Source organism: Pontiella agarivorans (assembly GCF_034531395.1).
Classification (GTDB): domain Bacteria; phylum Verrucomicrobiota; class Kiritimatiellia; order Kiritimatiellales; family Pontiellaceae; genus Pontiella; species Pontiella agarivorans.
Genome location: NZ_JARVCO010000007.1, coordinates 56,848 through 114,518, shown reverse-complemented (window position 1 = coordinate 114,518; position 57,671 = coordinate 56,848). Strand labels below are relative to the sequence as shown.

The following is a 57,671-nucleotide window of genomic DNA, read 5'->3' as shown; positions in this document are numbered from 1 at the left end:
GTTCATACCGTAAATGCCCGCCACAAAAGTAAGCGGAATAAAGATGGTGGCAATAATGGTCAGTACCTGCATCACCTGATTGGTTTTCTGGCCCATGCTCGACAGATAAAGATCCTGCACCCCGCTGAGCATATCGCGGAAGGTTTCAACCGTGTCGATCACCTGAATCGTATGGTCATAAAGGTCACGCAGGTAGGCGCCGACTTTTGCACTGAGCAGTCCGCTCTCTCCGCGCTCCAGCCCGCTGACGGCTTCACGCAGGGGCCAGATGGCTTTGCGGATATAAAGCAGCTCTCGTTTCTGGGCATAGAGTTCGTTGAGCAGCAGGCTGTTGGGATTTTCCATCAGAGCCTCCTCGATATCCTCGATCTGCTCCCCGGTTTTTTCCAGAATCATAAAATAGTTATCCACAATCGCATCCATCAGGGCATACAGCAGATAGTCAGCGCCCATTTTCCGAATACGCCCATGTCCCTTGCGGAGGCGGTCACGCACCGCATCAAACACATCACCGGCCCGTTCCTGAAACGAAATCAGGCAGTCTTCCGTCAGAATAAAACTGATCTGCTCCGAATGAATACCGCCGTTTTCCGGTTCCACAAACAGCATGCGGACCACCAGGAACAGGTAATCCCCCATATCCTCCAGTTTCGGGCGCTGAGCGGTGTGCAGAATATCCTCCAGCACGAGCGGGTGGATGCCGAACACAGACCCGATTTTTCCGATAACCGCCGTGTCATTCAGCCCGGTAATATTAATCCACGAAACGCTTCCGCTTCCTTTGAGCAGCGCACAGGACTCAACGGAATCATCGTTTTCCTCTGCAATCGTGTCGGCAGCGTAATCCAGGCTTGTAATCCGCAACGGCTCGGCCGTCTGCTCCCCGGTATAAACCATGGTTCCCGGTGGCACGTCCTTTTTTGCGGAACCCGAAATGAACAGCCGCTTGAGCCGTCCATTCGAAATGTTGAGGGGGTTATGCATAATGGCCCGTCTTTCCTTTCGTGAACCTTCGAAACGCGTCTGTTTGCCAACTCGTGGAGCAGGCTCTCATCAGCATCTTCCCTCACCATGGTTCAGGCAGGGCTGGCCTGTAGCCTCCAGCACCGTACGCCAGAGACTGCCGGTCGGGTCGATTCTGCGCCGCCCCTTCGTCACCAGTTCGAGCGGCACATGCACATAGTGCCCGCTCCAGCGGCTGACCATCATCGCCGTCCGGCCCGCCATGGCCGCATGCACCGCCGCATGCGCCAGCCGTGTACAGTAAATCCGGTCCGTAGCGCATGCCGGGGCCGAACGCACCGAATAGCCGGGGTCGAGGTATTTCAGCTTCACCGGCTTTTCCAAGGTCTGGAAATGCCGGTGAATCCGTTCACACAGAAGCTCCCCGATATCGCGGTGCAGCACATTTCCGCTGGCATCCTTAACCTCCCGGCCCTGCTGTTTGAAGTGCCGCTGTCCGGCCCCCTCTGCAACAACAATGACAACATGATCTTTTCGCTCCAGCCGCTTTTCAAGATAGGTCAGCAGCCCGTTCGGTCCGTCAAAATCAAACTCCACTTCCGGCACCAGCACCACATTGGCTTCCTGCGAGGCAATGGCCGCACCGGCGGCAATAAATCCACTATCGCGCCCCATCACCTTCACAATCCCCACGCCGCGCTCCGTGGAACGCGCTTCAACATGTGCATCCGAGATCACGCGTGCGGCAATTTCCACCGCCGTGTCGTATCCGAACGACTGATCCACCCACATAATGTCATTATCAACGGTCTTCGGAATACCGATCACGTTGACCGGCCGGGCACGGCGCGCCAGCTCCTGACTCAGTTCAAGGGCACCGCGCTGGGTTCCATCACCGCCGATGATATACAGCTGCGTAATTCCCTGTTTCAGAATCCAGTCGGCCATTTCACCTACATTCTGTGCCCCGCGGCTGGTCCCCAGCATCGTTCCGCCGTCACGGTGAATCTCATCCACCGAATCCGGCGTCAGTTCCCAGGGAGAAAGCCCCCCGTCGGTCAGTCCCGCATACCCGTAACGAATACCGAGAATGCGCGGAACCCCGTAGTGATGACTCAGACTCATCACCAGACCGCGAAGCACATCATTCAACCCGGGACACAGCCCGCCGCAGGTCAGAATAGCCGCCGTCATTTTTTCCGGCTCTCCGATAAGCTGCGCACGCGGTCCGGCCCGTTCGAATACCGTTTCGGCATCATCATGTGTTTCGGTCTTGCACGGAAAAACGCGGACCGCATCGACGTCGGACCGGTACCGGATCGCCGTCGTTGAATCGCAGCCCGCATACCGCAGGGGTGATGGATGGCCGGTTTCGGCCGTTTGTGAAATAGACGTGTTCATGAACTGTGCTCCTGATTCAGGGGGGCGGGGCCGGAATAATACCGGATGGTGGGATAAGCCAGATGGATATTCGAATGCCCGGCAAACGCGTCGAGCACCTCTTCCCAGATCTTCTGCTCCGTACCGCGGCGCTGGCGCGGATTGACCAGATAGCGGATCGTCAGGCAAACCCCGGACTCTTTCACCGTTGTGTAGACCGTCGGCGTCAGCTTGCCGGCCACGATGAGATACCTCTTCGCCGCTTTACGGATCTGGACCTGCGCTCCTTCGGAAAGGAATTCAGTATTTTCGCGACTGATTCTATGGAGGATGTCTTTGGCGGTTTTCCAATCGCTTTCAAATGTGATCAGCACTGGAATTTCGTTCCAGATATACTCAAATCCGGCGTGCGAATTAGCGAGCGGTTTGCGCATGGCCAGATTATTCGGAACATGGATGATTCGACCGGTGCTCTGGTCGGCATCGACCCAGTTTCCCACTTCCACAATGCTGAACTGAAACAACCGGATATCGATGACATCCCCCTGCGTACCGTCGATTTCCACCCGGTCGCCCACCCGGAACGGTTTACGGCCTTCAATGAAAAAGAACCCGGCCATGTTGGAGATCGGGTCATGCAGCGCTACCGCCAGACCGGCCGACATCAGGCCGAGAAAAGTCCCCAACGAAGTCATGCCACGGAACCAGATGGAACCGATCACCAGAATCACCACCGCGGAATAGGCATAGCTGATCGATTTTCGTGCATGGTAGCGCCGCTTATCATCCCGGATTTTGCGGTTCATCACGCGGTAGGTAATTTCCTTGAGCAGGAAAAGAAAAACAAAGGCCGCCGCGGAATAGAGAATCCGCTCCGTAGTCCGGGGCGACAGCTTCCAGAATGCTGCAATCTGCTCAATCATGATCTGCTTTCGGTATTTAAAGCACTATGCGGCCTGCACCCGCTCGGCGCAAGCAAGGGTTTGCATTGGGCCGCATTTTCAAGCATGGTCCCTCGCTCACTTTCGGAAAAGTAACACCATGATTGGATCGCGTTTTTCAGCTGCAGCAGAAACCTACGACCGCCACGCCCAGCCTCAGCTGGCCCTGGCGAAGGCGGTCGTTTCCATGCTTCCGAAAACCGCTCCGGAAGAGATTCTTGAGCTCGGCCCGGGCACCGGTCAGCTGACGCGCCTGCTGCTTGAGCGGTTTCCGAACGTGCCGATCGATGCCGTAGACGTGGCCGAAATGATGATCGCGCACAGTCGTAAAACATTTGCGGCCTACCCGCAGATCAACTGGATGGTCGGCGATGCCCAGACCTTCTGGAACGGCCGCCGCTATCCGCTGATTGCATCGAGCGCTGCGCTGCACTGGGCGGCGGACCTGTCCGCAACCTTCGAAAATGTTTTCCAAAGCCTGGAACCCGGCGGTATCTTTTCATTGGGGATGATGCTGCAGGGCACCCTGAAAGAACTGCATCAACTGCGCCGTGAAATTTCCCCGGAAAAGACTCCCGGAATTACGCTGCCGACCTATTCTGAAATACTGGAGGCATTAAAATCCGCCGGATTCAGACTCAAACGCCGGCAGCATGCCGAGGAAAAAATCCTTTACGGCGATGCCAAAGCCTTTCTTCGCGCCATTCACGAGCAAGGTGTAACCGGTGGAAAAGTCAGTTCCGGCAATGCCCCGCTGACGCGCGGAGAACTGAGCCGGCTGGTGGTCGATTATCAGGAGGAGTTCGCCTCCGACGGTGGAGTTTATGCCACCTATGAAACCGCCGCCTTCCTGCTCACAAAATAAATCCATCGATTCAGCCAGTTGATCCATAGCCTTTTGACCGGCTCTTCTTTAGATTGGATGCCATTAAACAGGAGAATGTGATCATGATTTCAGGAAAAGCGGCCATTGCCGATGGAAAAGGCGGATTTACAATTGAGGAAATTCAGGTGGATTCACCGGGCCCGAACGAGGTGCTCGTTCAGATCAAAGCATCGGGCGTCTGCCACACCGACTGGGATTCACTGAACTGGGGCCGCCCGATTGTAATGGGCCACGAAGGCGCCGGTGTTGTGCTTGAAACCGGAGCGGGGGTATCGCGTGTTTCTGTCGGCGACGAAGTCGTAATGAACTGGGCAATCCCCTGCGGCCAATGTTTCCAGTGTCTGCACGGCAACCGGCACATCTGTGAACGGCAGAACCAGGTCACCGCTCCGGACTATATGCAGGGGCATGCCGCGCTTGAAAAAACACTTTATAAAGGCGAAGGCATCGAGCGTTCATTCAATATCGGCACCATGTCAACGCATGCCGTCGTGCGCGAAGAAGCGCTGGTGAAAATGAACCCGGGAATCCCCTTCACTTCCGCCTGTATTATCGGCTGCGGTGTAATGACCGGTTACGGCTCGGCGGTGAACGCCGCCAAAGTCACGCCGGGATCCAGCGCGGCGGTGCTGGGCGTCGGCGGCGTCGGCCTCAATGTCATCCAGGGCTGCCGGATTTCCGGTGCGGATAAAATTATTGCCGTCGACATCAATGAACAACGCCTTGAATTTGCCAAAACCTTTGGAGCCACCCACACGATTGTGGCCGACAAAGCGGACAAAGGGCTGATGAAGGCGGCCGAAGAAGTCAAAAAACTGACCGATGGCCGCGGAGCCGATTTTGCCTTTGAATGCACAGCAATTCCAGCGCTTGGAGCCGCACCGCTGGCGATGATCCGGAATGCGGGAACCGCCTGTCAGGTCAGCGGAATCGAACAGGAAATCAGCATCGACATGAATCTGTTCGAATGGGACAAAATTTACATCAACCCGCTCTACGGCAGCTGTGATCCCTATTACGATATGCCGAAACTGATGAATCTCTACGACAAAGGTTCGCTGTTGCTCGACGAAATGATCACCCGGACCTATCCGCTTGAAGAACTGGAACAGGCCTTTCACGATATGCACACGGGAAAAAATGCAAAAGGCGTGCTGATTCTGGAGTAACCATGTCAAAATTCCGCACTACAGAAGTATCGGATCCGCAATACGAGCGGGATAATCTCCGCTTTATCACGGTTAAAAGCCCTGCGCTCGGGCACCGCGCAAACCTGTCGCTTTTTCTGCCGGAAAACCACGAACAGATCGAAAACCTGCCCCTGCTGATTCTGATGCACGGCGTCTACGGCAGCCACTGGGTCTGGCCGTTCAAAGCCGGTGCGCACCTCACCGCTCACGAAATGATCTCCGGCGGCGAAATTCAGCCCTTAGCAATTGCAATGCCGTCCGATGGGCTGTGGCGCGAAGGCAGCGGATATCTGACCCATGAAGAGGCGAACTTCGAGGCCTGGATTACCGAAGATGTCATTGATGCGGTCAAAGAAAATATTCCCGCCGTCACCGATCAGTCGAAAACCTGCATCAGCGGGCTGTCCATGGGCGGTTACGGCGCACTGCGGCTGGGAGCAAAATATCCGGAGCTGTTTTCCGCCGTCAGTGCCCATTCTTCAATCACTGATTTTTCTCAACTCGGAAAATTTGTCGCAGAACCGCTTTCGGAATACCGCCTTAAGGATCCCGGCGATCCGCTTTCGGCCTTTTACTGGATGCAGAAAAACCGCAAAATCCTGCCGCCGCTGCGTTTCGACTGCGGGGTCGATGATCTGCTGATCGAGGAAAACCGGAAGCTGCATCAGCAATTGAAAGAAGCGGATATTTCCCATATTTATGAAGAATTCGAGGGTGAACACAGCTGGCCCTACTGGACCCTCCACCTGCGCGACACCCTGCGGTTTATTGATCAACACATCTAGTTGAGACCATCCCCCCATTATGATTAGCTCCACCGCATGCATGGACTCTTTATAACCGGAACCGATACAGACGTTGGGAAAACCGCACTGAGCGCTCTGCTTCTGGCCGAAATCCGACGTCGGAACATCAATGCCGCCCCCATTAAACCCGCACAAACCGGGTGCAGAGACGGCGCAGTTCCGGACCTTGACTTTTCTCTTTCAATGGCCGGAATGAATATTCCGTCCAGCACCTATCAGAAAATGTCGGTCTACCAGTTTGAACCGGCCTGCTCGCCGCACCTCGCCGCTGAAATGGCCGGCACGGAAATCGATATCGCCGAAATGGTGATTGCCGCGCGCGCGCTGGCCGACGATTTTGAACTTATTCTCGCCGAAGGGGCCGGCGGACTGATTGTTCCGCTGAACCAACGCGAGACCATGCTCGACCTCATGCAGGCCCTGAAATTTCCGGTTCTGCTCGCTGCCCGTCCAGGCCTTGGCACCATCAATCACACGCTGCTCTCCATCCGGACCCTGCGCAGCGAAGGGCTGAACATTGCCGGTGTCGTTTTTGTGAATACCGGGAATCAGGCATACACATTCATCGAGGAAGACAACGCCGCCACCATCGAACACTTCGGAAAAGTTCCGGTTCTGGGAACCATCCCGTACTGCGAACAGCTAACCTCCCAAAATCCGAAATTCGACGATCTCCCGATCCCCGTCGTCGCTGAAACCGAAAAAATTGTGAATCAGCTGTGCTTATGAGCCCTCACTTTTTTCATTCTGCGGTGCTGCATCGTTCTGACCGGAACAGACGGCTGAAACGCATCGCGTTTTTCATGAGTATTGTTTCCGCATCGGCCGTTTCCGTTCTGGCTCAGGATGGTGTCAATACGCGGCAGGCGTGGCAGGTACTGGATACCGAGCCGGAAGTGCTGGTGAATGCACAGGGGCTGGCGCAGCGGAATTTATCGATCCGGGGCGGCAGTTATACAGGCTCGGGCCTGAGTATTAACGGACTGCGGCTGAAATCGCCCTATTCCGCCCACTGGAATGCGGAGTTTCCAATCCTTGGAAATCTGCTGTCAGTTCCAACCGTTGGAACCGGAATCGACAATGCGTCCGGCCATCTGGTCGGCACGGCGGATTTCAGCACCCGTCCGCTCGGCGATGCCCGGCAGGTCTATGCCGGCCTCGGCACAAAAGAGCATTATGCCGGCGGGATCTATGCTTCGTCGGAAAATGTCGGCGGATATTTTGACTGGGAAAAGGCGCGGCGGATTGATTCCCCGGAAAATGATCTGGAGCGTTCGGCCGGCGGGGCGGTTTTCCGGATTGCGACGGAGGAATGGAATATCGACCTCATTGCGGCCGGACAATCGAAGGATTACGGGGCTTACGGTTATTACGGACAAACCAACGACGTTTCGCACCTGCTTGACGACACCCTGCTTTATGCCGGCGCAACACGGGGGGATACGGATGATGCTTTCGTGCGGATTTCGGCGTTTTACCGGGATATGCGCGATCAGGTACTGGATGTATCCACACCGGATTATACCGATATCTTCTCGCGCAATTTTGCGGCGGCTGCCGAAGGCCGGACCATGGAGATTCAGCATCTTGCGCTCTACGTTCGGGGCGACCTCGAATATGAGCGGGTCAGCGGCAGTATTCCGGACGACGACCGCACCCGCGGATCATTGCTTTTTTTGCCGGAAGCACGGTTTGAGCGGTTTACGGTGAAAGCGGGCGTGAATTCCGTTTTCCAGACGGCGGAAAGTACGGATTTTCTGCCCATAGCCGGAATCGACTGGTTTCTGACGGATAACGGCGTGGTTTCACTTTCATATACAGAAACCGAACAGCAGCCCGATTTCCAGACGCTGGAAAATAATCCGTTGCTGGAACAGCAGCATTCGAAAAATACAGAACTGGGCTTTAAGCAGTATTTGTCGGAAAACAGTGACTGGAAAATCGGTGCGTTTTTCCGGACACTGGAAAATGCCAGCGACTGGATCGGCGGTACGGCAACGGATCTGGGACGGCTGAATATTTCGGGTCTGGATGCCGCATTCAGCTATTATCCGAATGAACAGCTCCGGCTCTCGGTGTATTATCAATGGGTCTATAAAGATAATAAAATTGAAGACGGATTGTATGAAACAGACTATCCGGAACACCTGCTCAACCTTTCAGCTTATTGGCATTTTCTGGAGCAGTTTTCCGTACAGTTTTCGCAGACCACGCGGTTGCAAACAGAAAATTCGGTGCGCACCGGCGATGATTTCGGGGCTTTGGCGACGCTGGGCTTGCATTACTCTCCGTCCTTTGCCCAGAATGCCCGCCTTTCGTTTCTGGTGGATAATCTGTGGGGCTCGAACTTCCAGTCCATTCCCGGCCTGAAATCGCGCCCGACCACAGTTTTCACCGGACTTTCTGTGAACTGGTAATACATGTTTCCTCGCAGAGGCGCAGAGCCTGCAGAGGAGTACATATGAAGAAACGCTGCGCCCTCAGCATCTCTGCGAGGAAAAATAAGGATTTGTATAATGGGTTTTGAAAAAGGTTCCATCAGTTTCCGTATGTATTTCGCATCGCGCGATCTGACCACCGAAGATATCGATAAATTTGCGGCGGCTGCACTGCCGCCGCTCAGTACGCTGGCGGAGGAGGAAGTGCACGGCTGGGTGGGTGGACGTCATCTGCTGGACCGCAATATCACGGAAGAGAATGCGTTTCTGGGCGGCTACCTGCGTCTTTCGCTGACCCAGGCCAGGAAAAAAGTTCCCACGTCGCTGCTGCAGGCCGAATGTGCGCTGGAGGAAATGGCGGTGATGGAGGCCGAGGATAAAAATTATCTGAACCAGACGCAGCGGTCGGAAATCAAAAAATCAATTCAGGAACGGCTGCTGCCCGAAATGCCGGTACAGCTGAAGGGGATCGATTTTGTGTTCGATGAACGCTCCCACATGATTTATTCCACCGCCACCTCGGAAAAACAGGTCGATGCCTTTGTGCTGACCCTGATGCAGACGACGGGCTGCGGTGCAACACCGGCTGATCCGGAAACGATCGGCGAGCGCGTGGCCCAGGTGGATGTGCAGGGCTGGGCTCCGTCCAGTTTTTCCGACGAACTGGAGGACGGCATGGTCGACGGAACCGCCGGCCGCGAATTTCTGATGTGGCTCTGGTTCTGCTCCGAAAAGCGTCAGGGCATTGCACAGATTCCCGATGTTGGAGAAATGGCCTATATGGTGGAAGGCCCGCTGACCTTTGTGATGGAAGGTAAAGGTGCGCACGAAATCACGCTGCGTAAAGGGGAACCGATGCTTTCCGCGGAAGCACGAACCGCGTTGCTGAGCGGGAAAAAACTGAAAAAGGCCAAAATGCAGTTTGTTCGCGGTGAAGAGGTCTGGGCATTCACATTCGATGCGGATGACTTTGTGTTCCGCAGCCTGAAACTTCCGGAAACCGAAACCTTTGACCGCGTTGGAAAATTCCAGGAACGCATGGTCTTCCTGGAAACCTTCCGGCAGAGTTTCTTCCACCTTTACAGCGAATTTGCTAAAGAGCGTAACGATTCCAAGCAATGGAAAGAGACCAAGGAAGAGATGCGCAAGTGGGTGGCCGATCGGCCCACCACGGTATAAACGGAGGCGCTGATATGCTGTTCATGAAAAGATTTAGAAAAAAAGCCGTCGATGCCTCCCTGCTGGGGGAAAACTTCGGCTCCATCCGAAATGTGCTCACCGAAATTCTGGGATTTAAGGAAAAACGATATAAGCCAACTCCAGCTCACGAGGTTCGCAAAAAAGTGGACATTGAGTCCGCCTGGCCCTCCTGTAGAGATCAGTTCAATTCCATGTTTGAAGAACTCACTTCTATTGCAAAACAGCTCGATATGAAAACCACCACCATCAACCCCAACCTCACTTTTGTGGAGGCAATCGAGACCTTTATTGTCCAGCTGAACAGTATTGTGTACAGCTTGGCCGATGCGGTCGGAACGGGAAGACACACTCTGGATGAACTCATTGAAGTCAATGACCGTATTCTTAAAATCCAGCTGAGTGCCAATGACCTCGAGCGGTTTGTACTCTCGGAATTCAAGTATCCGGGCATGCCCGGCGCAGAGGACTAAGCCCCGAGCTCCTTCCTGAGCAGACGAATAAATTTCTCTGCTGGTTTATGCTCAGCCCCCATCATGCAGGCTTGAATCCAGTTCCGTTCGAGCAGGTAGTCGCTACGATAACTGATTAACACACCATGCTCTTTTAGTTTATCACCGATACGCTCCGAGGAGTGCATTTCCGGCAAAGCAATGGTAACCACGGCCGGCATCGCACAGGAATCCGGTGCCAGAATCGGGGCGTCGATTTCGGCCAGTTTCCGCCGGATACTGGCAGACCAGTCGCGCACATCCGCAAAACGTTTTTTCCAGTCGTGTGATTGCAGTGCTGCGAGCAGGGCATAGACCAGATTGGATTGAATGGTAAACGGAATTCCCGCCTGTTTCTGATAAATTCCCAGATCCAGTACACACGGCAGATCATCCGGTTCCGGCTGCAGATCGTGATTATGAAACACCATGCAGAGTCCGGAAATGGAAGCCAGCCCTTTTCCACTGGTTCCCGAGGCCAGATAGACCCCAGAAAGGTCCACCGGAACTGTGCCGAGTGAACTGATGCAGTCCAGACACAGCTTTGCTTCGTGGGCTTCACAAACGCTCTGAAGCATTTCGATATCATGCAGAACTCCCGTTGACGTTTCGCAATGCGTCGCCCAAACCCAGTCGATTTCAGGATGTTGCTTAAACTGCTGTTCGATCATTTTTCGGGAGAAGGATTCCCCTTCCGGGATTTCCAGAGTATGGAAAAACAGCTTCGCCCCGTTGGCATTTTTGGTGAGGCGATGGCCGAATTCGCCGCTCACCAGAATCAGACCGGTGGAACACAACAGCGATAACTGGCCCGCTACCGCATCATTGGCGAGTGTTCCCGGTCCCATCAGAATCTGCACCTGCCGGGATCCGACCAGCTCGCACAGCAGTTTCCGGCTGTTCTGAAAATCGTTTACAAAATCATTCCCGCGGTGCGAACTCGGTTTTTCTTTATAAACCTCCACCACCTGTTTCCCGAAATCTACCGGACCGGGCAGAAAATTGAATAGCATGGTATCATCGGTGGCGAGCTCCGGCTCATCTATCGCGAAAGAACGGGAGCGCGTTTTCAGACCTTTGTATGCTTCGAGCGTGAGATACATCGGCTGATACTGCGCCTTCTCGATACCGACCAGCGGACCGAATGAAATGAACCCTAGGAATTTATAGAGTTTGATTTGCCGCACAGTACCGGAAATGACGGCCAGATCGTGCCCGCAGTCAATCGCATGCTGCACCAGCGTCGCAATCAGGCCCTGCGAGATCCGGGTATAACGGAATTCCTCTTCAACCGCCAACAAACGGATTTCACAGAGCGAGCGGTCCGGCGGCAAATAGGAATCCAGATTCTCCAGTTTTTTATCGAGTGAAAACGGACGCTTATTACGGAAGGCAATCATTCCGGCCAGCACGCGCTGATCTTCATGAACACAGATTATATAGGTGTTTTCCTCATGAAACCTATCTCTCAGCTTACGCTCCGGATTGGCCTCATGCTGGGGGATTTCTTCCACGAATGTTTTATAATTGAGTGCGTCAACCGCCTCTATTTCCCAGTCTTCCCGTGCAACCTTATAGATAAATCCGGCGAGTAGTCCCATTTATGCCTCCTTCCGCGGCTGGGCCGCCGCAAATTCCTTCCGAATCCGGTCGCGGTGAGTAAAAAGTATAATCGCCGCAACCGTTGTAAGCGCAGCAACACAATGGGCGGGCATTACAAGAGCATAAGCCACGCTCGGAAGAATCAGAAAAGCGGCCAGACCGCTGAGGATAAAACTCTGGCGGAAAAGCATCAACAAGAGGGCAAGACCGAGAGGAAGCAGGGCAATTATCACGTCGAACGCAAGATAAGCTCCGATCGCCGGGGCAATACCCCGCCCCCCGCGAAATTGAATAAAAACCGGCCAGACATGCCCCGCAACAACTGACACCAGAACCAGAAAAACCACTGCTTCGGGAAGTTCCGAATTTTGCGCAAGAAGAACAGCGACAAAGCCTTTCAGCGCATCTGCCGCCAAGGCAGCCGAAAAACCCGGCCGGCCCAGAATCCGACCGACATTGCGTGCTCCGACTCTCCCGCTTCCGACCTCACAGATATCGGTCCTCGTCTTCAGGCTAACCGGGCAATATCCGCTACAGATTCCACCAAGCAGATAGGCAATCAGAATACAGATGGCACCCCTCCCCGTCATACAACACTCCCCAGCGTTTCCATGCTGTTAGCAGATTAGCAGGAACTGAATCTTTTACAATACGAATTGCCAACCTTGCATGGACTGACGGGAGTTTTGCCGTTCAGGAAAAGCTAAATAAGGTTGTATCGGCCGGGGGCTATGATTCCATTGGGATCGAGTGCTGATTTTAGATCGCGGATGGTTTGCCAGAACGGATCATTTTCATGTACGACCTGGTGCATCGAATTGATCCCGACGCGGTAGGGCGGATAGCCCATTTCCATATATCGGGTTTCCATCGCCTGAATACAGGCCTGCGCCCGGGCAGTCTGCTTTTTATCCGTCCGGTTGAAGGAAAGGCTGACAACCCCCTCCATCGCCTTAGTATCCATCAGATTAACCGTGATGGCCGCTTCGAAGCCATGCGCCGAAAAGATTTTTCGGGTTTCTTCAACCCCCTCAGCCACTTCTTTTCCAGAGGCGGGAAAAATGGGCAGGCAGAACAGAATACCGGAATCAGAATCGTCGGGGTTCGGCTCTTCCAATCGCTGAAAATCGCCAGCCGCCCAGAAAACCGAACACAGCGATTTATCGGTTGCACGGCCGCCGGTGTAACCGTAAACCGGTTTCACGGCCCGTAACATCATCAGTTGCGTTTTCAGCGCAGGAAAAAACGAAAATTTTGACAAATATTTTTCTGCCGAAGCAACCAATGCATCATTCAGAAACATGGTCTTTGCAAATCCTGAAAATGCTTTTTTAAGCTCACGTCGCGCTAACTTGAGCTGCGCTTTGGTTCCAAGCACGCCGATCGCAGCACTCCACGGCCCGAAGCCGCCATCTTCCAGAAGCCGAATCGTTTTACTGCGCGTGGCCTCGCTTTCCGGCTCACCGTTTTTCAACAGTTGTTCGTACAACAACGGCGCAAGGGTAATATAGGAACGCTCCCGGTTTCCGATATGCGCAATCGTGGTAAAAATCCCCCGGGAACGAAGAGCTTTGAGCGTATCAACAAGTAAAGGCAGTTTCTCCTCCACATCAATTTTTACAATGACGGCCAGATGCTCTTCAGGCTTAGGCATCAGATCGATGCAGGCGGACGTAACAATACCGAAGTTTCCCTGCGGAAACAACCCATCGAGCGAGGGACCGACCCCATGCCTGTAAAGATTCTGCGTTTGTGCATGTTCAAAATGGCCGAATCCGGTCTGTATGGTTGCTCCGTTCCCCAGAACAATCCGCATGTTGGAGATTCCATGCGCCCGCGTATCAAAATACCCGACGCCGCGGTCCATTGCATTTCCGATGAGGCTGGTATCGGAGGTTGACCCTGTAACATTGAGCATCAGATCAAGCTGATTTTCAGCGATATGATCCAGCAGCTGTCGCTGGGTCACACCGGGCTCGACGACGGCATAGTGAAACTGCTCGTTGATTTCAAGGATTCGGTCCAGTCCTGAAAGGTCGACAATTGCAACACCGTCGCGAACTGGAAGTTTCGAACCCATACCCCACTGCTTGCCCCGACTGATGGGATAGAGCGGAACGCGATGGGCATTTGCCGCCTCGATAATCTGTTCGACCTGCTCGTGACTTACCGGTTTGAGGACGGCAACAACCTGTCGCTCAGAGGCACACACGCTGCGCGTATACTTTTCCAAGGCCTGGATATCGTGAATAACCGCATCCGCACCCAATTGGGCTTCCCAAGCTTCGATGGCGGAATGTACAGACATGAGTCAGATCAGGCCTGTGCCAGTGAAGCAGGACTGGAAAAATAGCCGAGAGCCGTGTGGGCCTGAGGTACGCGGACCGATACAATACTGCCCTCTCCAACACGACTCTCAAAGACGAGCGACCCGCGGTGCTCTTCAAGCACCTTCTTGGTGATGAACAGACCTAGGCCTGCCCCTTTTTCAATGGTCGCAGTATTATCAAAAGGTTCAAAGATCCAACGCAGTGTGGAAGTGTCCACACCGCATCCGTTATCTTTCACTTTCAGATCGATGTCTGAGTTCGAAAGAGAAAATTCAACCGTAATGCCCGGAGCAAACTCGCTATCAACTGCGGTAACCGCATTATCGATCAGATTCTGCAGCGCCCGCTTGATCTGCAGTCGCTCACCCAACATTTCATACTGATCTTCAGCACCATCAACCTGAACCGAAAAAGAGATTTCAGAGTGTGCAGCCGCATCCCGAAAACAATCGTTCATCAGCTTCGGCAAATTCACCCGTTGCATCTGGGAAAAATCGAATCGGCCCAGTGCGCGCCAGGATTCCACCAGTTCTGCACAGCGTTCCACATTCCGTTCGATCTGATCAAGATACTCACTCATTTCATCCGAAGTGGAATCGCGCTTTTCCTTCAGTTCATAATTCAGCAGATCCAGATAACCGCGAATGATCGTCAGCGGATTGCGCAAGTCACGAACCAGCTCGGAAGAGGCCGCTCCGAGCGAAGTCAGCTTGTTCGTCTTTCCCACTTCGCGGCTGAGTGACTGCGTCATTTTATTCAGCTCTTCCTGCGCCTGTTTTTTGCGGGAATTCAGCTTGGTTCGGTCCACATATTTTTTAACTACCGCCTGAATCTCATCGGTATCAAACGGCTTTTGGAGATAATCATTTGCTCCGTAACGGATAGCCTGCTGCGCCGTCTCTAGATCTCCATAACCCGTGAGCATCACAATCGAGACATTCGGATTGATCTCGCGGATCTCTTGCAACCCTTCAATACCGCTTTTTTCAGGCATGCGGATATCCATGATGACCAGATCCGGATTATGTTCTCGCAGAGCATTAATTCCGGCATCGACCCGCTCCGCGAGCACCATATCGTAATCATACTTCAGCACCATACGCAGACTTTCACGCGGTCCGCGTTCATCATCAATGACCAGTACCTTACCTTTTTTGTCCTTGCAATCAGCGATCATGAGAATTCCCTAAAACGCAATAGAGTATGTCAGACCAATCAGGTTGGAATCAATATCATAAATGCCCGCTCCGCTCAGATTGGAAACCGGAGCACTGCGATCTTCATAAATACTAACCGTATAAGCCAGATCAATCGTGTGAGCGCCGCGGGTATACCCCAAGCCGAAACTGACGGCATGACGATCCGCATCCGGCAATAGCGGCGTAATGGTTTCATCTGGAATCGGGCTCGGAATGAAGGCATAGCCCGCACGAACAACCAACGAATCCAGCGCCTGCCAGCTGCCGCCAATACCGAAGGTGAACGTGTCATCCCAGTTGTTTTCAAGATCAGGGGCCGGAGCTCCCGCCACAAGCTTCTGCGAATCATTCAAAGACCACTGCAGCCACTCCACCAATGCTTCAATCTGCACTTTGTCGTTCAAGGCAAATCCATACCCAACACCAATGATGTTGGGTAGCTTGATTTCAGTTTCAAAGGTTCCGGCTCCCGCACCGTCTACTTTAAAATCACCCTCATAGTCGATCTGCATTTGGTTTCGGTAGGTCAGCGTCAAACGCTGCCCTTCCACAGGATTCCAGGTCAAACCAAGGTTTGCCCCAACTCCCCAGCCGTCACCCTCACCTTCAACCTCAACAGTCGGCCCCGGAGTCCCCTGCAAAGCTTTAAGGGTAAGTTGGGAATAAGCTACATTCAGACCGGCTCCAAGCGCCAGAGTGTCAGTTAGTTTTGCCGCAACCGTTGGATTGAAATTGATCATCATCATCTGAGCTTCGTAGGGCACAAAAACACCCGGCGCAGTGACAAATGGTGCGAAGTCATCTTTATCCCAAGAGAGCCCCTGCCCATAGGGAGTATTAATCCCTAAGCCCACCGAGCACCGATCCCCCAAAGGTAGAGCGTAGTATATATTTGGCAGATAATTCCACTCCCCATCCGACTCAAAAGCATTAGGTGCCAACGGGTTCTGATATGTGTTTTCCGTGCGGGCAAAGGTTGTCGAAAGCACAAAAGACTGATTGGTCTGAAAGGCCAGATTGGCCGGGTTATAGGAAATCGCCGAGGCATCATCCACCCACACCGAATTCACGCCCGATTTTGCAATCCCCTCGGCGGTCGGCGGCGGATTGCGGTAGCCGTCCGCCATAACAGCGCGAGACAACACAAAAAGCCCAGCGCAGATCCCAGACACAAATAGCTTGTGATTCTTGTTCATATGTACCCCTCTATAAATGGCCATTAAAAAACCGGGCTGTTTGTAGCATTTGATATGCCATTGGTCACCTATATTTTTTACCTACAGGTTGTATAAAAACACTTGATATATACTACATATTGATATTTGATGTACAAAATTGTACACCAATATATATACAGACTTATCATCTATGATTGCGGCCGACACCCGATTCCGCTACATAAGGATACGCTTAAATCTAGATAAGGGGACAGAAACGCGTGATCGGCAAAAACAGAGTGGTAGTAACCGGCGTTGGAGTGCTCGCCGCCAATGGCATTGGCAAAGACGCCTTCTGGAACTCTCTCCTCGCCGGCGAATCCGGCATCGGGCCCATCACCCAGTTTGATGCCTCAGACATTCCTTGGAAAATTGCAGGAGAAGTTACCGGATTCAAACCTGAAGACTTTATCGATCGATCATTAAAACCCAAACGACAAAGCCGAAATACTCAATTGGCAGCTGCAGCAACAGTAATGGCCCTAAAAGATGCTAAATTAGACTCTGAGAACCTGAAGGAGATTGATTCTCTTCCCATCGTTTTAGGGATCAGTTTAGGCGGGCTTGATTTAGTCGAACAACATACTCGTCGTTTAGTCGACAAAGGCATTACGAAAGGCCTGCCTACTGTTTCAGCATGCGTTCATGTTATCGCTCCAAGTTTTATCAGTTCTATGCTGGGCATAGAGACAAAAATTTCAGTCATATCCAACAGCTGCACCGGTGGATTAGATGCAGTTGCCGAAGGTGCGCGCTTAATCCGCGAAGGGATTTGTGACACTGCTATTGTTGGAGGAACGGATGCAGTTATTATACCGTCGGTCGTTACAGGACTTGGGTTTGCCGGCATGCTCGCCGACAACACGAACCTACCCCCTGAAAAAATGAGCAGACCATTCGACTCTATGCGATCAGGCGGTGTGATCGCGGAAGGTTCGGGAGTGCTTGTGCTCGAATCATATGATCATGCTCTAAACCGGGGGAAATCGCCATATGCAGAAATCTTAGGATATGGGGCCTCAAGCAATATCAACTCATTACCGGCAGTCGGACTTGAACGAAGCATGAAAATGGCAATAGAAAACTCCTCTATACTACCTTCGGATATAAACAGCATAAATGCCCACGGGTCCAGCGATCCCTTTTTAGACATTTCCGAAGTGCAGGCCATCAAAAACGTATTTGGCATTCAAGCTCAACACATTCCGACAACCTCAATAAAAGGATCAACAGGGAATCCTTTAGCGGCAGGAGGGGCAATACAGTCGATCATGACCGCCTTAAGCTTAAAGAACAGCACTATTCCGCCGACAACCAATTTGGAAACTCCTGATCCAATGTGCGACCTTGACTTTGTAGCAAGATCAGAACGATTAACGGTTGCCGATTTTTCGCTGATCAATAGCCATGGAACCGGGGGGGTAAACAGTTCCCTGATATTAGGGAAAGTATAGCATGATTATACTTACCTTTATTTTATTTTTGGCACTATCAGCCAATCTCTGTCTAGGGGTTATTGTTTATTTCACCAATAGACATCGTCGAGTGAATCAGGCCTTCTTGCTTTCCGCATTTCTTATGGTCCTTTGGCTGTGTGCCAACATTCTAATATTAAACTCTTCAGAAGAATCGCAAGCTATTTTTCATATAAACCTAGCCTCAGCTATCTCATCATGCTTACCAACATCATTTCAGTTACTAAGATTGGCCATTAAATTTCCAAATGCATCTAGAAGACAAATCAGCAACCGATGCAAATATCAACTCCTTCTAAACTTTATCGCAGTCGCACTATGCTTCCTCCCTGCCTTTACAGAATCGGTTGAATTTCCCAACCCTGAGAATAGTATTAATATTGCCAAGCCCAACTACGGGCCAGCCTTTATCTTCTTCTTAATATACATGCTGGGATCAATTTTTGCTTTAAGTATTAATGTAATAAAAGACAGAAAAACCCTTCAAGGATCAAAACGTCTCGAGCTGGACTTCTTAATCTTCGCCTGTCTTTCCGGACTAGTAGTGGGAATTTTTTTAGGAACTATCGTCGGACTCATTACCCAATCTGCTAATTCGGTACCTGTTGCCAACGCAGGAAGTGTTCTCACTGTTTCCGGGATTGTGGCATATGGCATCTCAGTACACCGTATTCTTACTGTATCAGCTCTTCTTCAGCGTATATCTGCATATGCGCTGGTCGTTGTTTTCTTGGGGATAGTGTATTATTTGACATTTTACGTGGCGAGCACGCTATTTGAACTATTAGGGATCGGTCTGGCTGGACCCAGTCATTTTATTTCAACTCTAACAGTTGCTTTCTGCATGCTGCCCGCGCGACAGCGCTTCCTCAGGGCTACGGAAAAAATATTTACACCCTTTAATATTTTCAATGTTCAAAGTGTCCTGAAAGAAGCTGGAGAAATATTCCAATCGGTTACTACGAGTGCCGCTTTACTACAACACTTTTACGCTTTACTTTCTGAGGCATACAAAACAGATAAACTGCATATTCTCATCAAACAAAATAATCAATATGTGGAAACTGATATATCGCCAGAATTAAAATTTCAGCTCCCCGCAGACAACCCCATAACATCATTACTGAAAAAGATCCACGAACCGATCAGTTCTGACCATTTAACCCGTATCCGGCAAACTTCAGAAATATGCTCAGCAATAAAATCATTAAATTGTTATGAGGTCTCTGTCGCCGCAGGAATATATTCAAAATCCCAGATCATTGGCCTGATTTTACTCGCTCCAAAAAACAAAAATCAGATCTATGACAAAATAGAACAGGATACCCTTCAAATCCTCTGCAATCAGTTTGCTGTTGCTCTTGAAAATGCGCGGCTTTATACCGCCATGCAGGATAGCAAGATCCAGAATGAGATCATGCTGGATCAGCTGGCCAGCGGCGTTGTGGTAGCGAGCCCGAACCGCAAAATCACACTCTTTAACAACGAAGCACAGAAAATCACCGGCATCGGTGAAAAAAATGCCATCGGCGAAAATATTGCCGTATTGCCACGGGAAATTCATCTGGCTCTCGAAGTCACGCTCGAGAATGAAAACGGTGTCCGCAACATTGACGCAACGCTTTATCCTGACGAAGACAGCGAGGATTTCCCAAAATATATCCGTATAAGCTCCGCCTTTCTTTTTGGGCATGACGGCAAACCTATGGGAGCACTGCTGGTCTTCACCGACATCACAGAACTCAAGGCACTGGAAGAACAGGTGCGCCGGTCCGACCAGCTGTCCAGTGTAGGCACGCTGGCCGCCGGTATGGCACATGAAATAAAAAATCCGCTCGTAACCATTAAAACCTTCACCCAGCTGTTGCCCCGCCGCTATAACGACGAAGATTTCCGCAAGGATTTCTCCTCGCTGGTTGCCCATGAGGTGGAGCGTATTGATGGTATCGTTAACGAACTGCTCAGTTTTTCAAAACCCGCAAAGCCTCACCTTGTCCCCATGGATGTGCAGGAGACCGTTGATCAGACTCTCAAGCTGATTCATGAGCAACTGTCCCAGAACAACATCAAACTGAAAAACAACTGCAAAGCGGATAAATCGGATATTTTTGGGGATGCCAAGCTGCTTTCACAGGCCTTCATCAACCTTGCTTTGAATGCCATCGATGCCATCGGTGAAAATGGAACCCTGACCGTCGGCACCCTCAACTGCGCCTATCGCTTTGCCAACGGAGATACACCGGACCGCGCCGTTACCCGGAAATGTATCCGAATTCAAATCACTGATAACGGCAAAGGCATTGCCCGCGAGAATCTCCAGAAAATCTTCGATCCGTTCTTTACCAGCAAAAGTGAGGGTACCGGAATGGGGCTCTCCGTTGCGCACGGAATCATCAGCGAGCATCACGGCGTCATTGAAGTCGACAGCGAACCGGGAAGAGGCACAACATTTTATCTCTACATGCCGTTGCTTGAGGAGAAAGTTGCCGGATGAGAACACTCCCCTCCAGCCTTCTTTATTCCCGCGACGAAGAACTGACCTCGCGCTTCATCCGCGTGGCCTCCTCCATCACGGCGATCCAGCAGCTGGAAGAACAAACTGAACTCGAACAATGGTTTCAACAGTTCGGCGATACCGTACTGCTGGCGGATCTACGGGCACCCAACTGTCTCGATGTCCTCTCCATGCTGCGCCGCGAGCGGCCAACCACCATCATTATCGTTATCGGAACCGACCGCTCCGACCCTATGCTCGCAGCCGAATTGCTCGAGCCCTTCGCCAGAACCTCTTTCGAGCCGGAACGCCGTGCACTACAAGCCCTGCTGAAACAGGCCATTGAATGCCAGATGCTCCGTCAGAAAACCCGCATTCTGGAAGAAGAGCTCACCAAGCTGAATGCCCGTAAAAGCGAGCAGCGGCCACAACCGCGCAGTTTTTTTTCAGCACCACTTCAGAATTTCTCCAAAGCCCAGCGCAACTTCGACAACGTTGATGCCCTGTTCGAAAGTGTTGTGGAAGGCCTTGTGGCCACCGCACGGGTGTCGCGGGCCGGTATCTTCATTCAGCCCGACCCGCAGGCCGACTATATATTCCAGGCAGGCACCCGCTGCCTAGCCGCCACAGAACAACTGAGCATCCATCCGCACGATGCGTTCATTCGATGGCTGGAAATGAATACCCATCTGGTATCGCGAAAAACCCTTGAGAACATTGCCGATCCCCAGGAACGGGCCATGCTCAAGCAGATGCTCGACTCCCTCGGTGGTGAGATCATCATTCCCATTTATGCCGCCGGCCGAATTAAGGGCTGGATCTTCGTTGGTCAGCGCTCCACCGGCATTCCTTTCGAGGTCGCCGACCTCGAAGATCTCACCGGACTTGCTGACCATATATCCACCACCCTTGAAAAAGCGTTCCAATACGAAGAAACCGCCCTCCAGAAAGCTCTCGCGGAAACGGTCCTGCACTCAATCCCCTTCGGCATTGTGGCGTGCGATGAAAAAGCCACCATACGCTGGTTCAACTCCAGCGCACGAGAAATACTCAAACCGGAAGAAACAGACATCATCGGCCGGCGGGTTGAAACACTCGGTTCCCGTATTGCAGACTTGTTCCGAAGAACCATCGGAAACCAGACCGCGCACGACGTTACTGAATGGACCGACAACCGAACCAAACTTACCGTATCTGCCGAGACCCGGTGCCTCACAGACAACGCAGGTTGCGTCGGAGCCATGATGATGCTCCGCGATATTACCGGCGCAAAACTGCTGCAGGAAAAAGAAGAGCAGCTTGAACGCGCCTCTTTCTGGAACGAACTCGCCTCCAGCATGAGCCACGAAATACGCAACCCGCTCGTGGCCATTAAAACTTTTTCACAAATGCTTCCGGAACGTTACGAAGATCCCGATTTCCGCGCTGAATTCAGCAAAGAGGTCAATCATGAAGTTGACCGGCTCAACCAGATTGTTGATAAAATCAACGAATTTGCCAACCCGCCCAAACCGGCCTTCCAGCCTGTGGATATCCGCAAACCGATTGAACACGCCGTCACCCGCATCCAGAACGAACTCGACCACGACAACCTTAAGATTCATCTTTCGGCCGATGACTCTTCGCTGATGGTCTACGGCGCTCCGACATCCCTCGAAGAAGGCGTATATCATCTCCTGAAAAACGCCGCCGAAAATCTGGCCAACAAACCGGGCTCGCGCGTTAATGTAACCGTGAAGGGTCGCTCTCCGGATAAGCAGACCGGCAGCATCTACCTGATCATCACTGACAACGGCTCCGGAATCGACGAATCCATTCGCGACAAAGTATTCTCGCCATTCTCCACCATCAAAGCCCGCGGCCTCGGGCTGGGCCTGCCGATTGCAAAACGAGCCGTGATCGATCACAACGGTCAAATCGACATCGATACCAGCTCCGGCGGAACAACCATCACCATCCTTTTCCCGGCACTGGAAGACGAAGTATGAACCGCTGCGCCAGCGTCCGGCCCCCGGAGACTCCGATCAACCTTGAAAAGGCCGTCGGCGATTTTGAGCGCAGCCTGATACATGAGGCACTGGAAAAATGCAACGGTGTCCATACCCAGGCCGCCAGACACCTCGGCACCACCCGCCGCATTCTGCGCTACCGTATGGATAAACTTGGCATTGAACCTCAATACGGAAAAAACGTCTAATTCCGGAAACATCATTGCCAAACAACAGTTCCAGACTAAAATGGATAGGTCAGAACAGGAGGATCTCAGATGAATCTGCTCGTTGCCGTCGATTTTTCCCGCAACACCGGTTCCGTGCTCACAGAAGCCGCGGACCTTTCTAAAAAACTGAAAGCCAAACTATGGGTTCTTCATGTGGTTGGCGACGATGCCACAGCCCTGGTTTATCAAACCTCCCAGTTCTCCGACTACGCCCCCGAAGTCGTTTCCCTGCCCGGCGATGTCCAGCTGGCGCGCGATATCAGCGCAGAAGAACTCAAGCGCGAACACAACGAATTACTTAATATTTCTTCCAATCTCCGGAAAAACGGCGCCGATGCTCAAGCCCTCCTCGTAAAAGGCGATGCGGCCGAAATGATTCTGGAAAAAGCACAGGAACAGGAATGCAGCATGATTATCCTGGGTTCACACGGTCATGGACTGCTGCACAAAGCACTGCTGGGCAGCGTCTCCGAAGCCGTCATCCGCCACGCAAAATGCAATGTTCTGATTGTGCCGAACCCTGCTGCATAATGTTCCTTAATAAATCTTAAGACTCCGATTCCGCCCCGTTATCTTAGCATTTCACTCATAATTTCATAACACATGCCTCTAACCAAAGGGATTGTCCAAGCTCCGTTTTTCAGGGCGTTTTATTAGTGTTCCAGCTGATAAACGGGGCTATATTCCCCCGTTTCTTTTTTGAAAGGCAAAGATATGCATGACGATATAGTTAAGATGAACGAGCGCTATCAGGCTGAAAGTGAAGTGCTCCAGAAGGTCCGCGATGAAGTGGGCAAAGTGATCATCGGTCAGGAGGATCTCATCGAAGCGCTCCTCCTCGCCCTGCTCTGCAACGGCCATGTGCTGATCGAAGGCATTCCCGGACTCGCGAAAACCCTCGCCGTCACCACCCTTTCGCAGACGCTGCATGCCGGCTTTAACCGCATTCAGTTCACGCCCGACCTTTTACCCGGCGACCTGCTCGGAACCATGATGTATAATCCGAAAACCAGCGAGTTCACACCCCACAAAGGTCCGATCTTCGCCAACATCATTCTCGCCGACGAAATCAACCGTTCCCCCGCCAAAGTTCAGAGTGCCCTGCTTGAAGCCATGCAGGAACATCAGGTCTCCATCGGCGATGAAACATATAAACTCGACGAACCGTTCCTCGTGCTCGCCACTCAGAATCCTGTTGAACAGGAAGGCACCTATCACCTCCCCGAAGCTCAGGTTGACCGCTTCATGTTCAAACTCGACGTGGTTTACCCCACGAAAGATGAAGAACACCGCATCCTGAAACGCATGGGCAAAACCGACGTAAAAATTGATATCCAGGCGGTCATGCAAATCGAAGATATCAACCGGCTCCGGAAATTGGTTGATGACGTCTTTATGGATGAAAAACTCGAACACTACATTCTCGATCTGGTTCAGGCCACCCGCGACCCCGAAAAATTCGGTCTCGATTGCGCCGATATGATCCGCTACGGCGCCTCACCGCGCGCCACCATTTTTCTCTCCGTCGCCGCTCGCGGTAAAGCCATGCTCAACGGCCGCGGCTATGTCGTTCCGCAGGACGTAAAAGATGTCGCCATGGATGTGCTCCGCCACCGCGTACTGCTCACCTACGAAGCCGCCGCCGAAGAAAAGTCCTCCGAGGACATCCTCAAACAAATCCTCGATACCGTCGAAGTGCCGTAATACAGACCCGTGCTGCATGAGTCGTGTTTTTCTTTCACGCCTCAGTCGTCACGTCTCACATCCATGAGCGATCAACGTCAAACTGAACTGCTGAAACGCGTCCGCCAAATCGACATTAAAAGTCGCAAGGTCGTCACCGAACTACTGGGCGGAGAATATAAAAGCGTCTTCAAAGGACGCGGTATGGAATTCGATGAAGTCCGCGAATACATGCCCGGAGACGAAGTACGCACTATCGACTGGAACGTCACGGCGCGCACGGGCAAACCCTTTGTGAAACGCTTTATCGAAGAGCGCGAACAAGCGCTCTTCTTTCTGGTCGATATGTCGGCCTCCGGCGCATTCGGATCGATGAAACAAACCAAAAATGAAATCGCCGCAGAAATTTGCGGCATGCTTGCTTTTTCGGCCATCAAAAACAACGACCGGGTCGGACTGCTCATTTTCACCGATGAAGTCGAATGCTTTATCGCCCCCGATAAAGGTCAACACCACGTACTGCGCATCATTCGCGAAATCCTCAGTTTTAATCCCAAAGGCACCGGCACCAGTATTGCCGGCGCGCTCGACTATCTCGGAAAAATGATCAAGCGCCAATGCGTCACTTTTCTCATCTCCGATTTCCAGGACACCAATTATGACAAACAGCTGAAACTCGCGGCCTATCACTACGACCTCATTGCCGTAACCATCACCGATCCGCGAGAACGTGAACTTCCCAACGCCGGGCTCGTGGAACTGCAGGATGCCGAAACCGGCGAGCAGATTCTCGTTGATACCGCCAGTGCAGCTGCACGTAAAAGATTCAATACTGCAGCCAAAGCGCGGCAACTCGAAATCAGAGAGCAGTTCACCCGGCTCAATATCGACCAGATCGATGTCCACACCGACCGCGACCACGTACGCGATCTAGCCCGCTTTTTCCGAACCCGAGGAGAAAGGCAGACCCTGTGAAAAAACTTTTACCCGTTATTGCCCTGCTTATTTTCGGTTGTTCAGAACAACAGACCAAACCTCAATCCCATTTGGAACCTGTTTATTCAAAGCAGTACCGTGACCATGCCATGACCGCCATCGTTTCGCTCAGCGAAACCAATCTTCCAAGCTCTGGAAAAATTATCCTGATGCTTGAAATTCATACCCCCGCCGGTACGGAACCGACCTTTCCGAACATTGGAAACAAGATTGATCCGTTCTCACTGGGTGAAGGATACACCGAACCCGTTCAAACCCTGCCCAACGGCAAACAAATGTATCGCCGAGTCTGGCAGCTTCTCCCCTCCCTTCCGGGAAAAACCGTCCTTCAGCCTCTGGAACTGTCAGCCGGGACCGACTCCATCACCACCGAGCCAATCCCCATCGAAATCACCTCCCTGATTCCCGAAGGAACGGATTCGTTGGAAATTCGAGACATCGCCGCCCCCATCGAACTGCTGCCCTCCCAGGAAAAAAAGCGGCGCTCCATCTACACCGTGGTCGGCTCCCTTTTCATCCTCAGCCTGATTCCGTTCATCATTTATCTCCTGCGCAAACCGAAAACAGTTGCTGTAACCCTTCCCCACGAGGCGGCGTTCCAGGCCTTGGAAAACCTGCCGGAAAACACCGTCGAACGTATTCATGAACTCAACCGCATTTTCCGCACCTACCACGAAGCACGCTTTGGACTTCCCATGATTGGAAAAACCGCCGTAGAACTTGCTGTGGTTCTTGAGGACACCGCAATCATTTCATTTCTGGAACGTTGCGACGACATCCGTTTCTCCAACAAAGTTCCGGAAGGTTTCGCCGAAGAAGCAGAACAGTTTGTCCGCGCCTACGTGGAAAAAACCATGGAGGTTCCGGAATGAAACTTGCACTTCCATGGATGCTGCTTCTGCTGTTGCCTATCCTGAAAATGATCTTCGATCACTTCCGGAAAAAGGGAAGTCCGGCGCTCATTTTTTCAACATTGGCTTCGTTTAAAAAAGTCCCGGCCACCACACGGCAGCGGTTTATGCCGTTGCTCTTCTGGTTGCAGGTCTTCGCTCTGGCATTACTCGTATTCGCTGCGGCCCGGCCCCAGATCAAGGATATGACACAGGGCATTCCAAAAGAAGGCGTCGCCATTGAGCTCGTAGTCGACATTTCCAGTTCCATGGATATTTCCATGCCGTTTCAGGATACCACCATGAGCCGTATGGATGTGACCAAAATGGTGGTCGAACAATTTGCCGCCGAACGGCCGGACGACCTCCTCGGGCTGATTACTTTTGCACGCTATGCCGATACCGTCTGTCCGTTGACCCTCAGCCATGATTCGCTCGAATTTTTTATCCGGCAGCTGGAAATCGAATCCCGTCCGAATGAAGACGGCACCGCCTTCGGCGACGCCGTCACACTGGCTGCCGCCCGCCTGAAAACGGCGGAAGAACGCTACAGCCAGGAAGACGAAGCTGCCGGTTACGAAATTAAATCGAAAGTCATTATCCTGCTGACGGACGGAAACAACAACTGTGGACGCCATCTTCCGATGGAAGGAGCCGCACTGGCCCAGCACTGGGGCATCCGACTCCATACCATCGCCATCACCGATCCGCCGGAAATGAAAACCATTCAGACTCCCGAAGGCCCCGTCGAAATCGAAGAAGAACCCCTGGTGCAGGAACGCATTCTTCAGAAAATGGCCGAAGAGACCGGAGGGATCTATCGCCGTGCCACCGACGAGGCTTCCCTTCGCGATGTCTACAATGAAATCAACACCATGGAGAAATCCGAGATCGAGTCCGACCGCTATCACACCTATAAAGATGTTTTCCAGCCCTTCGCAATACTCGCGTTGATTCTTCTGGCCAGTCACTCTGTGCTGTCCACCACATGGCTCAGGAGGATTCCGTGATCTATTTTTATACGCCTTCCGCTCTGCTTTGGCTGTGGCTTGTTCCGGTGGTTGCCGGACTGTTCATCTATTCTTCGGCCAAACGCCGAAAAGCCATTGCGGCATTCGGTGCCGGCGGACACTTTATCAGCCGGAAACGCGAAGCATTCAGTGCCACAGCTGCAACCGGACTGATCATCATCGCCCTTGCCCGCCCGGCATGGAATCTGGAAGAGACCAAACTCCAGGAAAGTGGTCGCGACGTCATCTTCCTGCTGGATGTGTCCCGCTCCATGCTCGCAGAAGATATGCATCCGACCCGGCTCGAAAATGCGAAAACGGCCATTCATGATTGTATCGAAGGACTTTCCGGCGACCGTGTCGGACTCGTTCTTTTTGCCGGTTCGGCCGAAATCCGCTGTCCGCTGACCGTGGACTACGACTACTTCCGCATGGCCCTCCGGCAGGCTTCGCCCGACAGTGTGGCAGCCGGCGGAACCATGATTGCACACGCGCTGGAGCGCACGCTGGAGAAACTCGTGATGGACGAAAAATCCGGCATGGTTGACCTCATCATGATTACGGATGGCGAAGACCAGATTGATGGCCCCGATGAAGTGGAGGCGGTCCGGAAACTTGAAGAGGCCGGTGTGCGCTTCATCGGTATCGGACTGGGCGACCGTTCGCGCGGCAGCCGCATTGCGGTTCTTGATGAAGAAACGGGAGTCCGGTCTTACCTCAAAAACGGAAATCAGGAAATCTGGACGAAACTGAACTCGGAAACACTGCGCCGCATGGCTGGCGCAATTCAGGACGGCATCTATTTTGATGTCGGCAGCGGCCCGTTCAATCTCAGTCAGATCTATCGTCAGATCATGGTCGACGCCCAACGCACCGCAACCGATAAACAGGTCATGGAACGTTATGAAGAAAAGTTCCATCTCTTTCTCTCCGGCGCCGTTATTCTTCTCTTGATTTCCAATCGCTGGAGGAAAACGTCATGATTTCCAAGGGTTGTAAAATAATACTGCCTCTGCTTGCCGCAACTCTCGTACAGGCCGCACCAAAAACCTTCAAAGCAGGAAACCGGGCACTGGCGGAAGGGCGCTTCGATGACGCCATCAATCTGTATCATGAGGCCATCGCCGAGGCGCCCGAATCGGGGGAACTCTATTTCAACCTGGGCAATGCACAGTATCGCGCCGGAAGCTATGAAGAGGCGATGGCTTCATATGAATTCGCGGCCTCCATGACGGAATCCGAACATACCCGCGGACGCAGCTGGTACAATATGGGTAATTGTATGATCAAAAACGGCGAGGCGCTGCGGGAAACCGATGCGCATGCGGCGGCGGACTACTGCCGGCAGGCCGCCTGGTTCTACCGCATGGCGCTCGACTACGACCCGACCTTTTCCGATGCGGCATACAATCTCGAAATGAGTCAGCGCATCGTCGCCGGTATCGAAGAGGAAATTCAGCAAAAGGAAGAGGATGAGCAGAAACAAAATGAGCTCATTACCTACATCCGCGAAAAACTGCAGGAGTTTATCGAACGACAGGCACAGTTGCTGAGCATACAGGATATCGGCGAAGCACAGAAACAGCTGGAAAACGAAACGCGGGAACTCGCTAAACTAATAGAGACCTCCGGGCTTCAAGCCGATATTCCGATGCCCGACGGCACGACAGTCCCCGGCCCGCTGAAAGAAACCTGGGAACATACGGTCAAAGCTGCCGAAGCCATGGCCGTTCCGGATCAGCCGACGGCACTGGCGGAACTGACGGCGGCACTCGGATCGGCCCCCGAAGACCCCAATCAGCAGGAAGGTGAATCCGACGAAGAGTCGGAGGACTACGAAGATTATGATATGGAGTATGAGGAGTCGGATCAGGATGCGGATATGTATGAGGAGGCCGATCCGTTCGGCGATTTTTCCGAATATGAAGAAATCCGCGGCGTTCCGCCCCCGAACCAGACAGAGATGGATATTCTGGCTGAGGAGATCCGGAATCAGGAACGGCGGAAAGAAAAGAAGGCCGGCGAATACAAAGCGGTTGAGAAAGACTGGTAACATGAAAAAGCTTATCCTATTGACAGGTTTAATCGTTGCGGGGTCGGCTTCGGCCTCTACCAATTTTTATGCACAGGCCACCGCATCGGAAACCAATGTGTTCCTCGGGCAGGTATTCAATCTTGATGTGCTGGTAAAGGCCGAAAAAAAACCCGACGCTCCGGCGTTCCAATCTCCGGAATTCCATACCACGATGCTGGTGAATGGACAGGATACCAGCGGGGAGAATACCTGGTTGTATCGCTATGCCCTGCGTCCGAAACAGGAGGGCGAACTTATTGTGCCTTCATTGCACTTCGGCAGCGTCTATTCCAAACCGATCCAGATCAAGGCCAGCAAACCCGCAGCGTCGGACCGGATGAAACTCGAACAAAATGTTTCTGCGGCTTCCGTTTATGTGGGTGAACCGCTCCTGCTGACAACGCAATGGGACAGCACTTACCCGTTCGGCGCCATCAAGGCCGTCGATTTTCACTTCCCGATTCTCAACGATCCCCGGTTCCAGATCCTCGAAATCTATGATCCGGGCAAAGAAAACCAGGCCAACACGACCGGTCTGCCGGTGCACGGCACACGCGTATTGGCCACGCGGCGGAGTTATCAGGTCGACGGCACACAGCACCAAAGCCTGGAATTCAGCAAAATCCTGATCCCGAAAAAAAGCGGCCGTATTGCCGTTGCGCCCGCCACTCTGCTATGCGCGGCGGAGGCCGAAGATAAAACCTCCGCTAAAAGAGCCCGCCGCACGGCGTTTCAATATCCCGCCTATTTCGACAACACCTTCTTCGATCGCAATGCAACCGGAGATCAATGGACGCGGATATATACTGAATCCAAACCGATTGAAATCGACGTTAAACCGCTTCCGCAAGCGGGTCGCCCCGATCTGTTCAATGGCATGGTCGGCGAATTTGATATTGAGGTTGCAGCCGAACCTACCTCAGTCCGTGTCGGAGAACCGATTACCCTGACGATCACCGTAACGGCTTCCAATTATCTGGAAAATATTTTCTTTGAACCATTGCGCTACCAACCCAATCTGGTCAACCGGTTTGAAATTCCCGCCGACCGTTCGCTGCCGGAACGCAAAGGTAAATCCAAAGTCTACACACAGACAATCCGGCCGCTTTCCCTCAGCAATACCGAAATACCCCCAATACAACTGGCCTACTTCAGTCCAACGCAGCAAAAGTATATCATCCGGGAATCCGCTCCCATTCCGTTGCAGGTGTCCGCCGCAGAAGAAATCGGCGTATTCGGAGGCTCGTTCTATCAAAACCGTTTGCGCTCTGTGGAAGAAGGAATTCGCCAGAACTATGAAGATCCGGACATGCTGAAATCGCGACAGCTGCCCCTGTTCGGATGGGCGCACCCCGCCCTTGTACTGCTGATCCTGCTGTTACCGCCTGCCGTGTTTGGAGGAGTTTCGCTGGCCTCACTCTTCGGCGAGAAAAAACATCACATTCATCGCACAGCAAAAGCTGCCCGGGCATTCAACGTATTCCGCCGGAACGTGGCGCACATTAAAACACATTCCATGAAGGCGGAAATCTATGGCGATCTCGACCGGTGTCTGCGTGCTTATTTTGGCGACCGCCTACATCTCGTCCCCGGTGCACTTTCCTACCGGGATGCCGAAGCCCGCCTGCTGGACGTCGGTGCCGATGACAAGACCTTGGAGGAACTGAAGCATCTCTTTGCACTCTGCGAAGCCTACCGCTTTACCCGGGATTATAACGAAACAGGCAACGCTGCCAAAATTGTGCGTGAGGCCACCCGAATCGTCCGTACTGTTGAGAGGAAACTGAAATGAAAAAACATCTTCTCCTGATCATACTTGCCGCATGGATTTTTCCAGCCTTTGGAAAAGACTACCGTTTACAGGCGCTGGAGGATGCTCATGCCTCTTTCAGAACAGCAACCAATGCCGCCGGCTATGCAGAGGCGGCCGAACGCTATGAAATGCTCATTCAAGAAGAAGGCATCCGCAACGGGCATCTTTTTTATACAGCGGGGAATGCCTGGTTTATGGCCGGGAATATGGGCCGCACGATTCTGAATTACCGGCGCGCCGAGCGCTATATGCCGAACGATGCCGACCTGCAGCACAATCTGTCCGCGGCACTGGAGCTCCGACCGGATCTGATTCCGGAAAAAGAACCCTCTCCTGTGGCGGCCCGACTGCTGGGCTGGCATTTAAACACCTCGCCTCGTTTCCGCTGGGGGCTGTTTTCCATCCTCTGGATCGGTTTCTGGGGAACGTGGTTCTGGATGAAGCGCACTCCACGGAAAGAAGCCCGGATCACAACCGTAACCTGTGCACTGGTTTCTGCCGTATTGCTGATTTCTCTGATTACCGAAGGTATCATGAACCTGCAAACCCAGCCCGGCGTGATCACTGCCGCAGAAGTCGTTGCGCGCAAGGGCGACGGCCCCATGTATGCACCGGCTTTTCTGGATCCCCTTCATTCAGGCACAGAGTTCCAGCGTCTGGAACAACGTGAAAACTGGTGGCATATTGAACTGGCCGACGGCCAGACCTGCTGGATTCCCGCCCGCGCGGCACAGACTCTGGCCCTACCCTAAAAGCTGCCGGACCATGTTGATGACTTTGTCGGGCGTGAAGGGTTTTTCGAGAATCGCAGCATCGGCGGGAACTCCTTCTTCATTAAGCTGTGACCGGGAATAGCCCGACATGAAGAGAACCTTGATTTCCGGGTACAATTCTGCGGCCGCCATCGCCAGTTCAGCTCCGCCGAGACCGGGCATCACCACATCGGTGAACAGCAGATCGATTTTACCTTTGTGATTACGTGCCACCTTGATGCCTTCCCAGCCTTCCGTGGCCTGCAAAATCGTATAATCCTGCGTTTCCAGCGTCTGGGCAACAAGATTGAGTATCATCGGATCATCCTCCACCAGCAGAATCGTCGGTCCACTGGCAGCCAGCTCTGCGACAGCCTCTTCTTCTCCCCTTTCAAACACCGCACCGTCACTCTGCTCTCTTTTTTTCTCTGAGGCTTTGGCACCATGATAGGCATCTTCTGAAAGATCGATTACCGGAAGGTAGATGAAGAAGGTCGTGCCGGAACCCTGTTTACTGCGGACATCAATAAACCCATCATTTTCTTTCATGATGCTCTTCACGATCGAAAGCCCGAGTCCAGTTCCTTTTCCGGAGCCTTTCGTCGTGAAGAAGGCCTCGAAAATGCGGCCCAGAATTTCTTCACCGATTCCATGGCCGGTATCGTGCACGGAAATTTCAGCATACATGCCTTCGGCCAGTTTATCCGGCTTGCGGCATTCCCCTTGTGCAATGCTCTTACTGCTTACTTTAATGGTAATTCGCCCGCCGTTCGGCATGGCATCCCGCGCATTAACAGCCAGATTCATGAGGACCTGCCCCATTTGCACGGGATCGGCATTGACATAAATCGGTGTATCATGCGGCTTTGTAACCAGCGTAATTTTTTCCCCGATCAGCCGCGCAAGCATTTTGTCGGTATCCTGCAACGTGCTGTTAAGATCGAGGGTAACCGGTTCGGTTTTTTCCTTCTGACTGAAGCTGAGCAGCTTTCGCGTAATAAATGAGGCTTTTCGGGCCGCTTCGATAACTTCGTTGGCATTTTGAGCCGTTTCCTCAGCTTTGGGATCGGCGACAATCAGACTTGAATAGCCATCAATAATCGTAAGCAGATTATTAAAATCATGCGCAATCGAGCCGGCCAGCCGGCCAACGGCTTCCATTTTCTGCGAGTGAAGCAGTTGTTCGTTGAGCATTTCACGCTCATTCTCAAGCATCTCCCGCTCAACGGCCGGCATTATGACATTCTTACTCAGCAGGATGATGAGCAGCACCAGCATAAACAGCATACTGAACAGGCAGACCAGTGTGGCCGCAACCATCGCCGGGCTTTCAACAACCTCCAGCATACCCATTAGTTTGAGAACAAACACCAGAGCCGCCCCGGTCACCGCAGAGGCTGCGATCGAAGCAATAAACACAATCAGCAGGATTTTGTTTTTTAATCCCATGGCACCCCTTAATTAAATATAAACATGCTAGTGATACCATTTGTTTTATAGGGCACACGTATAAAATCTACTGTAAATGAAAAAGATTAATACGCTTCCTATTGCACTTCCGCCCATTGCCAGAAATTTTTAAGCATCTGCAACCCGACAGCCTGCGATTTTTCAGGATGGAACTGTGTGGCAAAAACATTGTCTTTCCAAACACACGACGTGTAATCGATCCCGTATCCGGTTTTTCCTGCCACGACCGATTCATCCTCCGGGCAAACATAAAACGAGTGCACCAGATAGAAAAACGATTCGTCCGGAATCCCTTTAAACATCGGACAGTCAGGCTGCACCTCCGTCATCCGGTTCCATCCGATCTGCGGCACTTTCAGTTCCGTCGGAAGATCGAACTTCTTCACCGCTCCCTCAAAAATTCCAAGACCCGGGACGCCCGGCGATTCTTCCGAATGCTGGAAAAGCGCCTGCAGCCCGAGACAGATGCCCATCAACGGTTTTCCGGCTTCCGCCCAGCTTTCAACAGCATCCACAAAATGGTGCTCAACCAGATGCGCCATGCAATCACCGAAAGCTCCGACTCCCGGAAGGATCAGTGCGCGGCATTCATCCATCTCCTGTTTTCGGGTCACGATTTTTGCATCCAGTTCGAGAAAACGGAACGCATTCGTTACGCTGCCCAGGTTACCCATGCCGTAGTCAATTATGCCAATCATGATATTTCCTCTTGAAAGAGCACGTAGTGTATCGGGCCCGGCTTTCAATGAAATTCAAAAACACAGCGAAATCAACCGCCCGTTCCACAAATCCTTTACATCTAGTATTTTCTGCCAGAATAAAAAAGTGGCATTGCTTTAAGCATATCCGTAGGGTTTACACAGAAATGAAGAGTGTAAAAAATGATAGATCTTAAAATTGATACAGCCCATGAAAAATCAGCGGACCAATGCCCGCACCATGAAATCTGCCGTACAGACGGTGGGAAGCCGTATTGCAAAATAACAGACACCGTAAATGGATCCGTTTTCTTCACGGATGCACGCAACCCCTGCACCTGTCCCTATCAGCACGCTTTCGGCACCTCTTTTATCTGCACCTGTCCCGTTCGCCAGGAGCTCTATAAAAAATTCCGGATTTAAACGCCCACGGAACTTCCATCCCGAACCTTCACCGCCGATCGGATTCCACGCCACCGAAAACCTTAAAACGCTTTAAAAATAAGCGTAATCGATGTGATCAGCAGCACAGCATAAATCAACACGGTGTAATGCTTTTGCTCCGTCTTATGCGTCAGCCACCAGCCGAATGCCACGCCGAGCGGGATTACCGGCAGCAGTACCGCCCCCAGCTTCAAACCCTCCGGCTGAATGCGTCCCATCATGGAGAACGGGAGTAGCTTAATCAGATTAAGCATCCAGAAAAAGGCACAGCTCGTTCCGGCAAATTTTTTCTTTTCCAATTGCTGCGGCAACAGATACATCTGCATCACCGGTCCTGCCGCATGCGCCAGCGTTGAAGTCACCCCGGCACCAATGCCGAAAACCATTCCCTTGCTCCAGTTTGGCTGGGATGCATGAATATGATTCAGAATCCATTTTTTCGCCGCAAAATAAATCACAAACACAATACCCAGCAAACCGATCAGCAGTTTCAGGGCCTGATCCGACACCGAAATCATTGCCGAATCAGACACAAAAAGATAACTCGCAATTGCAACCCCGAACAGCGTTGCCGGCATCAGATAAATCAATCGGCCCCACAACACATGCCTGCGATAGAAAAAAAGAGCCACCACATCCATCAGACACAGCATCGGCAGCATAAAACCCACCGCCGCCCTTGCCGCATTGGCCTGCGCCGGCCACATGAGAATCAGAATCGGCAACGCAATTCCCCCCACCGGAAAACCGCCTTTGCTCATTCCAGTCAGAAACAGACTCAACCCGATCCAGAACAGATCAAGAAAACTGTAATCGGCCAGAAATTCCATCATCTATGCGCCGATGCGTCCCTTGCTCGACGGCAACAGGTCCAGCGCGCGTGGATCGGAATCGCAAGCCACACGCAGCGCCCGCGCCACCGATTTGAAAATGGCTTCAATACAGTGATGCAGATCTTCGCCGAATTTCAGTTCAATATGCAGATTCATTTTGGCCGAATCGCAGAATGAGCGCCAGAAATGCTTGATAATGATCACATCAAAATCACGGATGTAATGCTGCGGATGATCCATTTTATAGACAAAAAACGGCCGCCCCCCCAGATCCAGACAGACTTCCGCGGCAGCCTGCGCCTCATCCATCGGCAACACCCAGAATCCATAGCGGTTAATCCCCTTGCGGTCGCCCAAAGCCTGATTAAATGCCTCACCCAGCACAATACCGACATCCTCAACAAGATGATGGTAATCCACATCGATATCCCCCGAGGCTTGAATCTTGAGATCCAGCAATGCGTGTTTCGCCAGCAGATCGAGCATATGGTCAAAAAAAGGAACGCCGGTAGAGTTTTCATAATTAGCCTGACCGTCGATATTCAGCGTCAGATCAATCTGCGTCTCTTTCGTGTTGCGTTCAATGTGTGCAGTACGTGGTTTATCCATTTGATTCCCTCAGGTTCGCGATAACTTACGAGCGCCCCATTCTTCCATCAAGCCGGAAAGCACCCTTTCCAGCGTCCGGAAAATAAAAATCCGCACCGTTACTGATGCGGATGAAGTCAGCCCCGGAAAAGCGCTTTAATCTAAAGGTTCATCCCCGGGGGCATTAGAGGATGGAACCGCCGTCGGCGCAATAATTTCAATCGGCTCATCAATAGCCACCGGGGCATTGGTGCTGCCTGTCCATCCTTCACTTTTCAGCAGTTCAATGGCCTCCGACGCGCTTTCAACGATTTTTTCATAGTGGGTAATCATTACGCCTTCATAGAGCCGGTCGATTTCCATCAGCCGTTCGCGAGCTTCTTCATCGGCCTGCGTATTCTGCGTCAGATGTTCATCGAGTTCCGCCACCTTAACCGTATTGGCTGCACTCATTACTTTCGAGGCTTCGGCAAACCCCTTGTTCACTTTCATCTGCTGATTCATCTTCACCAGCTCAGCCTGAATTTCATCCAGTAGCGCAGCATTCGCCTTTGCCTTTTCCAAACTGGCCATGGAAGTCTTTTTGAGCACATCAATGGATGCTTCATGCGCATCGAGCCGGTTGGTATAATCCTGCTGATTGGCATCAATCATTTCCTGAACTTTCGAAGTGCTCGCGCAGCCGCACAACAACACAGTCGTTCCCAGCACCGTCACAATAAGAGTCGTTTTCATTTGTTTCTCCTGATCGTCTTTCACCAACCTCTTTCAACAGCGAACGTATGTTCAATTGCAGGCTCGGTCAACCAGAACACGCATGCGATGTAACCCAACGTTGCAATTCATATTTTTCACGCTACGCTTCATTCAACCTTTTGGGGATTTTATGAAAAACGAATTTGCCGTCCTGCCGAAATGGCTAATCAACCTGTTCCTCTGGATTGGACTCAGTGCCGGAATCGCCGTGCGCATGCTGATGATTCTCAACCGCTGGTATCCCCCCGCCGCCGTCTTTGTCTGGCGCTTCGCCATGGCCAGCTACTTTATCTTTTTCCTCTACCGCTACATCATCGGCCGACGACGGCGCCGCATTGTCGTTCAGCACCAGCTCATCGAAAACATACGCGCCGCCGAAGGCCTCGACCAAACCACCCGCGATGGCACCATCTACATCCTGCGCTCCATCGTGCGCTCAAAAGAACTCTTCAATTATGCCTTCATCTGTATCCTCAGTCTGATTGCCCTTTTGCTCGATTTTTTTGCCTAGAAAATCCTCCTCAAAACCGGGAAATCCCAAAACCCTTAATTTAGTACTTTTTTTGTACTTGATATATCCCGGCCGGCGGTTATCGTGCGGCATCAACCACTAACCGAAGGAAAAAGAATGGCTTCTATCACATTAAAAGGAAATCCCGTCAGCACCGCAGGCGAACTCCCGGCCGTCGGTACAGATGCCCCCGCATTCTCCGCAATCAAAACCGATCTCTCCGAATGCGCCCTCAGCGATCTATCGGGTAAAAAAGTCGTTCTCAACATCTTCCCCAGCATCGACACCGGCGTATGCGCGATGTCGACCACCAAATTCAATGCTGAAGCCGGAAAACTCGACAACACCGTGGTACTCTGTGTTTCGGTGGACCTTCCCTTCGCACTCGGCCGCTTCTGCGGTGCAGAAGGACTTGAAGATGTGATCCCCGTTTCCGTTTTCCGCAATCCTGAATTCGGCAGCGGCTACGGCGTAACCATCGAAGACGGTCCCCTCAAAGGCCTCCTTTCCCGTGCCGTCGTCGTCATCGACGAAACCGGAAAAGTCGTCTACACCGAACAGGTCCCGGAAATCACACAGGAACCGAACTACGAAGCCGCACTTTCCGCGCTTTAAACCATTCCCCGAAACAACCACCCCAACAGAACGGGCCGCCGCTTTCCCCCTTGGCGGCCCGTTCACTTTTTAAACGGCATATTCACCCCGCGATCTATGCAAAACGGCGCTCCCGTCATGGGAACGCCGTTCTCTTTTTGCAGGGGTTGATGGTTAACGTTACTTCACTTCAATTTGCCGCGGTGCGGGTTTCACCGCCTCCGGTTTTTTCGGCAGATTCAACATCAGCAAGCCATTTTCATAATGCGCTTTAACCTCCGCCTGATCCACTGAATCCGGAAGCTGGAATTTGCGTTCAAAAGAACCGTACTGGCGAGTGCTGTAAAGACAGTTCCGATCCTCCTTCTGCTCCTCGGCTTTCTTTTCGCCCTTCACCGTCAGAACATCGTTTTCCAGCACAATTTCAATCTGCTCTTTTCCAAGGCCTGGAAGTTCAGCCGCCACGGAAAAGGCATCGTCCGTTTCTGTAATTTCGAACTGCGGATTCAATTTGGTTTCCGCCGGACTGTAACGTGCGGAATCTCCGAAAAAGGATTCGAAGATATGCGCAAACGGATCCGCGTATACAACATTGCTGTTTCTTTTTACTGGATGGAACATGACACACCTCCTGTGATTATTGATGTTAAGTTCGTTCAGTAAGTGCCTCTCTTATTGCAACGGCTGTGCCATCACCGTAACCTCCTTATTTCCAACGAATATACCTTTTCACGGATTGGAATCTGCGCCATCAGCGCCCGGTTTGAAGACACAGGTGAGACAGTGGGGGCACAGTACAGCAGTCGTTCCCCAGTGACTTTCTGCAAAGCGTCTCCCCCGAAGAAAAACCATGTTTATCCGTGTTCAACACGGACAGCTCCTCTATTTTATCCCACCTTAAGGAGCATGAATGACACATTGTAAGCACTGCAAAGCCAAAACCGAGTTCATCGATAACCGCTGCCCGTACTGCGGAATTGAGGCAAACAAGAGCCGGTCGAACCTCACACAAGACGAAAAGAAAGCCCGTTTACATGCCCACAGCATACGGCTTGTTGCGTTCGCCCATTTTTTTGCGGCGGGGATCATTCTGTTACAAATGTCTGAACTGCCCTCACCGGCAGTTGTTGCAGTGCTGGTCATCGTGAATTGCGCACTGGGCTATGGACTGCTCCGGTTTTCTCTCATGGCTTACCGAGCTGCAGTGGTCTACTATTTTATGTTCGGCATGGTGAATGTGGTTTCAATCCAGCGCGGACCGGAACACCTCAGCGGACTGCTGATCTGCCTGTTCGCGCTGTACCTTGTCGGCAACAGAAATGCAAAAGCCATCTTTGAACGCCGCCCGCCGGAAACCCGATAAGCCCCGTTGCGCACGCGGTCTTCCACAAAAAAAGGCCGCCCCAGAAGGACCGCCTTTTTCCTTTGCATTGCCCCCGGCGTTTAGCGCTCGTTAACCGGAACGTAGCTCTGTTGGGTTTCGCCGGTATAAACCTGCCGCGGACGGCTGATCCGCAAGCTCTGCACATGCATTTCACGCCAATGTGAAACCCAGCCCGGCATACGGCCGATGGCAAACAGTACGGTGAACATGTCCACCGGAATACCAATCGCACGCAGCAGAATACCCGAGTAGAAATCCACATTCGGATAAAGATTGCGTTCGATGAAGTAATCTTCCGACCGAGCCATCTCTTCAAGCTCGTATGCAATGTCGAGCAGCGGATCCTGAATATTCAGCGCTTTGAGCACATTATCAACCTGCCCCTTGAGAATCTTGGCGCGCGGATCGAAACTCTTGTAGACGCGATGACCGAAGCCCATCAGTTTTTCCGGAGAATTTTTGTCCTTCGCTTTTTCAACGAAATCCGCCGGGCTGATGCCTTCATCATGAATGCGAGAGAGCATTTTAATCACTTCGCAGTTGGCCCCGCCATGAAGCGGCCCCCAGAGCGCGCCGACACCCGCGGACACCGCACTGAAAAGGCTCGCGTGCGACGAACCCACCATACGTACCGTCGACGTGGAACAGTTCTGTTCGTGGTCGGCATGCAGAATCAGGAAGAGGTCCAAAGCCCGCTCAACGTCCGGATGCACTTCATACATATTGAACGTTTCAGAAAACATCATGTGCAGAAAGTTCGCACTGTAGCTCAGATCCGGACGCGGCGGCATAAACGGTTTGCCGATCGAGGTCCGGTAAGCCCATGCCGCAATAGCCCGGACTTTGGAAATAATTTTGGTCGCCGGCAGTTCAAAAGCCGGACCTTCTGTAGCCGTGGTCAGTAAATCGGTATTATAACAGGAGAGCACATTCAGCATGGCCGACAGCACAGCCATCGGCGGCGCGTTGTCAGGAAAACCATCAAAATGACCTTTCATGCCATAATGCAGCGAGGCTTCAGAACCGATGCCTGATTCAAACTTATCCAACTCCGCCTTGTTCGGAAGGTGTCCATAGAGCACCAAAAAAGCAGTCTCCATAAAGGTCGACTTTTCCGCGAGTTCTTCAATCGCATATCCGCGGTATTTCAGGATGCCTTTTTCCCCGTTGATAAACGTGATCTCAGAGGTACATGAACCGGTATTCCCGAACCCCGGATCCAAAGTAATCATCCCGGTTTTTGCGCGCAGAGATGTAATATCGATGCCGACTTCATTTTCTGTTCCCACAATCGTGTCGAGCTCGATCGTTTTGCCCTCGTACTCCAGCGTTGCTTTTGTATCGCTCATAGCTTTCTCCATACTCTCTTTTGAATTAGTTCAGTACCTGCTTCACCATACGACCGATATCAGCGGGCGATTCCGCCACATTGATTCCGCACTCAGCCATCAGCTTTTTCTTGGCGGCTGCAGACTCATCCGCGCCGGACACAATGGCTCCGGCATGGCCCATGCGCCGACCGGGTGGTGCAGTCTGACCCGCAATGAAGCCAACGATCGGCTTCGTGACGTTATCCTTTGCATACTGCGCCGCTTCAATTTCCATCGATCCCCCGATTTCACCGATCATCACAATCGCCTCGGTTTCAGGATCGTTTTCAAACATTTCAAGCAGGTCCTTCATCGTGGTTCCAATGATTGGATCGCCGCCGATACCGATACAGGTCGACTGGCCGAGGCCCTGCTGCACCAGCTGGTCCACCGCCTCATAGGTCAACGTTCCGGATTTTGAGATCACGCCCACGGTTCCTTTCTTTGCAATGAAACCGGGCATAATACCCACTTTGGCACCTTCGGGGGTCAGAATGCCCGGACAGTTCGGCCCGATAAAACGGGATTCCGTTGTTTCCACAAAAGCCTTCACTTCAACCATCTGCGCCACCGGAATTCCCTCCGTAATACAGACAATAAGCTCAATTCCGGCGGAAGCCGCTTCCATAATTGCATCGGCTGCGAACGGTGGGGGCACGAAAATAAGGGAGACGTTTGCGCCGGTTTCCTTTCGGGCTTCCAGACAGCTGTTGAAGACCGGAACCTGTCCGTCCAGCGCGGTCTGACCGCCTTTGCCCGGCGTGACACCGCCCACCACATTGCCGCCGTATTCAAGACATTGCCCTGCATGGAACGAACCTTCCGATCCGGTAATGCCCTGCACAATGATCTTTGAATCTTTATCTACTAAAATCGCCATAATTCAGTCCTATTTTAAACCGTGAAAAAAAACGCGGTTAAAGCCCCGCAGCCGCCACAACTTTAGTCGCCGCATCCTCAAAGTTATCAGCCGAGATCAGGTCAACATCGGCATTCGCCAGCAGCTCTTTCGCCACATCGGCATTGGTGCCGGCCAGCCGAACCACCACCGGAACCTTCAGGTCGAGTTCTTTCAGCGCTTCAATAATGCCGTTGGCAATACGGTCGCAACGGACGATTCCGCCGAAAATATTAATCAGCACCGCTTTCACATTTGAATCGGAGAGAATGATGCGGAACCCGTTCTTCACGGTCTCCACATTGGCACCGCCGCCGACATCCAGAAAGTTGGCCGGCGAACCGCCCCGCTGTTTGATGATATCCATGGTGGCCATGGCCAGACCGGCCCCGTTCACCATGCAGCCGACATTGCCGTCGAGCTTAATATAGTTCAGGTTGAATTTACCGGCTTCGACTTCTGCCGGATCCTCCTCATCGAGGTCGCGCAGGGCCGCAGTTTCGGGATGCATGTAGAGCGCGTTTTCATCGAAGTTTATTTTGGCGTCTAGAGCCACCAAACCGGAATCGGGGGTGGTAACGAGCGGATTGATTTCAACAATCGAGCAGTCCTGCTCGCGGTAGCATGTATAGAGATTGGTAAAGATCCCCATCGCCTGCTTGGCTTCCTGCCCTTTCAGACCGAGCGCGGCGGCAAGATTGCGCGCCTGAAACGGACGGAGCCCGAGACCCGGACGCACCAGTTCTTTGACAATTTTCTCGGGGGTTTCTTTCGCTACTTCTTCAATTTCAACCCCGCCTTCGGAGGAAACCATGAAGACATCCATGCCGGAAGAACGATCAAGTGTGATCGCCACATAGAAGAGCAGCTGCATATCAAATTCCTGGGCAACCATCACTTTGCGGACCCGTTGACCTTCTTCACCGGTCTGCTTCGTGACGAGCGTCATTCCCATCATCTTTTTGATATTTTCAAGTGCGGCTTCACGGGTTGGAGAAAGCTTCACACCGCCGCCTTTGCCCCGGCCGCCGGCGTGGATCTGGGCTTTGATCACAAACCCGTCCGACCCCAGTTTTTTTTCCACGTGATCCAGAGCCGCTTCAACCTCGGAGAGATCCTCAATGGTCACACCGTCCTGAATCGGAATGTCATATTTTTTCAGGAGCTGCTTTGCCTGAAACTCATGTATCTTCATGTTATCCTTTCCTTAATGGAATAGGGGCGACCCGAGGCCGCCCCCAGTCCTTTAACTTTTAAAGCCGTGTTTGATGAACTCACGGTTAAGTCGTGCGATGTTTTTCACATCGATCCCTTTCGGGCAGGCAACGGCACACTCGTATTCATTCGAGCAGTTGCCGAAACCCAGTTCATCCATTTTCGAAACCATGGCTTTCACGCGTTTTGCGCGTTCCGGATGACCCTGCGGAAGCAGTGCATACTGGGAAACCTTCGCCGAAGTAAAGAGCATGGCCGAACCGTTCGGGCAGGATGCCACACAGGCTCCGCAACCGATACATTCCGCGGCATCCATGGCCGCTTCGGCAAACTCTTTCTTAATCGGCGTGGTGGAGGCTTCCGGCGCATTACCGGTTTTGACCGCCACATAGCCGCCTTCAGTGATGATTTCATCCAGACCGCTGCGATCCACGATCAGGTCCTTAAGAACCGGAAATGCATCCGCACGGAACGGCTCCAGCACCAGCTCCTGGCCATCTTCAAAATGGCGCATATGCAGCTGACACAGCGTGGTGCGGTCGTGCGAACCGTGCGTCTTTCCGTTCACCAACGCCCCGCAGCATCCGCAGATACCTTCGCGACAGTCGTGCTCGAACGCAATCGGTTCAACGCCCTTAACGGTGAGCTCATCGTTCACCACATCGAGCATTTCCAGAAATGAAGCGTCGGTATCGATATTCTTCGCTTCATAGGTTTCGAAGCGCCCAGCTTCTCCTTTGCTCTGGCGCCATACCTTCAGTGTAAGATTAATTTGCTTAGACATTATTTGTACGACCTCTGTGTAAGTTTGACTTCTTCGAACTCGAGCGGCTCTTTATGCAGAACCGGTTCTTTATCCAATCCCTGGAATTCCCAGGCCGCAACATAGCAGAAGTTTTCGTCATCACGTTTCGCTTCGCCTTCCTCGGTCTGGCTCTCTTCACGGAAGTGGCCGCCGCAGGATTCTTTGCGTTCAAGGGCATCTTTCACCATCAGCTCGGCAAACTCCATAAAGTCGGCCACGCGGTTGGCTTTTTCCAGCGCCTGGTTCAGGTCGTCTGCAGATCCCGGGACGTTGAGGTCTTTCCAGAATTCCTCACGGATCTTCGGAATTTTCTCCAGAGCTTCTTTGAGGCCCTTTTCGTTACGGGCCATGCCGCAGTTATTCCACAGCAAATGTCCGAGTTCCTTATGGAAGTCGTCAACCGTACGCTTACCGTTGATGGAAAGCAGCTTGTCGAGTTTTTCCTTGGCAACCGTTTCGGCTTTCACGAACTCTTCATGGTCGGTCGTGGCTTTTTCGATCTTCGTGGAGGCCAGATAGTCGTTGATCGTATTCGGGATCACAAAATATCCGTCCGCCAATCCCTGCATGAGCGCCGATGCTCCGAGGCGGTTGGCCCCGTGGTCGGAGAAGTTGCACTCACCCAGCGCATAAAGACCGGGAATTGTAGTCATCAGGTTGTAGTCCACCCAGAGACCGCCCATGGTGTAGTGCACCGCAGGATAGATCATCATCGGGGTTTCATACGGGTCGTCATCGGTAATCCGGTTATACATCTCAAACAGGTTTCCGTAACGCGCTTCAATCACCTCTTTACCAAGGCGGTTGATCGCATCGGCAAAATCGAGATAAACCGCCTGACCGGTCGGGCCGACGCCGCGGCCTTCGTCGCAGACCACTTTCGCGTTACGCGAAGCGAGGTCGCGCGGAACAAGGTTACCGAAACTCGGATATTTCCGTTCGAGATAATAATCGCGCTCATCTTCCGGAATCTGTGCCGGCGGGCGGGTATCGCCTTTTTTCTTCGGCACCCAGATACGGCCGTCATTACGCAGCGACTCGGACATCAGCGTCAGTTTCGACTGATATTCGCCGTGCACCGGAATACAGGTCGGATGAATCTGTGTGAAACACGGATTGGCAAAAGCCGCACCCTTTTTGTATACGCGCCACGCCGCCGATGCGTTGCAGTTCATTGCATTGGTGGACAGGAAGAACACGTTGCCGTAGCCGCCGGTTGCAAGAACAACCGCATCCGCCACATGACGGGTCAGCTCGCCGGTCACCAGATTACGGGAAATGATACCGCGCGCCTGCCCGTCGATCACCACCACATCAATCACTTCACAGCGGGTGTGCATTTTAACACCGCCGGATTTGATCTCTTTGCAGAGTGCGCCGTAAGCCCCGATCAGCAACTGCTGACCAGTCTGGCCGCGGGCATAGAATGTACGGGAAACCTGCGCGCCGCCGAAGGAACGGTTGGCCAGATAGCCGCCGTATTCACGCGCAAACGGAATCCCTTGCGCCACACAATGATCAATAATCAGGTTGGAGCATTCCGCCAGGCGATGCACATTGGCTTCGCGCGAACGAAAGTCGCCGCCCTTGACCGTGTCGTAAAAAAGACGATGAACGGAATCGCCGTCGTTCGGATAGTTTTTCGCGGCATTAATACCGCCCTGTGCGGCAATCGAGTGCGCGCGGCGCGGACTGTCGGAATACGTAAAGCAGTCCACATTATAGCCCTGCTCCGCCAACGTGGCAGCAGCTGAAGCGCCTGCCAGACCGGTTCCGACAACAATCACATTGTATTTACGGCGGTTGGACGGGTTGACCAGCTTTGCGTTAAATTTGTGGTTTTTCCATTTTTCGGCCATCGGGCCTTCTGGAATCTTTGCATCAAGTTTCATGTTTCTATGTCCCCCTGGATTAACGTGTGAATGCAATGATCGGAATGATAGCAAACGTCGCAGCCATCAGCGTCGCAATGACGGTGGATACCACTTTAATTTTGCTGCCTTCACGCGGGACATAAATGCCATAAGTCTGGAGAGCACTCTGCAGCGCGTGGCTGAGATGCAACCCGACGGCGACCATGAACAAAACATAAAACGCCACGTGAACCGGATCCTGGAATTTATCCAAAACCATGCCATAGACGTCGTAGCCTGTTTGACCGTGCATATCGATTTCGGCCTTTTCACCGGCAATCGTGAAATCAAGCAGATGCTTGACGATGAAAATGAAAATCATACCGCCCGAAACAGGCATCAGACGCGCCGCAAGCGAACGTTCCTTGGATGATTTCTGGGAGAGACGCTTGGCAGAGGCCTTTCTATTGGCCAGCACTACGCGAATACCCATGATCATGTGCACGGAGATCGAGACCAGCATCAGCACTTCAATCCCGATGACAATCGGAACCAGCTTATGCAGATGGTGGGCGTAGGAATTAAATAAATCCTTCCCGAACAGAAACAATATGTTTCCTCCCATGTGCGGGATCAGAAACAGAAGAAACATTATCAGTCCGGAGGTCGCCAGCAACAGCTTCTGACCTATCGAAGATAATATCGATGTTTTTATACTCATTACATGTATTCCCTGGTTAATTTCCGCCTATATAGGAATAGATGAGCATTCCTATAATAATTTCCAGCAATTGCAAACCGATTATTTGCGATTTCTCGTAAATTACCGATACATTTCACCGAAGTTAGGCACTTATATTTAACAAACAAGCCGCGAAGTGTAGTCCTCGACCCATAGGTCATCAAGCCCGCTCTCGCTTTTTTCGCTATTTATATATCGATTCAATAACAGCGTTTCCCGAAGCCCGGAACTGACCACCCACTTCCACCCGATACGGCCGGATTTATTGGAGCAGATTGTAAGGGGTTCATAGAAAAACTGGAACTTTGTTTTTCAGCTTTCTACCAACAGTTTTCTCCCAACCGGGAAAACCCAGAGCCAATGACTGAGCCCGGCTGCTCACGGCCACGTTCCGGGCTCGGCCGGTGGCACAACCGGCGCACCGCATTCGGCTTCCATTTTGTGATGAACACCGGCAGCTCAATGGCAATATCAGCAGATCATTTTCAACTCCAGAGGATCGGCGCCATACTCACTCAGCCAGATTCACGGGGCCGAATCCCCAGCATCACCCCGGATCCACTTTGATTTCAGACCGCTTCTCCGGAACACAAAGCGCCCCGTAATAATCTCCGTAAATTCATAAAAAAGATCAGTTGAATTTCCAAGGATTGGAACTTTTCCGCTCGCGTTTTTACCAAACCTTGGAAATGCTCCTGCCCCATGAAAAGAAGACTGCCAGCCGAATGGGAACCGCAGGACGCCGTCCTGCTGATTTGGCCTCAGAAAAATATGGACTGGGCCTACTGCCTCGACGACGCACGCGCCACCTTTTCCATTATCCGGAAAACCATCGAACGCTTCCAGCCCGTCATCATCGTCGAAGATCTGGAAACGAACGACACCTGGAGCCGCGACATCGCCCCCATCACCATCGAAGAAAACGAAAAACCCGTCCTGCTCGATTTCACCTTCAACGGCTGGGGCGGCAAATTTCCCCACGATCTGGACAACGCCCTTTCCAAACGCCTCCACAAACGCGGTACCTTTGGAAAAACGGAAATACGGGAAATCGACCTCATACTCGAAGGCGGCAGCATCGAATCCGACGGCCAGGGCACCCTGCTCACCACCGCAGCCTGCCTGCTCAATAAAAACCGGAATTCCAATCTCTCCAAAAAACAGATCGAGGAAAAACTGACCGACCTCTTCGGCCCCTCCAACATCCTATGGCTCGAAAACGGCCACCTCGCCGGCGACGACACCGACGCCCACATCGACACCCTCGCCCGCCTCGCACCAAACAAAACCATCCTCTATGTGTCGTGTAACGATCCCGCCGACGAGCACTACGAAATTTTCCAATCATTGGAAAAAGAGATCCGGCAATTTCAGGATTACCGCCTTCTTCCCCTCCCCTGGCCCAAACCGAAATTCGACGACGGCCGACGCCTGCCCGCCACCTACGCCAACTACCTCGTCATCAACGGCGCCGTCCTCGTCCCCACCTACAACGATCCCGCCGACGCCCTCGCCCTCGAAACCATCGGAAAAGCCTTCCCCGACCGCGAAATCATCGGCATCGACTGCTCCGTGCTCATCCGCCAGGGCGGCTCCCTCCACTGCTCCACCATGCAGTTCCCCAAAGGCGTAATGCCCTGAGCTCAACGGGATATTTGCACAACGTTTATCCTGCTACCGAAAAACGGCAGACGAAGCTTCCAACGGCGATCCCTATAAGCGCGCCGGCAGCTGGATCAGTAACCCAGCTCTGAGTTCAATACCGTGATTACAATGTGTGATCACGCGGTCTGAACCAGCAACAAAGTTCCTTTTGTTTCGTGTACTTCGTGTATTTCGTGGTTAAAAAGACCGCCATGAGCACATTGATCACAGGTTTGGTACAGCAGTCATGCACTGCGGACCGCGCGGCAAATATAGAGAAGAGTATCGCCGGAATCCGGCGCTGCGCGGAGCGGGGTGCAAAATTGGTGGTTTTGCAGGAGCTGCATAATTCGCTCTATTTCTGCGATGTGGAGGATCCGGCAAATTTTGATCTGGCGGAAACAATTCCCGGCCCGTCGACGGAAACCTTCGGGGCGTTGGCAAAAGAACTGGGTGTCGTCATCGTCACGTCCCTTTTTGAAAAGCGCGCGCCGGGGCTGTATCACAATACCGCCGTGGTATTGGAAGCCGACGGATCGATTGCGGGCAAATACCGCAAAATGCATATTCCCGATGATCCGGGCTATTATGAAAAATTTTATTTCACGCCGGGCGATCTCGGTTTCCAACCCTTGGAAACGTCGGTCGGAAAGCTGGGCGTTTTGGTCTGCTGGGATCAGTGGTATCCGGAGGCGGCGCGGCTGATGGCCATGGCGGGGGCGGAGGTACTGATTTATCCCACGGCGATCGGCTGGGATCCGGCTGATGATTCCGAAGAGCAGGCGCGCCAGCGCGAGGCGTGGATCACGATTCAGCGGTCACACGCGGTAGCCAACGGCATTCCGGTGCTGAGCGTCAATCGGGTTGGCACCGAACCCGGCGGCGCGGTGTTCTGGGGTTCGAGCTTTGCCGCGGGCTGTCAGGGCGAACTGCTGGCGCAGGCCGGAATCGATGAGGAAAAGGAACTGATTGTGAAGCTGGATAAAACCCGTTCGGAAACGGTCCGGCGTATGTGGCCTTTTTTCCGCGACCGCCGCATCGACGCCTACGGAGACTTAACCAAACGCTTTATCGACTGATTCACCACAGAGGCATGGAGTATCACCGAGGAAAAACCTCTGCGCACTCCGTGACCTCCAGCGAAGCGAGTGGTTAAAAATGAGAATTAAAATGAGAGGATAAGCATGAAAACACTGAAACCGCTTTTTAATAAAAACCGCGAATGGGCGGAAAAAATCGAAAAGGAACAGCCCGGATTTTTTGAAGAACTTTCCAAAATGCAGGCCCCGGATATTCTCTGGATCGGCTGTGCGGACAGCCGGGTGCCGGCCAATGAAATCATTGATCTGCCGCCGGGCGAGGTTTTTGTACACCGCAACATTGCCAATGTCGTGGTGCATACGGATCTCAACTGCCTCTCGGTCATTCAATATGCTGTGGAAGTGCTGAAGGTGAAACACATCATTGTCTGCGGACACTATGGCTGCGGCGGCGTGGCGGCATCGCTGGAAGATGCCGACCACGGCCTGATCGACAACTGGCTGCGGCACATTCGCGATGTCTACCGGTTTAATGCCGCGGAACTCGATGCCATCGAAGATCCTCATGCCCGCAAAGAGCGTCTGTGCGAACTCAATGTTGTGGAGCAGGTCGGCAATGTCTGCAGCACCACCATCGTGCAGAATGCCTGGAAATCCGGGCAGCAACTGCATGTTCATGGCTGGATCTACCGCCTCGAAGACGGTCTGCTCCGTGATATGGATGTCACCGCCACCGGACTGGATGGTTAGTTAATAAAAGCGCGGCGCACCCTTCGTGTCCGCATTTTCCATGAATCTCTTTGCCGATATAGAACCTGCCCTGATGATGGGCATCACGGTTTCCAGACAGTGGAAAAACGGCATTGAGCTGTGTGCCCCGCTGGAAAACAACCGGAATGACAAAGGAACCGGATTTGCCGGTTCCATTTCATCCATCCTCACGCTCGCCGGCTGGGCATTAATGACCCGGGCGCTTCACGAAGCCGGCATTCAGGCGGAGGTCATGGTCGTGAAATCCGAAACCGAATTTACCGCTCCGGTCACCGGGGATTTCATGGCTGCCTGCGAAACCACCGATGCCGAAACGGCGCGCGTTTTCCAGGAATTGGAAACCCGCGGCCGCAGCCGCATTCGACTCGATGCTGAAATTCCCGGCTGTGCCCGTATGACGGCATCCTATGCCGTAATCGCTATTTGATCACCTTGCGGGTCTGCTGAACGAGGGCTTTCCAGAGTTCTTCCTCATTTTCAGCGTTGAGCAGCAGCTCGCGGGCTGTTTTATCGCGGAAGGTCTGGGAAAGTCCGGCGAGCAGTTTGAGGTAAAACGCGCTGGTGGCCGTCGGAATCACCATAAAGAAAAAGAGCCGCGTCAGCGTCCGGCCGGGGCCGCCGAAATGAATTCCTTTTTTGTGAATGCCCAGCGCCATGGTCAGGCCGCCGCCTTCAACTCCGCGGACATGCGGAAAAGCCATGCCGCCGTCAATGGCGGTGCTGATGATGTCTTCGCGCTGCATCGCCATATACAACAGCTGGCGACCGTCCTCCACAAAGCCTTCGGACTGCATCCGTTCACAGATTTCGCCAAGCACTTCCTCGGACGTATTTCCGGTCAGCGGGGTAATCATCAGCGGCTGTGTAGAAAACCGGGCAATACCGATTTTTCGTTTTTCACCATAGACCCGGCTGGCGTGTTCCCGGGCCACCACTTCGGACGGCACGTAAAGATAGCGGGTGCAGTTCGGACAGCGGTGAATTTCTTCGGCATGATGGACCTCATTGGCCTGGCTGATGCTGAGCTTCATACCGCACCCCGTACAGTGCCCGTCAATCAGCGGCACCACTGCTTCCGGATGCTTTTTGAGCAGATCGTTGATATGGCTCTTTGTGCGTTGCGGAATGTTTTCGCTGAGCAATGCAATATTCTGGTCAAGTACGTCGAGCGGTGCTTTGGGCATCGCAACTTTTTTCTGGATGCGGGCAACAACAAGTTCCTGCAACTGAATCAGCTGATTAATGAGTTTACGATTAGACATGTTTCTTTCCTTTCTGATTTAGCTCCCGTGCACGCTCAAGAGCGGCATCAATGGAGGAGCAGAAATTTTCCGGACCGAGTTCGTCGAGAAAACCGGACTGCTTAAAGGTTCTGTACGGCTGGGCGGCAACACCGGAAAAGACCAGCGCGGTTTTCTTTTTGCGGCATTGCGCATGCAGCTGCCGCAGATTATGCAGACCGGTGGCATCAATGGCCGGAACGTGGCGAATGCGAAGCACCAGCACCGGCGTGTCTTTACGCCGTTTGCCCAGTACATTCCAGAAGGTGTCGGCCATCCCGAAGAAAAACGGACCTTCCACTTCGTATACCTCCACCCCGGCAGGCACTTCCCGCAGCGCAAAGGCCTTCGGATCTTCGGCGGCATCCACATCGCCGCTGACGGCGTCGGTGATGACACTCACGTTGGCAATTTCGGACATCCGTCGGATGAAGAGCAGTGCCGAAAGCACAATACCGACTTCAACCGCAACCGTCAGATCGATCAGCACCGTGAGCAGGAAGGTGAGCAGCAGGACCAGCCGATCACTCCGCGGACCTTTCAGAATGGCAATAAAATTCTGCTTTTCGCTCATATTCCATGCCACCACAACAAGAATACCCGCCAGCGTTGACAGCGGAACCATTTTGGCAAACGGGGCAAACAGCAGCAGAATCAGCGCGAGCACCACCGCATGAATAATACCGGCCAATGGGCTCTGGGCACCGCTTTTCACGTTGGCCGCAGTACGCGCAATGGCGCCGGTTGCAGGAATTCCGCCGAAAAACGCCGAGCCGAGATTGGCCAGTCCCTGCGCAATCAGCTCCGTATTCGGGCGGTGCTTCCCGCCGATCATACCGTCAGCCACGGTGGCGGACAGCAGCGATTCAATGGCACCGAGCATCGCCACGGTGAAGGCCGGGGCAATCAGGTCTTTGAGCTGAGCCAGTTCCAGCCGGGGAATATTGCCCGGCATGGGCAGCATGCGCGGCAGTTCGCCGAAACGGCTGCCGATGGTTTCAACATCAAGGTGCAGTAGCGCCGCAGCGGCGGTCGTTGCCAGCATGGCGATCAGCATGGCAGGGGTTCGGGGGGCCCACCGCCGCGACGCATAAATGATTAAAATCGTGCCTATACCCAGCACCGCAGCCGCCGGCGTGCAGGTATGCATAGCCTGAAAATAAACCGTCCATTTCGGAATAAATTCCGCGGGAACGGTCTCGATGTGCAGACCGAACAGATCTTTGATCTGTGTGGAAAAAATGACCAGTGCAATCCCGCTGGTAAATCCGGTCGTGACGGGAAACGGAATAAAACGAATCAGACCGCCGAGACGGAACAGACCGAAGAGGATCAGAAGCAGACCGGCGAGCAGCATGCACCAGACGAGCCCGCTGTAACCGAATTCGGCAACAATCCCCGCAACAATCACCACGAATGCGCCCGTCGGCCCGCCGATCTGAACCCGGCTTCCACCAAACAGAGAAATCAGAAAACCGGCAACAATGGCGGTGAAAAGGCCGCGCTCCGGCGGCAGACCGCTGGCAATGGCAAACGCCATCGCCAGCGGGAGAGCAATCACCCCGACCGTAATTCCGGCTGTAATATCCGCAGCGACCGAAGACCGGGTACTGCGTTTAAGGAGGGTAAAAAACTTGGGGCGAAACATGGGACAATCCTTTTTTTAATTCATGAAGTAACGGAGATAAATATATGCACTGCCAACGAGAAGACTGATCAGCATGAAGGGGAAGCCATATTTCGTGAAGGAACCGAAAGTGACTTTGCAGCCGTTCCGGTTGGCCACCTGGGCAATCACAACATTGGCCGAAGCCCCTACCAGCGTGCCGTTCCCGCCGAAACAGGCACCGAGTGCAAGCGACCAGAGCAGCGGCTCGGCAATCTGGGCATGAATGAGTGCCTCATCGCTGATTCCCATCTGCTGCGCAAAAACGGGGATGATGCCTTTCACCAACGGAATCATGGCCATCACCAGCGGAATGTTATCGACGATGGCCGATGCAATGGCGCTGAACCAGAGAATGGTGAGCGCAGTGGCCATCAGATTGCCATTACAGATATGCAGAATAAATTCACCCATCGCTTCGAATACATGAGCATGCTCCAGGGCGGCAATCATCATAAAGAGACCGGAAAAGAAGAGAATGGTGTTCCACTCCACGTGCACCAGCGAATGGTGAATATCTTTTCCGCAGACCAGCACCATCAGCATGGCCCCGGCCAGCGCGATGATTCCCGGTTCAATATCGAGGGCGCGCCCGCCGAAAAATCCTGCGAGGATCAACCCGAAAATCAGAAGCGATTTTTTCAATACCACCGGTTGCAGAATCGCCTTTTCCGGGCGGGACTGTTCAATCCGTTTACGGGTCTGCTCCGTGGTGCGGGTATTTTTACGGAACAGCAGTGCCAGCAGACCGAGCAGCAGAATCATACTGATGATAACCGGCGGACTGAGGTTGATGAGAAAATCGTTGAACGACAGATGCGTTTGCGACCCGATCAGAATATTGGGCGGATCACCGACCAGAGTGGCCGTTCCGCCGATATTGGAAAACACAGCCTCCATGATCAGAATCGGTGCGGCGGGAATTTCCAGCAACTGACAGAGCAGAATGGTGATCGGCGCCATTAGAATGACCGTCGTCACATTATCCAGAAATGCGGAAAGTACGGCCGTCAGCACCATGAAAAAGATGACAATCACCAGACCGTTCCCCTTGGCGGCCCGGGCCAGCTGGATGGCCAGCCATTCAAACACACCGGTATCGGTGAGTGTGTTGACGACGACCATCATGCCGATCAGCAGAAACAGTACATTCAGGTCGATCGCATGCAGGGCTTCTTCATAACCGACCAGATGAAAGCCGATCATGATGCCCGCCCCGATCAGGGCGGCAATGGTTTTATCGATCAGTTCGGTGGCAATGAAAAAGTAGACCACCAGGAATACAAGGATTGGAATGAGCATAAGTTTCTCCTTAGTGGTTAATCACGTTGTCGAGTACGAGGCCTTTATCGATCGTACCCACCCAGCGGTTTTCTTCATCCACTACATAGAGTTTGGGATAGGATTTAATGGCGAGGTCGAAAACAATTTCCATGATGGTGTAGTCCATCGGAACAATTCGTGCCGTGGGCTCCATGACATCTGCGGCGAGCACCCCTTCTTCATCTTCAAAATATTTTTCGAATGGATCAAACTCGGCAATGAAAGAGACACTCTTGAGCTGGCCGAAAAACTCGGGCAGTCCGTATTTAAAGAGACGTTCCACCGTAATCTCACCCTGAATTTTACGGCGCTGATCCACCACGGCAACCGCATGCAGATTGTTGATGCTCATGAAATGGGAACAGATGGATACCGGATCGGACTCCTTCACACAGAACTGCGGCGGCCGCATGATGTCCCGGGCCAGAATGGGTTTGTCGATCCGCAGATTATGTGTATTGAAAATGGCGCGCAATGCAGCGGGGTCGGTTGCATCCAGCACACTCTGCCGGATCGACGGATCCGTCAGCAGTCGGGATAACTGGGCCATGATTTTGAGCGAAATCGACGGCTCGGCAAGCGGCACAAGAATCAGACAGATGATATGAACCGGTGCATTTTCAAACAGGACGGGTTCCCGAAAGGTGGCCACAGCAAAAAGCGGCTTCTTCAGGTTTTCCAGCCGGGCATGCGGAAAGGCAATGCCTTCGCCGAGCGCAGTGGTCTGACGGTTTTCGCGGGCGAGAACCGCCTTCAGAACAGACTCGGGAGTGAGGCCGTCGTTGACCTCGTAGAATCCGTTACTGCATAGACGGCTGAGTATGCGTTCAAATACATCGTCGCGCGAGGCGGGTTCAAGCGCCGGCAGCCACGATTCCTCGATGCGGGTATAGTTCATTATATTCATAGAGTACCTCTTCTAAAGTGTCGCTTCGGCTTTGGCCTGAAGATAATGCGAAAGGATATTCTTTGCCTCAAGGGTTCCCACCAGACGACGTTCATCATCCACCACGGCAATTTCCCGGATATGGTTAAGCTGCATCAGATCGAGCACCTCTTTCAGGGGAGAGGAGGTTTTAACGGAAACCGGATGTTCCGCGAGATCATGGCCGTGAAAAAAGTTCAGCACATAACTGACGGCTGGCAGCAGATCGGCGGCTTCGCTTTTACTGCGCGAAAGTTCCAGCATTTTTACAGCAATCTGTTTGGCCTGTATGACGCCGACCAGCCGGCCGGAAGCATTTTCAAGATAAACCTTACTGCGGTCGGAAGTGCAGAGTGCCGAAGCCAGTTCTTCAAGCGAAACGTCGCTGTCTGCCCGCAGGCAGGTGCTGTTGATCAGGTAAGCGATATCCCTGACGGTGGTGTTTTCAAGATCGGTATTCATGAGATTCCTTTAGATTTAATTCGTGCGGCATGGAGAGCGGGTTCCCATCGCAAAGATGGTTTTCCAGCCCTTGGAACCCGCCGGGTTCCCGGGCATCTCGCAGCAAAAAATCAGATCCGCAGGGGCATGCGCCAGCCATCGGCCAGCGGAGACCCGGCGAAAGAGGGCATGAAAAAGAGACGGGTTCCGGAGCCCGAACTATCGCATTCGGGAATAAGCCTTTTACGCGAAACACTGTAGAAGAACACATGGGCCTCGTCGCTCGGATGCTCCTTGACCAGCGCCATGCCGTCCGTCGGACACAGCTCTCCCTTCAATTCGATACAGGTTTGACGGTCCTGTTCCCGCAACGGCTCTGCCACAAAGGCGGCCAGCAGATTCAGCATCAGCGGAATCAGCAGCGCAAAGAGTATGGTGCGGTTTCTGAACATAATGTGTTTTATCCCGTGACCGTCCGGCGTTTGACCAGTTCGGCATTCACACTGCGGCGCGCGGCACGGATATCGAGGACCCCGAGAAGTTTCCCCGAGGCCTGGCTTTCAATAACCGGAAGCGACTCCACCTGATTATTGCCCATCTCTTTCAGCGCTTCAGCCAGGTTCATGGTCGAGAGCAGTTTATGCCGCGCCGGCTGCATCACATCGCCCACCAGCAGCCACTGCCAGGTATCGCGTTCATTCAACAGTTCTTTGAGATTTTCAAATGTCAGCACTCCGATAATTTTCCCGTCATTGGAAACCACCGGATAGACAAAAGTATCCTGATCGGCAAAATGCTGAACCACGGTTTCAAGCGGGGTACCCTCGTACAGGGGAACGATATTCTTATCAACCACATCGTCCACAATCATCTCTGCCATCACATCTTCTTCTGTGACATTACAGCCGATTTCACCGGCTTTTTTGACCGCCATCCGGGCAAACACCGGTCCGATCAGCTGCACACACAGCGTCGTGGCCGTTACGGTGAAAATGATCATATCCCCCAGATTCAGCCCTTCCAGAATTTCAATGTGCTGCAGATTGTTGCTGGCGACAATCGAAAGCCCGACGGCCACCCCGCCCTGCGCAAAAATGGCCATCCCGAGATAATTCTGAACCGGCTTTTCGGCCTTCGAAATACGACCGCCCCAAAAAGCCCCGATCCATTTCCCGAGGCTGCGCATCGCCACATAGGCCGCCACCAGTCCCCATACCCAGACCGGCATGTTGTCCAGCGAAAGACGTGCTCCGACGAGCACAAAGAAGATGATATAAATCGGTGTCGAGAAGGAGCGTACGGTTTCAAACAGTTTTTTGGAACGGTTCGGCGCTTTGTTGATCAGAACAATGCCGACCGCCATGGTGGCCAGAATCAGGTCCATGTGGAAAGCCACGGCCAAACCGATGCAGACCAGCAGCAGCCCGATGGAAATCCCGAGCCGTTTTTCGCTCTGCGGCAGATAACTCAACACATAATCGAGCACAAACCCGCAGATAACCCCCAGCAGAATTGCGCCGCCCAGTTCAACAAATGTGTGCAGCAGCGTGGCCCAGATCGAATGGCCGCTGCCCTGCACCAGAATGGTCGCAATCGAGGTGCCGAGCCCGTAAAGCGTCATCGCCAGCGCATCATCAAGCGCAACAATCGCAATAATCGCCGTCGTCAATACCCCTGCCGAACGGTATTCCCAGAGCACGTCAATGGTCGAAGCCGGATCGGTGGCTGAAGCGATCGCCCCGAAAACAATCCCGGCAGCCAGCGCCGTCACCCAGTTGTGACAGACAAAATAAAGAATCAACGTGGAAACAATGCCCACCAGTAAAAAGGCCGCAACGCCCTCCCCGATCAGAATCGCCGTAAACTGTTTCCCGTATTTTTTGAAAATTCCGGCGCTCAACTCCCCGCCGACCAGAAAACCGATCAGCCCGAGCGCAAAATTATTAAACGGAGAAAGTGCCTGTATATCGCTTGGATGCAGCAATCCGAATCCCGTGTCGCCAATGAGCACGCCGACCACAATATAGCCGACCACCTGCGGTACTTTCAGTTTCTGAAAAATGAACGCACCGATCACTCCCCCGGCCACACAGATCCCGAGAATCGCAAGAACACCTAATTCGATATCGGGCATACGGTTACTCGCCGAACAGCTGAGAGTGAATAAATGCGGGATCGTCGGCTTCAATGATCGCCTTGCGAACGGCGGCATCTTTCAACCGGTTGCTGACCCCCGAAAGCGTCCGGATATATTTTGCATGCTGGTCGGAACGAGCCGCAAGCATGCAGACAATCTGTACCGGCTGGTTATCGAGCGAGGAATACCCGCTGATCGGTTTTTTGGAAACCGCCACTGCCATCACCAGATCGGAGAC

At 52.7% G+C, this 57,671-nt stretch carries 55 protein-coding genes (2 of these 55 only partly in view); 27 read left to right on the top strand and 28 right to left on the bottom strand.

Annotated elements, in window-relative coordinates; translation table 11 throughout:
• The 3 genes from corA to P9H32_RS05410 form a co-directional block, all read right to left on the bottom strand.
• A protein-coding gene (corA, locus tag P9H32_RS05420) for a magnesium/cobalt transporter CorA (protein WP_322607863.1) crosses the window boundary here: on the bottom strand, positions 1-984 show its 5' portion. The gene continues 114 nt to the left of window position 1, outside the view; only the first 984 of its 1,098 coding nucleotides appear in the window; it begins with the start codon at positions 982-984; its stop codon lies beyond the left edge, outside the window.
• A gap of 69 nt (positions 985-1,053) precedes the next feature.
• Entirely contained in the window at positions 1,054-2,364 is a 1,311-nt protein-coding gene (locus tag P9H32_RS05415) for an ATP-dependent 6-phosphofructokinase (RefSeq protein ID WP_322607862.1), read from the bottom strand.
• A complete protein-coding gene (locus tag P9H32_RS05410; protein ID WP_322607861.1) occupies positions 2,361-3,266 on the bottom strand; it encodes a mechanosensitive ion channel family protein in 906 nt (301 codons plus the stop codon). Before P9H32_RS05410 ends, P9H32_RS05415 begins: the two co-directional genes overlap by 4 nt.
• 118 nt (positions 3,267-3,384) lie before the next feature.
• Between P9H32_RS05410 and P9H32_RS05405 the strand changes: the two genes are divergently transcribed.
• The 7 genes from P9H32_RS05405 to P9H32_RS05375 all read left to right on the top strand — a co-directional run bounded on the left by P9H32_RS05405 (position 3,385) and on the right by P9H32_RS05375 (position 10,274).
• Positions 3,385-4,149, top strand: a complete 765-nt coding sequence (locus tag P9H32_RS05405) for a methyltransferase domain-containing protein (RefSeq protein WP_322607860.1) — start codon at positions 3,385-3,387, stop codon at positions 4,147-4,149.
• Between the two features lie 83 nt (positions 4,150-4,232).
• Complete coding sequence (locus tag P9H32_RS05400; protein WP_322607859.1) at positions 4,233-5,339, top strand: Zn-dependent alcohol dehydrogenase; 1,107 nt, start codon at positions 4,233-4,235, stop codon at positions 5,337-5,339.
• A 2-nt stretch (positions 5,340-5,341) separates the two neighbouring features.
• Positions 5,342-6,145: an alpha/beta hydrolase gene (locus P9H32_RS05395; protein ID WP_322607858.1), complete on the top strand. Its 804-nt coding sequence runs from the start codon at positions 5,342-5,344 to the stop codon at positions 6,143-6,145.
• A gap of 36 nt (positions 6,146-6,181) precedes the next feature.
• Positions 6,182-6,895 (top strand): dethiobiotin synthase, encoded by a 714-nt coding sequence (gene bioD / locus P9H32_RS05390; protein WP_322607857.1) that lies wholly within the window; start codon positions 6,182-6,184, stop codon positions 6,893-6,895.
• The gene (locus P9H32_RS05385; protein ID WP_322607856.1) at positions 6,892-8,583 is read left to right on the top strand and encodes a TonB-dependent receptor; all 1,692 of its coding nucleotides are present in this window, start codon (positions 6,892-6,894) and stop codon (positions 8,581-8,583) included. Before bioD ends, P9H32_RS05385 begins: the two co-directional genes overlap by 4 nt.
• A 99-nt stretch (positions 8,584-8,682) precedes the next feature.
• A complete protein-coding gene (gene rdgC, locus P9H32_RS05380; protein ID WP_322607855.1) occupies positions 8,683-9,783 on the top strand; it encodes a recombination-associated protein RdgC in 1,101 nt (366 codons plus the stop codon).
• 23 nt (positions 9,784-9,806) lie between these two features.
• Positions 9,807-10,274 carry a hypothetical protein gene (locus P9H32_RS05375; RefSeq protein WP_322607854.1) on the top strand — a complete coding sequence of 156 codons (468 nt, stop codon included), beginning with the start codon at positions 9,807-9,809 and terminating at the stop codon, positions 10,272-10,274.
• Here the strand turns inward: P9H32_RS05375 and P9H32_RS05370 are convergent.
• The 5 genes from P9H32_RS05370 to P9H32_RS05350 all read right to left on the bottom strand — a co-directional run bounded on the left by P9H32_RS05370 (position 10,271) and on the right by P9H32_RS05350 (position 16,619).
• Positions 10,271-11,893 (bottom strand): GNAT family N-acetyltransferase, encoded by a 1,623-nt coding sequence (locus P9H32_RS05370; protein WP_322607853.1) that lies wholly within the window; start codon positions 11,891-11,893, stop codon positions 10,271-10,273. The genes P9H32_RS05375 and P9H32_RS05370 overlap by 4 nt on opposite strands.
• Positions 11,894-12,484 carry a glycerol-3-phosphate acyltransferase gene (locus P9H32_RS05365; RefSeq protein WP_322607852.1) on the bottom strand — a complete coding sequence of 197 codons (591 nt, stop codon included), beginning with the start codon at positions 12,482-12,484 and terminating at the stop codon, positions 11,894-11,896.
• 113 nt (positions 12,485-12,597) lie between these two features.
• Positions 12,598-14,202, bottom strand: a complete 1,605-nt coding sequence (locus tag P9H32_RS05360) for an FAD-binding oxidoreductase (RefSeq protein ID WP_322607851.1) — start codon at positions 14,200-14,202, stop codon at positions 12,598-12,600.
• 8 nt (positions 14,203-14,210) lie between these two features.
• Positions 14,211-15,401 carry a sensor histidine kinase gene (locus tag P9H32_RS05355; protein WP_322607850.1) on the bottom strand — a complete coding sequence of 397 codons (1,191 nt, stop codon included), beginning with the start codon at positions 15,399-15,401 and terminating at the stop codon, positions 14,211-14,213.
• Between the two features lie 9 nt (positions 15,402-15,410).
• Positions 15,411-16,619: an OmpP1/FadL family transporter gene (locus P9H32_RS05350; protein WP_322607849.1), complete on the bottom strand. Its 1,209-nt coding sequence runs from the start codon at positions 16,617-16,619 to the stop codon at positions 15,411-15,413.
• A gap of 242 nt (positions 16,620-16,861) precedes the next feature.
• Here P9H32_RS05350 and P9H32_RS05345 point away from each other — a divergent pair, with 242 nt between their 5' ends.
• The 13 genes from P9H32_RS05345 to P9H32_RS05285 all read left to right on the top strand — a co-directional run bounded on the left by P9H32_RS05345 (position 16,862) and on the right by P9H32_RS05285 (position 32,045).
• The gene (locus P9H32_RS05345) at positions 16,862-18,094 is read left to right on the top strand and encodes a beta-ketoacyl-[acyl-carrier-protein] synthase family protein (RefSeq protein WP_322607848.1); all 1,233 of its coding nucleotides are present in this window, start codon (positions 16,862-16,864) and stop codon (positions 18,092-18,094) included.
• Position 18,095: 1 nt separating this feature from the next.
• Positions 18,096-20,609, top strand: a complete 2,514-nt coding sequence (locus P9H32_RS05340; protein WP_322607847.1) for an ATP-binding protein — start codon at positions 18,096-18,098, stop codon at positions 20,607-20,609.
• The gene (locus P9H32_RS05335; RefSeq protein WP_322607846.1) at positions 20,606-22,597 is read left to right on the top strand and encodes an ATP-binding protein; all 1,992 of its coding nucleotides are present in this window, start codon (positions 20,606-20,608) and stop codon (positions 22,595-22,597) included. Before P9H32_RS05340 ends, P9H32_RS05335 begins: the two co-directional genes overlap by 4 nt.
• The gene (locus P9H32_RS05330; protein WP_322607845.1) at positions 22,594-22,806 is read left to right on the top strand and encodes a helix-turn-helix domain-containing protein; all 213 of its coding nucleotides are present in this window, start codon (positions 22,594-22,596) and stop codon (positions 22,804-22,806) included. The genes P9H32_RS05335 and P9H32_RS05330 overlap by 4 nt, the downstream gene beginning before the upstream one ends.
• 69 nt (positions 22,807-22,875) lie before the next feature.
• Positions 22,876-23,358: a universal stress protein gene (locus tag P9H32_RS05325; RefSeq protein WP_322607844.1), complete on the top strand. Its 483-nt coding sequence runs from the start codon at positions 22,876-22,878 to the stop codon at positions 23,356-23,358.
• Between the two features lie 183 nt (positions 23,359-23,541).
• Entirely contained in the window at positions 23,542-24,531 is a 990-nt protein-coding gene (locus P9H32_RS05320) for an AAA family ATPase (RefSeq protein WP_322607843.1), read from the top strand.
• Positions 24,532-24,594: 63 nt separating this feature from the next.
• Positions 24,595-25,485 (top strand): DUF58 domain-containing protein, encoded by an 891-nt coding sequence (locus P9H32_RS05315; RefSeq protein ID WP_322607842.1) that lies wholly within the window; start codon positions 24,595-24,597, stop codon positions 25,483-25,485.
• A complete protein-coding gene (locus P9H32_RS05310; RefSeq protein WP_322607841.1) occupies positions 25,482-26,378 on the top strand; it encodes a hypothetical protein in 897 nt (298 codons plus the stop codon). The genes P9H32_RS05315 and P9H32_RS05310 overlap by 4 nt, the downstream gene beginning before the upstream one ends.
• Positions 26,375-27,406, top strand: a complete 1,032-nt coding sequence (locus P9H32_RS05305; protein WP_322607840.1) for a vWA domain-containing protein — start codon at positions 26,375-26,377, stop codon at positions 27,404-27,406. Before P9H32_RS05310 ends, P9H32_RS05305 begins: the two co-directional genes overlap by 4 nt.
• The gene (locus P9H32_RS05300) at positions 27,403-28,389 is read left to right on the top strand and encodes a vWA domain-containing protein (RefSeq protein WP_322607839.1); all 987 of its coding nucleotides are present in this window, start codon (positions 27,403-27,405) and stop codon (positions 28,387-28,389) included. The genes P9H32_RS05305 and P9H32_RS05300 overlap by 4 nt, the downstream gene beginning before the upstream one ends.
• Complete coding sequence (locus tag P9H32_RS05295) at positions 28,386-29,459, top strand: tetratricopeptide repeat protein (protein WP_322607838.1); 1,074 nt, start codon at positions 28,386-28,388, stop codon at positions 29,457-29,459. Before P9H32_RS05300 ends, P9H32_RS05295 begins: the two co-directional genes overlap by 4 nt.
• 1 nt (position 29,460) lies before the next feature.
• Positions 29,461-31,272, top strand: a complete 1,812-nt coding sequence (locus P9H32_RS05290) for a BatD family protein (protein WP_322607837.1) — start codon at positions 29,461-29,463, stop codon at positions 31,270-31,272.
• Entirely contained in the window at positions 31,269-32,045 is a 777-nt protein-coding gene (locus P9H32_RS05285; RefSeq protein ID WP_322607836.1) for an SH3 domain-containing protein, read from the top strand. The genes P9H32_RS05290 and P9H32_RS05285 overlap by 4 nt, the downstream gene beginning before the upstream one ends.
• On the opposite strand, the gene P9H32_RS05280 is transcribed toward P9H32_RS05285, so the two are convergent.
• The 5 genes from P9H32_RS05280 to P9H32_RS05260 form a co-directional block, all read right to left on the bottom strand.
• Positions 32,037-33,494, bottom strand: a complete 1,458-nt coding sequence (locus tag P9H32_RS05280; RefSeq protein WP_322607835.1) for an ATP-binding protein — start codon at positions 33,492-33,494, stop codon at positions 32,037-32,039. The two genes, P9H32_RS05285 and P9H32_RS05280, sit on opposite strands and share 9 nt — an antisense overlap.
• A gap of 98 nt (positions 33,495-33,592) precedes the next feature.
• A complete protein-coding gene (gene hisH, locus P9H32_RS05275; protein WP_322607834.1) occupies positions 33,593-34,213 on the bottom strand; it encodes an imidazole glycerol phosphate synthase subunit HisH in 621 nt (206 codons plus the stop codon).
• Positions 34,214-34,698: 485 nt separating this feature from the next.
• Positions 34,699-35,490, bottom strand: a complete 792-nt coding sequence (locus tag P9H32_RS05270; RefSeq protein ID WP_322607833.1) for a sulfite exporter TauE/SafE family protein — start codon at positions 35,488-35,490, stop codon at positions 34,699-34,701.
• The gene (gene hisB / locus P9H32_RS05265) at positions 35,491-36,099 is read right to left on the bottom strand and encodes an imidazoleglycerol-phosphate dehydratase HisB (RefSeq protein WP_322607832.1); all 609 of its coding nucleotides are present in this window, start codon (positions 36,097-36,099) and stop codon (positions 35,491-35,493) included.
• A gap of 135 nt (positions 36,100-36,234) precedes the next feature.
• On the bottom strand, positions 36,235-36,813 hold the full coding sequence (locus tag P9H32_RS05260) for a hypothetical protein (protein ID WP_322607831.1): 579 nt from the start codon (positions 36,811-36,813) through the stop codon (positions 36,235-36,237).
• A gap of 151 nt (positions 36,814-36,964) precedes the next feature.
• Here P9H32_RS05260 and P9H32_RS05255 point away from each other — a divergent pair, with 151 nt between their 5' ends.
• Together P9H32_RS05255 and tpx are read left to right on the top strand one after the other, a co-directional pair.
• Positions 36,965-37,345 carry a hypothetical protein gene (locus P9H32_RS05255; protein WP_322607830.1) on the top strand — a complete coding sequence of 127 codons (381 nt, stop codon included), beginning with the start codon at positions 36,965-36,967 and terminating at the stop codon, positions 37,343-37,345.
• 117 nt (positions 37,346-37,462) lie between these two features.
• Entirely contained in the window at positions 37,463-37,960 is a 498-nt protein-coding gene (gene tpx / locus P9H32_RS05250; protein ID WP_322607829.1) for a thiol peroxidase, read from the top strand.
• Positions 37,961-38,119: 159 nt separating this feature from the next.
• Here tpx and P9H32_RS05245 read toward each other — a convergent pair whose 3' ends face one another.
• Positions 38,120-38,560, bottom strand: coding sequence for an Hsp20/alpha crystallin family protein (locus P9H32_RS05245; RefSeq protein WP_322607828.1), 441 nt, complete (start codon positions 38,558-38,560; stop codon positions 38,120-38,122).
• A gap of 289 nt (positions 38,561-38,849) precedes the next feature.
• Between P9H32_RS05245 and P9H32_RS05240 the strand changes: the two genes are divergently transcribed.
• Positions 38,850-39,302 carry a hypothetical protein gene (locus tag P9H32_RS05240; protein ID WP_322607827.1) on the top strand — a complete coding sequence of 151 codons (453 nt, stop codon included), beginning with the start codon at positions 38,850-38,852 and terminating at the stop codon, positions 39,300-39,302.
• Positions 39,303-39,382: 80 nt separating this feature from the next.
• Here the strand turns inward: P9H32_RS05240 and P9H32_RS05235 are convergent, their stop codons facing one another.
• From P9H32_RS05235 to P9H32_RS05210, 6 genes are read right to left on the bottom strand one after another with little or no spacing between them, the layout of a single operon-like run.
• Positions 39,383-40,672, bottom strand: a complete 1,290-nt coding sequence (locus tag P9H32_RS05235) for a citrate synthase (protein WP_322607826.1) — start codon at positions 40,670-40,672, stop codon at positions 39,383-39,385.
• 25 nt (positions 40,673-40,697) lie between these two features.
• Positions 40,698-41,573, bottom strand: a complete 876-nt coding sequence (gene sucD / locus P9H32_RS05230) for a succinate--CoA ligase subunit alpha (RefSeq protein ID WP_322607825.1) — start codon at positions 41,571-41,573, stop codon at positions 40,698-40,700.
• 37 nt (positions 41,574-41,610) lie between these two features.
• Positions 41,611-42,786 (bottom strand): ADP-forming succinate--CoA ligase subunit beta, encoded by a 1,176-nt coding sequence (sucC, locus tag P9H32_RS05225; protein WP_322607824.1) that lies wholly within the window; start codon positions 42,784-42,786, stop codon positions 41,611-41,613.
• Positions 42,787-42,837: 51 nt separating this feature from the next.
• Positions 42,838-43,590: a succinate dehydrogenase/fumarate reductase iron-sulfur subunit gene (locus P9H32_RS05220; RefSeq protein WP_322607823.1), complete on the bottom strand. Its 753-nt coding sequence runs from the start codon at positions 43,588-43,590 to the stop codon at positions 42,838-42,840.
• On the bottom strand, positions 43,590-45,503 hold the full coding sequence (locus P9H32_RS05215) for a fumarate reductase/succinate dehydrogenase flavoprotein subunit (RefSeq protein ID WP_322607822.1): 1,914 nt from the start codon (positions 45,501-45,503) through the stop codon (positions 43,590-43,592). Before P9H32_RS05215 ends, P9H32_RS05220 begins: the two co-directional genes overlap by 1 nt.
• A gap of 19 nt (positions 45,504-45,522) precedes the next feature.
• The gene (locus P9H32_RS05210; RefSeq protein ID WP_322607821.1) at positions 45,523-46,185 is read right to left on the bottom strand and encodes a succinate dehydrogenase cytochrome b subunit; all 663 of its coding nucleotides are present in this window, start codon (positions 46,183-46,185) and stop codon (positions 45,523-45,525) included.
• A 723-nt stretch (positions 46,186-46,908) separates the two neighbouring features.
• Between P9H32_RS05210 and P9H32_RS05205 the strand changes: the two genes are divergently transcribed.
• The 4 genes from P9H32_RS05205 to P9H32_RS05190 all read left to right on the top strand — a co-directional run bounded on the left by P9H32_RS05205 (position 46,909) and on the right by P9H32_RS05190 (position 50,088).
• On the top strand, positions 46,909-47,847 hold the full coding sequence (locus tag P9H32_RS05205; RefSeq protein ID WP_322607820.1) for an agmatine deiminase family protein: 939 nt from the start codon (positions 46,909-46,911) through the stop codon (positions 47,845-47,847).
• Between the two features lie 215 nt (positions 47,848-48,062).
• Complete coding sequence (locus P9H32_RS05200; protein WP_322607819.1) at positions 48,063-48,929, top strand: carbon-nitrogen hydrolase; 867 nt, start codon at positions 48,063-48,065, stop codon at positions 48,927-48,929.
• A 105-nt stretch (positions 48,930-49,034) separates the two neighbouring features.
• Positions 49,035-49,640 carry a carbonate dehydratase gene (can, locus tag P9H32_RS05195; protein ID WP_322607818.1) on the top strand — a complete coding sequence of 202 codons (606 nt, stop codon included), beginning with the start codon at positions 49,035-49,037 and terminating at the stop codon, positions 49,638-49,640.
• A gap of 40 nt (positions 49,641-49,680) precedes the next feature.
• On the top strand, positions 49,681-50,088 hold the full coding sequence (locus tag P9H32_RS05190; RefSeq protein WP_322607817.1) for a YiiD C-terminal domain-containing protein: 408 nt from the start codon (positions 49,681-49,683) through the stop codon (positions 50,086-50,088).
• Here P9H32_RS05190 and P9H32_RS05185 read toward each other — a convergent pair.
• From P9H32_RS05185 to P9H32_RS05150, 8 genes are all read right to left on the bottom strand, one after another.
• The gene (locus tag P9H32_RS05185; protein WP_322607816.1) at positions 50,081-50,923 is read right to left on the bottom strand and encodes a PTS sugar transporter subunit IIA; all 843 of its coding nucleotides are present in this window, start codon (positions 50,921-50,923) and stop codon (positions 50,081-50,083) included. The genes P9H32_RS05190 and P9H32_RS05185 overlap by 8 nt on opposite strands.
• The gene (locus P9H32_RS05180; protein WP_322607815.1) at positions 50,916-52,589 is read right to left on the bottom strand and encodes a SulP family inorganic anion transporter; all 1,674 of its coding nucleotides are present in this window, start codon (positions 52,587-52,589) and stop codon (positions 50,916-50,918) included. Before P9H32_RS05180 ends, P9H32_RS05185 begins: the two co-directional genes overlap by 8 nt.
• A 15-nt stretch (positions 52,590-52,604) precedes the next feature.
• On the bottom strand, positions 52,605-53,909 hold the full coding sequence (locus P9H32_RS05175) for an ArsB/NhaD family transporter (RefSeq protein WP_322607814.1): 1,305 nt from the start codon (positions 53,907-53,909) through the stop codon (positions 52,605-52,607).
• A gap of 10 nt (positions 53,910-53,919) precedes the next feature.
• Positions 53,920-54,837, bottom strand: coding sequence for a PTS sugar transporter subunit IIA (locus tag P9H32_RS05170; protein WP_322607813.1), 918 nt, complete (start codon positions 54,835-54,837; stop codon positions 53,920-53,922).
• 12 nt (positions 54,838-54,849) lie between these two features.
• On the bottom strand, positions 54,850-55,317 hold the full coding sequence (locus P9H32_RS05165; protein WP_322607812.1) for a CBS domain-containing protein: 468 nt from the start codon (positions 55,315-55,317) through the stop codon (positions 54,850-54,852).
• 110 nt (positions 55,318-55,427) lie between these two features.
• Positions 55,428-55,748: a hypothetical protein gene (locus tag P9H32_RS05160; protein ID WP_322607811.1), complete on the bottom strand. Its 321-nt coding sequence runs from the start codon at positions 55,746-55,748 to the stop codon at positions 55,428-55,430.
• Positions 55,749-55,756: 8 nt separating this feature from the next.
• The gene (locus P9H32_RS05155; protein WP_322607810.1) at positions 55,757-57,430 is read right to left on the bottom strand and encodes a cation:proton antiporter domain-containing protein; all 1,674 of its coding nucleotides are present in this window, start codon (positions 57,428-57,430) and stop codon (positions 55,757-55,759) included.
• Between the two features lie 4 nt (positions 57,431-57,434).
• Positions 57,435-57,671 carry the 3' portion of a PTS sugar transporter subunit IIA gene (locus P9H32_RS05150; RefSeq protein WP_322607809.1) on the bottom strand. Its footprint extends 405 nt past the window's final position, so 237 of the gene's 642 nt are visible here — the last part of the coding sequence; its start codon lies beyond the right edge, outside the window; its stop codon occupies positions 57,435-57,437.

Excerpts from the sequence above, each read along its gene's own strand:
- P9H32_RS05415 (WP_322607862.1), bottom strand. The coding sequence starts at position 2,364 with ATGAACACGTCTATTTCACAAACGGCCGAAACCGGCCATCCATCACCC.
- P9H32_RS05410 (WP_322607861.1), bottom strand. The coding sequence starts at position 3,266 with ATGATTGAGCAGATTGCAGCATTCTGGAAGCTGTCGCCCCGGACTACG.
- P9H32_RS05405 (WP_322607860.1), top strand. The coding sequence starts at position 3,385 with ATGATTGGATCGCGTTTTTCAGCTGCAGCAGAAACCTACGACCGCCAC.
- P9H32_RS05400 (WP_322607859.1), top strand. The coding sequence starts at position 4,233 with ATGATTTCAGGAAAAGCGGCCATTGCCGATGGAAAAGGCGGATTTACA.
- P9H32_RS05395 (WP_322607858.1), top strand. The coding sequence starts at position 5,342 with ATGTCAAAATTCCGCACTACAGAAGTATCGGATCCGCAATACGAGCGG.
- bioD (WP_322607857.1), top strand. The coding sequence starts at position 6,182 with ATGCATGGACTCTTTATAACCGGAACCGATACAGACGTTGGGAAAACC.
- P9H32_RS05385 (WP_322607856.1), top strand. The coding sequence starts at position 6,892 with ATGAGCCCTCACTTTTTTCATTCTGCGGTGCTGCATCGTTCTGACCGG.
- rdgC (WP_322607855.1), top strand. The coding sequence starts at position 8,683 with ATGGGTTTTGAAAAAGGTTCCATCAGTTTCCGTATGTATTTCGCATCG.
- P9H32_RS05375 (WP_322607854.1), top strand. The coding sequence starts at position 9,807 with ATGAAAAGATTTAGAAAAAAAGCCGTCGATGCCTCCCTGCTGGGGGAA.
- P9H32_RS05370 (WP_322607853.1), bottom strand. The coding sequence starts at position 11,893 with ATGGGACTACTCGCCGGATTTATCTATAAGGTTGCACGGGAAGACTGG.
- P9H32_RS05365 (WP_322607852.1), bottom strand. The coding sequence starts at position 12,484 with ATGACGGGGAGGGGTGCCATCTGTATTCTGATTGCCTATCTGCTTGGT.
- P9H32_RS05360 (WP_322607851.1), bottom strand. The coding sequence starts at position 14,202 with ATGTCTGTACATTCCGCCATCGAAGCTTGGGAAGCCCAATTGGGTGCG.
- P9H32_RS05355 (WP_322607850.1), bottom strand. The coding sequence starts at position 15,401 with ATGATCGCTGATTGCAAGGACAAAAAAGGTAAGGTACTGGTCATTGAT.
- P9H32_RS05350 (WP_322607849.1), bottom strand. The coding sequence starts at position 16,619 with ATGAACAAGAATCACAAGCTATTTGTGTCTGGGATCTGCGCTGGGCTT.
- P9H32_RS05340 (WP_322607847.1), top strand. The coding sequence starts at position 18,096 with ATGATTATACTTACCTTTATTTTATTTTTGGCACTATCAGCCAATCTC.
- P9H32_RS05335 (WP_322607846.1), top strand. The coding sequence starts at position 20,606 with ATGAGAACACTCCCCTCCAGCCTTCTTTATTCCCGCGACGAAGAACTG.
- P9H32_RS05330 (WP_322607845.1), top strand. The coding sequence starts at position 22,594 with ATGAACCGCTGCGCCAGCGTCCGGCCCCCGGAGACTCCGATCAACCTT.
- P9H32_RS05325 (WP_322607844.1), top strand. The coding sequence starts at position 22,876 with ATGAATCTGCTCGTTGCCGTCGATTTTTCCCGCAACACCGGTTCCGTG.
- P9H32_RS05320 (WP_322607843.1), top strand. The coding sequence starts at position 23,542 with ATGCATGACGATATAGTTAAGATGAACGAGCGCTATCAGGCTGAAAGT.
- P9H32_RS05315 (WP_322607842.1), top strand. The coding sequence starts at position 24,595 with ATGAGCGATCAACGTCAAACTGAACTGCTGAAACGCGTCCGCCAAATC.
- P9H32_RS05305 (WP_322607840.1), top strand. The coding sequence starts at position 26,375 with ATGAAACTTGCACTTCCATGGATGCTGCTTCTGCTGTTGCCTATCCTG.
- P9H32_RS05295 (WP_322607838.1), top strand. The coding sequence starts at position 28,386 with ATGATTTCCAAGGGTTGTAAAATAATACTGCCTCTGCTTGCCGCAACT.
- P9H32_RS05290 (WP_322607837.1), top strand. The coding sequence starts at position 29,461 with ATGAAAAAGCTTATCCTATTGACAGGTTTAATCGTTGCGGGGTCGGCT.
- P9H32_RS05285 (WP_322607836.1), top strand. The coding sequence starts at position 31,269 with ATGAAAAAACATCTTCTCCTGATCATACTTGCCGCATGGATTTTTCCA.
- P9H32_RS05280 (WP_322607835.1), bottom strand. The coding sequence starts at position 33,494 with ATGGGATTAAAAAACAAAATCCTGCTGATTGTGTTTATTGCTTCGATC.
- hisH (WP_322607834.1), bottom strand. The coding sequence starts at position 34,213 with ATGATTGGCATAATTGACTACGGCATGGGTAACCTGGGCAGCGTAACG.
- P9H32_RS05270 (WP_322607833.1), bottom strand. The coding sequence starts at position 35,490 with ATGATGGAATTTCTGGCCGATTACAGTTTTCTTGATCTGTTCTGGATC.
- hisB (WP_322607832.1), bottom strand. The coding sequence starts at position 36,099 with ATGGATAAACCACGTACTGCACACATTGAACGCAACACGAAAGAGACG.
- P9H32_RS05260 (WP_322607831.1), bottom strand. The coding sequence starts at position 36,813 with ATGAAAACGACTCTTATTGTGACGGTGCTGGGAACGACTGTGTTGTTG.
- P9H32_RS05255 (WP_322607830.1), top strand. The coding sequence starts at position 36,965 with ATGAAAAACGAATTTGCCGTCCTGCCGAAATGGCTAATCAACCTGTTC.
- tpx (WP_322607829.1), top strand. The coding sequence starts at position 37,463 with ATGGCTTCTATCACATTAAAAGGAAATCCCGTCAGCACCGCAGGCGAA.
- P9H32_RS05245 (WP_322607828.1), bottom strand. The coding sequence starts at position 38,560 with ATGTTCCATCCAGTAAAAAGAAACAGCAATGTTGTATACGCGGATCCG.
- P9H32_RS05240 (WP_322607827.1), top strand. The coding sequence starts at position 38,850 with ATGACACATTGTAAGCACTGCAAAGCCAAAACCGAGTTCATCGATAAC.
- P9H32_RS05235 (WP_322607826.1), bottom strand. The coding sequence starts at position 40,672 with ATGAGCGATACAAAAGCAACGCTGGAGTACGAGGGCAAAACGATCGAG.
- sucD (WP_322607825.1), bottom strand. The coding sequence starts at position 41,573 with ATGGCGATTTTAGTAGATAAAGATTCAAAGATCATTGTGCAGGGCATT.
- sucC (WP_322607824.1), bottom strand. The coding sequence starts at position 42,786 with ATGAAGATACATGAGTTTCAGGCAAAGCAGCTCCTGAAAAAATATGAC.
- P9H32_RS05220 (WP_322607823.1), bottom strand. The coding sequence starts at position 43,590 with ATGTCTAAGCAAATTAATCTTACACTGAAGGTATGGCGCCAGAGCAAA.
- P9H32_RS05215 (WP_322607822.1), bottom strand. The coding sequence starts at position 45,503 with ATGAAACTTGATGCAAAGATTCCAGAAGGCCCGATGGCCGAAAAATGG.
- P9H32_RS05210 (WP_322607821.1), bottom strand. The coding sequence starts at position 46,185 with ATGAGTATAAAAACATCGATATTATCTTCGATAGGTCAGAAGCTGTTG.
- P9H32_RS05205 (WP_322607820.1), top strand. The coding sequence starts at position 46,909 with ATGAAAAGAAGACTGCCAGCCGAATGGGAACCGCAGGACGCCGTCCTG.
- P9H32_RS05200 (WP_322607819.1), top strand. The coding sequence starts at position 48,063 with ATGAGCACATTGATCACAGGTTTGGTACAGCAGTCATGCACTGCGGAC.
- can (WP_322607818.1), top strand. The coding sequence starts at position 49,035 with ATGAAAACACTGAAACCGCTTTTTAATAAAAACCGCGAATGGGCGGAA.
- P9H32_RS05190 (WP_322607817.1), top strand. The coding sequence starts at position 49,681 with ATGAATCTCTTTGCCGATATAGAACCTGCCCTGATGATGGGCATCACG.
- P9H32_RS05185 (WP_322607816.1), bottom strand. The coding sequence starts at position 50,923 with ATGTCTAATCGTAAACTCATTAATCAGCTGATTCAGTTGCAGGAACTT.
- P9H32_RS05180 (WP_322607815.1), bottom strand. The coding sequence starts at position 52,589 with ATGTTTCGCCCCAAGTTTTTTACCCTCCTTAAACGCAGTACCCGGTCT.
- P9H32_RS05175 (WP_322607814.1), bottom strand. The coding sequence starts at position 53,909 with ATGCTCATTCCAATCCTTGTATTCCTGGTGGTCTACTTTTTCATTGCC.
- P9H32_RS05170 (WP_322607813.1), bottom strand. The coding sequence starts at position 54,837 with ATGAATATAATGAACTATACCCGCATCGAGGAATCGTGGCTGCCGGCG.
- P9H32_RS05165 (WP_322607812.1), bottom strand. The coding sequence starts at position 55,317 with ATGAATACCGATCTTGAAAACACCACCGTCAGGGATATCGCTTACCTG.
- P9H32_RS05160 (WP_322607811.1), bottom strand. The coding sequence starts at position 55,748 with ATGTTCAGAAACCGCACCATACTCTTTGCGCTGCTGATTCCGCTGATG.
- P9H32_RS05155 (WP_322607810.1), bottom strand. The coding sequence starts at position 57,430 with ATGCCCGATATCGAATTAGGTGTTCTTGCGATTCTCGGGATCTGTGTG.